Genomic DNA, 54706 nt, shown 5'->3' with positions numbered 1-54706 from the left:
GCGTCCGCGCGCCCCAGCCCACGATCGGCGAGCTTCCCGGCCTGGTCGAGCATGTCGACCGCACCCAGGTCCACGTGCGGCTCGCGGTCGAGGGCGGGAGCCGGGCGGTCCCCGCCGAGGTCGACCTGGCGGCCTACCGCATCGTGCAGGAGGCGCTCACCAATACGGTGAAGCACGCCGACGCGCGGGAGGCCGAGGTCCGGCTCCGCTGGACCGAGCACGAACTGGAGATCACGGTGACCGACGACGGGCAGGGCGACGCGGGGGCCGACCCGGGATGGCGGCGCGGGGGCAGCGGTCTCATCGGCATCCGTGAGCGCGTCGCCGCCTGCGGCGGCACCGTCGAGGCCGGTCCCCTGCCGGGCGGCGGGTTCCGCGTCTCGGCGCGGCTTCCCCACGCCGCGGCGGTGACCGCGTGATCAGGGTCGTGCTCGCCGACGACCAGGAGCTGGTCCGCAGCGGCTTCGCCATGATCCTGGACGCGCAGCCCGACATCGAGGTGGCGGGCGAGGCGGGCGACGGCGCCGCCGCGATCGCCGCGGTCCGCGAACACGCCCCCGACGTCGCGCTGCTCGACATCCGCATGCCGAGGCTGGACGGCATCGAGGCCGCGAAGGCCGTGTGCGCGCAGACCCCGACCCGCGTGATCATGCTGACCACGTTCGACCAGGACGACTACGTCTACGACGCGCTCTACGCGGGGGCCAGCGGCTTCCTGCTCAAGGACGTGCGCCGCGACGACCTCGTGCACGCGGTCCGCGTGGTCGCGGCGGGGGAGTCGCTGCTGGCTCCCGCCGTCACCCGCCGCCTGATCTCCGACATCACCCGCAACCGGCCGCGCTCCGGCGCGACCGCCTCCGACCGCCTGGCGGTCCTCACCGAACGCGAGCGCGAGACCCTGTCCCTGCTCGGCCGCGGGCTGTCGAACGCGGAGATCGCCGCGGCCATGGTCGTCAGTGAGCACACCGTGAAGACCCACGTGAGCAACGTCCTCGCCAAGCTCGGCATCCGCGACCGCGTCCAGGCCGTGATCGCCGCGTACGAGACGCGCCTGATCGAACCCTCCTGACCTCCGTCGCGCGGGGGAGCCTCGCCCCCGTCCTCCCCCGCGCCACCGATGCCCCAAGACCCGCCGCGGCGGCGATCCGCCCGCACACCGGTTCGCCCGAGGATCGAGACGCAGGAACGCACGGCTCGAACCTCGGGAGAACCGCTCATGTCCAGGATCGCCTTTCACCTCGCCCCCGCTCTCATGCTCGCCTACGGCGTCGTCCGGCTGATCGACGGCCGTGACGGGCAGCACGGCCCAGGACCCGCATGGACGGTGGGCCATCTGCTCTTCTTCGGTTCCCTCGTGCTGTACGGCGGGGTGATCGCGGGCCTGTACGGCCGCATCAGGGCCACCGGCGGCGGTACCGCGCGCCGCGTCGCGACGGGCGTCATGACCGCGGTCGCCGGCTTCGGGCTGGTGACGTTCGTCCGCGTCACGATCGTCGACCTCGTCGTCGGCGTCCGGGCCGCGGACGCCGCCGAGAAGAGCACGCTCGCCGACCGGTACGCCGACGTCCCCGCCGTGCTCCCCCAGGCGGTCTACGAGATCGGCCCGGTGCTCTTCATGCTCGGGCTGGTGGCGCTGCTCGTCCAGTACGCGGTCCGCGCCCCGGGCGGCAGGGCGGTGACCGCCCTGAGCCCCGTCCTGGTCGTTCTCAGCTTCGTCACCATCACGCTCGACCTGGACCTGCTCCCGGCGGGCGCGGCGCTGATCTGGATCGCCCTCGCGATCTGCACCCGCGACCGGAGTTCGTCCGCCCCCGCACCTGCCGGGGCCCACGCCGCGGTCTAGCCGCGAACCTTCGAATTTCACGGGAGACACTCATGATCAAGCAGAGGCGTGCGCTCGCCCTGGCCCTGTCGGCCGGTGTCGCGGCGGGCGGGCTGACCGGCACCGCCGCCGCCGCCGACCGGACTCCGTTGCGGGAACTCATGCACCGGCTGACCACGGTCGACGGCGGGCCCGGAGCGGTCCTGCACGTCCGGGACCGGCGCGGCGGCACCGTGCTGACCAGCGGCGTCGCGGACGTCACGAGCCGCGCGCCGATGCGCGCCGGCAGCGAGTACCGGATCGGCAGCATGACCAAGCCGTTCGTGGCCACGGTCCTGCTCCAACTGGTGGGAGAGCGCCGCGTCGTCCTGGACGCGCCGGTCGAGCGCTACCTGCCCGGCGTCGTACGCGGAAACGGCAACGACGGGCGCGCCGTCACCGTCCGCCAACTGCTCCAGCACACCAGCGGCATCCCCGACTACCTCGCCCACCTCGACCGGCAGGAGATCCTGAGGAACCCGCTGGTCCACCACGACACCCGCGGCCTGGTCGACTTCGCGCTCACCCATCCGCGCACGTTCGAGCCCGGCGAACGCTGGGGCTACTCCAACACCAACTACCTGCTGGCCGGCATGATCATCCAAAGGGTCACCGGCCACACCTACGGCCGGGAGATCCGCCGCCGCGTCATCGGACCGCTCGGGCTGCGCCACACCTCCGTGCCCGGTGACAGCACGGCGATCCCCGGACCGCACCCGCGCGGATACGCGCGACCGGGCCCCGACGCGCCGCTCCTGGACATCACCGCGTTCAACCCCTCGCTGGCGGGCGCCTCGGGCTCGATGATCTCTTCCGGAGCCGATCTCAACCGGTTCCTCGGCGCCCTCGTCGGCGGCAGGCTGCTCCGCCCGGCCCAGCTACGGGAGATGATGAGGACCCGCTCGACCCGCAACCCCGGCGACCCCGTCGACCCCCACCACCGGGCCTACGGCCTCGGCCTGGAGAGCAAGACGCTGCCCTGCGGCGGCCTGTACTGGGGGCACAGCGGTGACGTCCTCGGATTCAAGACCGCGGGCGGCGCCACGGTCGGCGGCGGCCAGGCGACCGTCATGGTGAACCTCGACCCGGGCGCCACGCGCGCGCAGGGCGACGACATGACGGCCGCCGTGCGGACGGCGCTCTGCCGGTAGCGCTCAATGCTCGTTCCCTGCTCGGAGCCAGGCGATGTAGTCGGTGACGGCGCGGGCGGTGTCGTATTCGGGCTTGAAGCCGGTGTCCTCGTGGAGCCGGCCGATGTCCAGGTGGCTCCGGCCGGCGGGACCTCCGGTGGGGAGGCCGACCCGGGCGCCTGGGATCACCTGCTCGATGGACGCGATGATCTCGGCGTTGGTCGTCGCGCGGCCGGAGGCCACGTTGTAGGTGCGGTGGTTCAGGTGGTCGGCCAGTTGGAGGAGGGCGATGGCGCGGCCCGTGTCCTTCACGTAGCAGAGGTCGAGGGCGTCCTCCGCGTGAGCGGGCGCGAGCAGGGTGGAGAGGTCCGGTTCCCTTCCCTGGACGGCCGCGTGCACCAGCTCGGGCGCCGCGAAGAACAGGGCGCCGTGGGGGTCGCGCGGGCCCCAGGTGCCGGAGATGCGGTAGTTGACGATCTCGATGCCGGTGGCGTCCGCCAGGTGCCCGTTGAGCAGTTCGCCGATCTTCTTGAAGGTCGGGATCGAGTGGGGGGCGGACATCGGGAGCGGCATGTCCTCCCTGAGCGCGCCCCGGGCGGTGATGCCGGAGTAGACGCCGATCGTGCTCGCGACGCCGACCCGGCGGACGCCCCGGTCCTGGGCGGCCCGCATGACGTTGAGCAGGCCGTTCAGGGCGCCGCGCGCCTGCTCGACGGGGCGGTCGGGGTCCGGCGGCCAGGGGCCGGAGTGCGCGAGGTGCACGATGCCGGTGATCTCGTGGCGGGCGCCGATGCCGAGCAACGCGTCCAGATCGGTGATGTCGCCCTGCTCGACGGTCACCCGCTCGTCGGCGTGCTCCGCCGGACGGCGCTGGAGCAGCACACAGCTCTCACCCAGGTCGAGCAGCGCTTGCACGGTGTGCGAACCGATGAATCCCATGCCTCCGGTGACGAGGATCATTGCGTCTCCATCTTCTGTCGTTCTACTGATTATCAGTACTACTGACGATCAGGCTAGCGATAGAGTCGACGGGTGTCCAGCGGTGAGGGTTCGGTGCCCGAGGTGAGCATGACCCTCGGGTATCTGCTCAAGCACGCGCAGCACCGGATGGTCGAGCTGAACACGGGCGCGCTGGCGCCCTACGGCATCGACGGGCGGGATCTCGGAATCCTGCTCACGCTCGCCGGGCACGAGCCGGGGTCCCAGCAGCAGGCGGCGAAGCGGCTCGGGATCGACCGGACGACGATGGTCGCGATGCTGGACGCGCTGGAGCGCAAGGGGCTCGTGGCGCGCCGTCCGCACGCCGAGGACCGGCGGCGCAACGTGGTCGAGCTGACCGAGGCCGGGCGGGAGACCCTGCGGCTGGCCGTCGAGGCCAGCCGGGCCGCCGAGGACGAACTCCTCGCGCCGCTCACCCCGCGGGCCGCCGGGCTGCTACGGGACGCCCTCCGGACGATCATCCTCCGCCCGGAGGACGGCGGCGACGCCGGGAAGCCGTAGCCCGCTACACCTCAGAACGCCTCCGGGCCAGGGCCTGCCCGGCCGGAAGGTCGGCGACGGGCGACGGCCCCGGGCGCCGCTATCGCCTCCGAAGGCGGATTCGAGCGAAGCGAGTCGCCAGGCGGGTTCGGAGCGATGCAGCGGTCGCTCGCGTGGCCCGTTGAAGGAGGGGGCGCCGGCGGCCGGCGCCGGGGGCTACGCCCGATGAACCGGACATGACATGCAGCGGGGGCCGCCGCGGCCCGTGCCCAGTTCGCTGCCGCTGATGCGGATGACCTCGATGCCGGACGCTTCGAGTTGGGCGTTGGTCTCGATGTTGCGTTCGTAGGCGACGCAGAGGCGGGGGGCGACGGCGAGGGTGTTGTTGCCGTCGTCCCACTGCTCGCGTTCGGCGGTGACGGGGTCGAGGCCGGTGTCGATGACCTTGAGGCGGTCCAGCGACATCGCTTCGGCGGCGGCCTCCAGGAAGGGGTGGGGGCCGGAGACGCGGAGGTCGCCGCCCTCCAGGGTGACCTTGTAGGCGGTCAGGGAGTGGGCGAGCGGCGGGTACATGACGACGGTGTCGACGTCCACCATCGTGCAGACGGTGTCGAGGTGCATCGTGGCACGTTCCTGCGCGATGGGGACGGCCAGGACGGTGTGGGCGAGGCCCGCGCCGATCACCTGGCGGGCGAGCCGCTCGACGCCCGCCGGGGTGGTGCGCTCGCCGGTGCCGACGGCGATCACGCCGGGGCACAGGAGCAGGACGTCGCCGCCTTCGAGGTGTTCGAGGTCGGCGGTGTAGACGGGGTCGACGCCCGCGAAGCGGGGGTGGTGGGCGTAGATGAGGCCGGTCAGGGCGGACTCGCGGCGGCGGGCCTCCATGGCGAGGCTGGTCACGGCGACGCGGTCGCCGATCCAGGTGCTGTTGTCGCGGGTGAACAGCAGGCCGGGGAGGGGGTCGACGATGAAGTCCAGGCGGTCCATGAGGCGGTAGGCCAGGCCGTGGCCCGACTTCAGCTCCTCGTGGGCGAGCCCGGCGATCAGGGTGTGGGCGAGGCGCTCGGGGTCCTGGTCGCGCAGGTAGCCGTCCAGGACGCGGCGGAGCTGGTCGCCGAGGCGCGGGTCGGCGGTGACGTCGGTGATGGCCTGTTCGCGGGCGCCCTCGTATTCGAGGGCGTCCTGGAGGAGCTCGGTGATGTAGAGGACCTCGACGTCGCGGCTCCGGAGGGCCTCGGCGAACGCGTCGTGCTCCTCCTGGGCGCGGCCGACCCAGGGGATGGCGTCGAACAGCAGCTTGTCGCTGTTGCGGGGCGTGAGCCGTTTCAGCTCCGCACCCGGGCGATGGAGGATGACGGTCCGCAGCCGCCCGACCTCGCTGGTGACCCTGTGTTCGTGCGCAGTCGTCTCCGTCACATGTGAAAGTCTAGGTCGCCGGTCCTGTGGCACGATCTCGGGGTGATCGGCAAGCCCGCCGGGCTCCCTCTGCACCTGACGGCCGCGACGTTGCTGCGTGTTTCCGCGGAGGGTGTGGCGACGGCGCTGGTGCTCACCGTCCAGGCCCGCACGGGGGACGCCGCGACCGCCGGTTACCTCCAGGCGGCGATGACGCTGCCGTACGTGCTGAGCGGCCCGGTGATCGGAAACGTGGTCGACCGGGTGGCGCGTCCCCGGCGTGTCGCGGTCGCGATGGCGGTGGGATACGCGGCCGCGACGGCGTTGCTGCTGCTCCTGGCGGGACGCTCGCCGCTGGTGCTGGCGTTGTGCGTCGCGGCGGTGATCGGCTGCACCGAGCCGGTGGTGGTGGCGCTGACCAGCCTGCTGCCGCGTTTCGTGCCCGCCGAGCGGCTCTCCCGCGCGTACGGGCTGGAGGCGTCCAGTTTCAACCTCGCCGCGATCGCGGGCCCCGGGCTCGCGGCGGCGCTCGCCGGGGCGATGGGGGGCCAGTACGCCGGGCTCGCGATCGTGGCGAGCGGGATCCTCGGCGTGCTGGCCCTGCCGCTGCTGCCCTTCCCCGGGGCGTCGGGGGGCGCGCAGAAGGTGTCCGGGGTCGTGATGGGCGGGTTCACCGTCCTGGCCGAGGGACGGGTGCTGCGGGCGCTGACGACCGCGACCACGCTGGCCTGGCTCGGGTTCGGCGGGGTCGCGGTGACGGCGGTGCTGCTCGCCGAGCACCTCGGCGCGGAGCCCAGCGCGGGCGGACGGCTGCTGGTGGCGATGGCGGTCGGGTCGCTCGCGGGGTCGCTGGCCTCCAGCCGGTGGCTGCGGCCCCGGCACGCCGTGCCCGTCATGCTGGCCGGGCTGGTCGCGTTCGGGACGGCGCTGGCGACGCTGGCCGTGGTGCCGTCCGTCCCGTGGGCGATGGCGGCGTTCGCGGTGGCGGGGATGGTCGAGGGCCCGGTGTTCGCGGCGACGCTGATGCTGCGCCAGCGCGAGTCGCCCCCGGACCGCCTCGGCCAGGTCAACACCACCGCGGGCAGCCTCAAGATCGCCGCATCGGCGGTGGGCGCGGGCCTGACCGCCGTCTCGGCGGACGCGGTGGGCGCGGTCGGCCTCGTCCTGGCCATCGCGTCCTTCCAGTTCGTGGGCGCCGGTCTCGGCCTGCTCCTCCTGCGCTTCCCCAGAAGACCCGCGGACGGCTGAACGGGCGGTGGCGGCCGGCGGGGTGCCCGCCGGCCGCCGCGCGTCGTGCTACCCGGCCGCGGGCTCGTGGGCGTTCGCCGTGAGCGCGTGGTGGTGCCGCCACGATCCGAGGTGCTCGAAGATCACCTGGGCGAAGCCGGACGCGGTCCTCTCGTCCGTCCAGGTGCGCTGGAGTTCGGATCCGACGGCCAGCCAGTTCACCGGGACCACCCCGGCCTGGACCAGCCGCAGCACGGCGGTGTCGTGGGTCTCCCTGGTGGTGGCGGCCGAGGCGTCCACCACCGCGTACACCTCGTGGCCGCGGTCGAGCGCGGTCAGGGCGGTCAGGGCCAGGCAGACGTCGGTCTGGACGCCCGCCATGATCAGCCGCCTGCGCCCGGTCGCCTCGATCGCGGCGGCGAAGTCCTCGTCCAGGAACGCGTCGAACCCCTCGCGGCGGCGGACGACCGGGTGGTCGCCCAGGACCTCGGCGAGCTCCGGGAACAGCGGGCCGGACGGCGCCTCGTCGAGGCCGTTGGTGACGACCAGCGGCATGTCGAAGACCTTGGCGATCTTCGCCAGCGCGACCGTGCCGCTGACGACCTCCTCGACCGTGTGGGACCCGATCAGGTTGGAGAACCCGATCGCGTGGTCGACGAGGACGATCGCGCTGTTGTCCGGGGAGAGCGGTGTGCGAGCCATTGCCTTACCTCTTCTGACGTCGGAACTGACGGGTGCGGGCGGATCCGACCCCGTGCCGGCCGAAGCCGGCGATGAGTAAAACTGTCTGCGCAGGCAAATATTTCGTCCCGGCCGCCCCGGAGCCTGTGACGCCGCTCACGTCGATTTGGAACGAAGTATTCCGTTCTGATAGTTTGAACGCGTCCTCACCAGCGGTTACCGAAGGAGCCACCCCCATGTATCTCGTCATCGGCGCCACCGCCCACTTCGGCCGCCAGACCGTCGAGGCCCTGCACGCGGAGGGCCACGGGGTCCGCGCGCTCACCCGCACCCCCGAGAAGGCCGCGCTGCCCGAGGGTGTCGAGGTCGTCCAGGCCGACCTGACCGTCCCCCGGACGCTCCCCGCCGCGCTCGACGGCGTGACGGCCGCCTTCCTCGTCCTGCAATACGGCATGGACGCGACCGCCCTGGTCGAGGCGGCCGCCGAGGCCGGTGTGCGGCGGATCGTGTTCCTGTCCTCGGGCGCCGTCGTCGACGGCGCGGACGAGCAGCCCGACGTCATCGCCGCCTACCACGCGGGCGTCGAGCGGCTCATCGCCGAGTCCGGCATGGAGCACACGTTCCTGCGGCTGCTGTTCCCCGCCATCAACTCGCTCACCTTCGGCATGCAGTTGCAGGGCGGCGACGTCGTCCGGGCCCCCTACACCCGGGCCTCCTTCAGCGCGATCCACGAGCGCGACGTCGCGGACGTCGCCGTCCGCGCCCTGGTCGACGAGGGCCACGCGGGGGAGGTCTACGACCTGACCGGGCCCGAGGCGCTCACGCAGGCCGACCAGGTCGCGATCCTCGCCGAGACGCTCGGGCGCCCGCTCGTCGCGGAGGACCTCGACCCCGAGGCGACCAGGAAGCAGATGGCCCGGTTCATGGACGGCGCGTTCCTCGACGCCCTCTTCGCCATGATGGCCAAGGCCGTCGACCGGCCCGCGGAGGTCAACGACGTCGTGCGGCGCATCGCCGGGCACCCGGGCCGCACCTACCGGCAGTGGACCCTCGACCACGCGCCCGACTTCTCCTGAACCCCGCCCCCCGGCCCCCGCGCCGGGGGCTGGGGTTTGACCTGGTGGTTGTAGCGGTCGGCGCTGGTTTTCCTTCCCCGGCTCCGCCGGGATACAGGGATGCCTGTGTGGCCAGCATCTGCTTATGTCGCTGGAAGTGATCATATTGCTACATGTAGTGATTATTGGTACGGAATCGGGGTGCGACGTCGGGGGACCATGACGGGCGCGCCGGGGACCACACGAGAGGCCATGGCCATCAAAGACGAAACTGTGGCACGCGAGTCGGACGCCGGAGCCGGACCAGGGTTCGTCATCGAGCCCTTCACCCCGAACTGCGGTGCGGTCTACGAGAGCAGGGCGCATGTCGTCATGGGCGTCAGCCCGAACAACAGCTACTTCAACGTGGCGCGGCTGACCGGGCTGCTGGGCTGGCTGAGCGCCACCTTCGCCCGCGTGGACGTGGTGGTGCCCGACAGCGCGCTGGTGCACACGTACCTGGCGCTCGGGTACGTGCCCGAGCGCGCGGCCAAGAAGGCGCGCGGGGAGACGGCCGTGCTGCGCAACCGGGTGCTGCGCGCGTGGAAGGCGGCCGGCGGCCCGGGGCCGGGCCACGCGGTGCACCTGATGTCGACGCTGGCCGCGAGCCCCGTCTACCAGCGGTTACTGGAGCGGGTGCGGCGGGTCCTCGCCACCGACGACCGGCTGCACACGGCGTGCCTGAAGATGAGCCGCCAGGTGCTGGCCGGCAGGCTCGGGCACGCCGAGCCGACCCCCGAGCAGCAGGAGCTGGCGACCGACTACCTGGCGGCCGAACTGCCGTTCTTCCTGGACGCGGCGGCGATCTTCGACGTGCCGTCCTCGCTGTGCTTCTACCACCGTCCGGTGCTGCTGGCGGATCTGATCTTCTCCGGTCGCACGCCGCTGCGCCCCAGCCCCCGGCAGGGCTACGCGCTGATCTACCCCACCTCGCCACCGGGCGCCGCCGGTTCCGGCAGGGCCGCGATCACGAACGGAGAAGCGCGATGAAGAGCGAGCTGGACGCCGCCGGCCTGCACGACCCCCGGCTCCGGGCGGCCTACGCGGGCTGCGCGCGGTTCCTGCGGAGCCGCAACTCGGCGGCCTATCCGGCGGCGCGGGCGCTGCTGCCGCCCGGCCACCGCCCCTACTGGGACGCCATCCTGGCCTTCACCACCTACGTCGACGACGTGCTCGACGACCCCGACGTCGCGGTCGCGGAGCGCACCGTCCGGTACGAGCGCTACATCGCCCAGTTCCACCTGCTGCGCACGGGCGAGGACCCCTGGCCGGGCGAGGACGGGCGGCCCGCCCACCTGGCCCGTGCGTTCGCGCACTTCAGCGCGGCCTGGCGGATCCCGGACGACAGCGTGCGGCTGTTCCTGGACACCATCAGCACCGATCTGCACGTCACCCAGTACGAGACGTTCGCCGAGCTGGCCGGCTACGTCCACGGGGTGTGCGCGCAGGGGTCGCAGTGGGGCGGTCTGCTGTTCCACCCGCGCGACGAGGAGGCCGCCGCGGCGGCGGCGGAGGCGATGAGCTTCGGCCTGCAACTGACCGACTACCTGCGTGATCTGCGCGAGGACCTGCACGACGGCCGCCTCTACATCCCGGTGGAGGACCTGGACCGGTTCGGGCTGACCCGCGAAGGGCTGGAGCGGACGGTGCGGACGGGCCGGACGACCCCGGCGCTGCGGGACCTGGTCGAGTTCCAGGTGCGGCGCGCGCGCGAGTACCTGGACAGGGCCGCCGGCTGGTGGCGCCTGGTGCACCCCTCGATGCGCGAGCTGCCCCGGCAGTACGTGGCGCTGGCGCGCGCGTCGACCGAGCAGATCGTCCGCGACGGCTACGACGTCCTGCGCCCCTCCCGGCACCGCCGCGCCGCCGCCGCGTTCCACGCCGCCGTGGTCCTGAAGGCGGCGGGGGTCCGGGGGCGGGCGACCCGGCTGCTCCACCCGGCGCCGCCGCCCGTCCGCGCGCCGGAACCGGGGGCGCCCGCGCGCCCCCGGAAGGCGAGCGAGCGGAGCGGGGAGTTCTGATGCGCCTGACCGTGGTGCTGCCCGGCAACGCCGCGCCGTTCCAGGGCATGGTCCACGCGGAGTGCGCCCGCTGGACCCGGCCCGACACCGAGCTGGAGGTCGTCGTCAGCGGCGGCCCCGAGTCGGTGGCGTCCCGGGCCGAGATGGCGCGGGCGGCGCCCGCGCTGCTGGACCAGGTCGAGGCCGCCGGCGCGCGCGGCACCGACGCCGTCTTCATCGCCTGCGCCGGCGACCCGGCCGTCGAGGCCGCGCGCGAGGTCGTCGACGTTCCGGTGGCCGGCGGGTTCGAGCCGGCGCTGCTCACGGCGCTGTCGCTGGGGCAGCGGGTCGGCGTGCTGAGCGTGCTGCCCGGCGTGATCCCCATCTTCCGGGAGCTGGTGCGCGGCCACGGCCTCCAGGACCGCTGCACCTCGATCCGCGTCATCGACGCGGCGGTGCTGCACCCCGACGACCAGACCGCCATGGTCGATCTGCTGGACGAGCAGGCCCGCGCGATGGCCGGCGGCGACGAGGCCGACGTGATCGTCCTCGGCTGCGTGGGGTTCATCCGGATCGCGCGCATGCTCCAGGACCGGCTCGCGGCACGCGGCGCCTACCTGCCGGTGATCGACCCGACCGGCGCGGCGCTGCTGTGGCTGGAGAACTGCGTGCGGCTGGGCGTGCGGCCCAGCCGCACCACCTACGCGCCCCCGCCGGAGATGGCATGGAAGGCGTGAGGGGAGCGGGGGCGTTCCGGCGGGGGCGCTCAGCTGGACGGGCCGCCGACGAGGACCGACCAGCCGCCGTCCACCCGCAGGGTCGTGCCGGTGGCCGCGTGCAGGGCCGGGTCGGCGGCCATCGCCACCGCCTCGGCGACGTCCTCGGGTTCGAGCACCCGGCCGAGCACCGACTCCCGGGCGAGGACGGCGCCGCGCTCGCCGTCCAGGATCTCGGCCGTCGCCGGTGTGCGGACCGCGCCGGGGGCCACGACGAGCACGCTGACGCCGTCGCGCGCGGTCTCGGCGGCGACGTGGCGGGCGAAGGTGGCCAGCGCGGACTTCGCCGTGCCGTGCGCGAGCCGTCCCCCGCCGACGTAGTCGGCGGCGGTGCTGCCGATGTAGACGATCCGGCCCGCGCCCTGCGCCCGCATCGGCGCGAGGACGCGCTTGGTGATGTGGAAGGCGCCGGCCAGCTCGCCGGTGACCTTGGCCGCGAACGCCGTCCACGACAGGTCGGCCAGGGCGGCGAACGGGGGCGGAGCGGTGTTGGCGTTGACGACGACCGTGTCGATCCGCCCGCGCGCGGCGAGGATCCCGGTCACCAGCCCGTCGACGGCGGACGGGTCGGTGACGTCGGCCCCGGCGCTCGACGCGCTGCCGCCGGCGGCCTCGATGCCGCGCACGACCTCGGCCGCGTCGGCGGCGCTGGAGCGGTAGTTGACGATCACGTGGTGCCCGCGCGTCCCGAGCCGCCGTGCGATGGACGCGCCCAGGCCGCGGGCGGCACCGGTGACGAGTGTGGTCGATGGCACGCTTCCTCCTCGGTCGTGAGCAGGTCACTAACCTAAGGAGAGCGCAGAAGCGGGGGAAGGCGCTCACCACGCGGTGTGGTCCTCACCCGGGGGTGAGCGCGCAGACCGGAGGCCCGGGAGAGGTGCGATGGGTGACGAGTTCCACAAGGACTGCCCGGCGCGCGAGGTGCTGGGCCACCTCGCCGGCCGCTGGACGATCCTGGTCCTCACGGCGCTGCTCGCCCAACCGCGTCGCTACCACGAGCTGCGCGCGGTGGTCGAGGGCATCAGCGACAAGAGCCTCGCGGCCACCCTGCGCGCACTCCAGCAGGACGGCCTGGTGCACCGCGAGGTCGGCGCGGGGCAGCCGCCACCGGTGACGTACTCGGTGACCCCGCTCGGCCGCGGCGCGGCGGCGGCGCTGGACCCGCTGCTGCGATGGATCCGCGCCAACGCGAAAGAGATCACGGCGCACCGCCGAATATGACCGGGCCGGTTTTGCGGGGGGCGCGGCCGCCGGGGGGATCGGCCCCCGTCGGCCGCCCCGCCGGTCGTCATGCCTCGCCGAGTTCCTTGATGATCCAGGTGCAGAGGTCCTCGGTCACATCGGTGTGGCGCTCGTCGATATCGGCGAACTTGAAGTCGTCGAACTCGCTGGCGAGGTTGGCGAGTTCGCCGTAGAGGTTCTCGTTGTCCCACGGCTTGTCGGTCTTCGCCGCCATCGCGCTGATGGAGGGGACGAAGGAGGTCCACGGATAAACGGCCTCCGCCGAGATGCCCAGGTTGATGTCATTGACGGCCTGGGCGAGCTGCCGGAAGAAGTCCAGGAGGCCGCCGGGCGCGCCGTCGGCCATCGGCAGGTCGTCGGTCCTCTGCTCCTCGCCGAACACGTTGGCGACGAGCCTTCCCGCGCCGGATTCCTGCGTGTAGAGCGTGATGAGGTCCGGCGGGGAGGTGATCAGCGCCTTCTCGCCCGGCGGCACGCCGTTGGGCATGCCGTCGCCGGTCCCGTTCGCCACGCCGATCTTCCGCGGGCCCTTGGGCCACGAGCCGACCTCGGTGAGCTTGGCGAGGAACTCCCGGCGCAGCGGATCGACGCGCGGGACCTCGCCGAACGCGGCGATGTGGTACTCCAGCAACTGCCGTGCGGCCGGGCTGTCGACCAGCTTGGAGAAGCCGTCGGCGCCCTCGAACTTCTCGGCCACCCAGTGCGCGAACGCCTGCACCGCGACCGGGAGCCACGCGCCGTGGTGCGGGCTGTCGTAGCTGACGTAGGTGCCGGTCTGGTGGTCGTCCTCGGCGTGCTCCATCGCGGCGAGCGCGTACCGGGTGATGATCCCGCCCATGCTGAATCCGCCGACGGCGAGTTTCGCCTCTCCTCGCCGCTCGGCGATCGCCTTCTTGACGCAGGCCGTGGCCGCCCTGGCGTTGTCGAGAATCGACGCGGCGCAGTCCTGGTAACCGAGGATGATCAGGTCATAGCCCTCCCGCCGCAGTTCGGAGAGGAACGGATAACCCGCGAACTCCAGATTGTGGATCGCGTCGTTCAGAACGGTCGGGCCGCCGTGGAAGCCGTCCGACAGGATGACGGGCCTGGCCAGGTGCTGCCTGCCCTCGGCGTGGAAGACCCAGGCCGTTCCGCCCTCGTCCGCGAACCGCCATTCCTGGTCCGGCGGCGGCGGGGACGACACCTCCTCGTCGATCCGGGTCTTGAACGGGTCGAGCTTTGCGACGGCGTTCCACGCGGACATTGACCCTCCGGTTCGTTGCGTAACGTGTCTTCAAGCTAACAGTAAGTAGTCGCCCGGATGAGCCTGTCCCTCCTGGCCTCCCAGGTCCCACTTCAGTCACTTCGAAGGTGATGGCGATCAGGGCCGCCCGGCGGCGACCTCGGGGATCGCCGCCCGGAAAAACCTGTCGACAGCCGAACGGGCGGCTCGTAATGTGCGCGGCATGTACTTCGCGGCCGGCACCCTGACGCTCGCGGGCCTCTGCCCGCTGAGCGCGGTGCCGGCTGCCTTCCCGGCAGCCGCGGCGAACGCGGCCGTCGCAGGCGGCGCGCGAAGCTGACCCCTCTCCGTCCCACCTCCGGAGAACCAGCGGAGGGGGGTGGCCTGGACATGTGCGAGCCCTTCAGGGGCCCGCGCGGTTCTCACTTCCACGCAACACAGGGTGAGGACGAGGATCATGGCCAAGCAGGCTTACGAGCGCGCCAAGCCGCATCTGAACATCGGCACGATGGGGCACGTCGACCACGGCAAGACCACGCTGACCGCGGCGATCACGAAGGTGCTCGCCGGACGCGGGCTCGCCGCCGCCGTCCCGTTCGAGGGAATCGACCGGGCGCCGGAGGAGCGCGACCGCGGCATCACGATCAACGTCGCGCACGTCGAGTACGCGACCGCGACCAGGCACTACGCCCACATCGACATGCCCGGGCACGCCGACTTCGTGAAGAACATGATCACCGGGGCGGCCCAGGTGGACGGGGCGATCCTGGTCGTGTCCGCGCAGGACGGGGCCATGCCGCAGACGCGGGAGCACGTCGTGCTCGCGCAGCAGGTCGGTGTCCGGCACGTGGTCGTGGCGCTGAACAAGTCCGACATGGTCGAGGACGCCGAGCTGCTCGACCTCGTCGAGCTGGAGGTGCGCGAGCTGCTGTCGGAGTACGGCTTCCCAGGCGAGGAGGTACCGGTCGTGCGGGTGTCGGGGCTGCGGGCGCTGGAGGGCGACCCGTACTGGACGTCCCGGATCATCGACCTGCTCGACGCGGTCGACGCCTACGTGCCGGTGCCCGAGCGGGTGCTGGACCTGCCGTTCCTCATGCCGGTGGAGAACGTGCTCACGATCACCGGGCGCGGGACGGTCGTCACCGGCGTCGTCGCGCGGGGCGCGGTCCGGCTCGGCGACGCCGTCGAGGTCGTCGGCCTCGGCGACTCCTTCACGTCGGTGGCGACGGGTCTGGAGACGTTCGGCCGGTCGATGGACCACGCGGAGGCGGGCGACAACACCGCGATGCTGCTGCGCGGCGTCCGGCGCGACCAGGTCCGGCGGGGCCAGGTCGTCAGCGTGCCGGGCGCGATCAGCCCGCACACCCGGTTCCGCGCGCGGGTCCGGGTGCTGACGGCGGCGGAGGGCGGGCGGAGCAGGCCGTTCTTCCACGGCTACCGCCCGCAGTTCCACTTCCGCACGACCGACGTCGTCGGCGGCGTGGACCTCGGCGGCGAGGGCGGCATGGCGATGCCCGGCGACTCGGTCGAGATGGACGTGGAGCTGGGCAAGCCGGTCGCGATGACCGAGGGCCTCGGCTTCGCCGTCCGTGAGGGCGGGCGCACGGTCGGCGCCGGGACGGTCACCGCCCTCCTGGATTAGGGTCCGGTTCTCCCGGTCCGGGACGCGAGCCTCCGGGCGCGCGGCTCGGACCGGGAAATCTCACGCTCCGGGGGCGGCGAATCGCTGGCGGATGCGATCTTGATGTGGTGGGATTTCGACATCATCCCCGATGAAACCCCCATTTCTGGAGAACGTGTGCGATCCCCCCGCGCCCTGATTCCCCTCCTCTCGGTCTGCGGAGCCGCCGCCGTGGTCGCCGCCGCGGGTGCCGGCGCCGCCATCGACGGCCTGCCGGGCGGCGGGCCCGCGCACGCCGACGGGGCGCGCGAGACCCCCGCGGTGACGATCAGCGCGATGACCTGGAACGTGTGCGGGGTGCCGCGTCCCGGCTGCCCGCTCGGCGGGCGGCCGGAGGAGCTGACGCGGCGGATCACCACCCGGATGAACGCCACCGAGGTCGGCGGCCGGACGGTCAAGACGAACGCCGTGTTCCTCCAGGACGTCTGCTCCGGGCAGGTCAAGACCCTCAAGCGGACCGGGCGGTTCGCCAAGTGGACCTGGGCGTTCGCGCCGTTCGCCGGGGGGCCCGCCTGCGCGGGCGGCCAGGGGCGGCCCGGTGTCGCGGTGGGCGTCGAGGCGCAGATGGGCGGCGTCCGCGCGTCCCGGCTGCCCTCGCCCTCCTATGCCGGACGGTCGGCGGTCTGCGGCGACGTCCCGTCCTGGAACACCCGGGTCTGCGGCACGCAGTTCAGCACGAAGGCAGAGGACCCGGACGGCGCGTGGCGGCGGAAGCAGGCGCACGCGCTGGTGTCGGTCGCCGGTTCGGGTGCCCGCGTCGTCGTCGGGGGCGACCTCACCGACGGCCCCGAGGATCCGGTGCTCGACCCGCTGTACCGCGCCTACGCCGAGTGCGACCAGAGCGCGGCGGCCCGTACCGGGGCGAAGACCGTCCAGGACTGGCGGGGGCAGGCCCTGCGCAAGGCCGACTACCTGTTCATCACCAAGGACACGGGCACCTCCTCCAGCGTGCCCGACGCGGCCGTCACCTCCTCGGACCACCGCCCGCTGTCCGCGGTGATCCGCTTCCGGCAGCCCTAGGGGTTCCGCCGCACAGCAGGGCGGCGATCGGCGCCAGTGGATAGAGCAGCAGGAACAGGTTGGGCAGCCACCAGGAGAGGCTGACGTCGGCGCGGATCGTCCAGTAGGAAATCGCCTGGAGGCCCGACACCGACGTCAGCGTGAGCGAGACGACCGTCAGCGGGCGCCAGGCCGGGACGCCCCGGCGGGCCAGTGCCAGCGCGGTCAGGCCGGTGGCGCTCACCAGGAGGTCGAGGGGCAGGAACGACCAGTTCCAGGCCACGACGAGGTCGTTCTCGTAGTCCTTGAACAGCGACTCCGCTGGGAGCACGTGCAGGGCCGTGATCACCCAGTAGAGGACGAAGCCGACGTCCGTGCCGAGCATCAGCGTCTTCAGGACGCGTCCGGGCCCCGTGGCGGCCTGGCCCCGCGTCCGGCCCGCCGCCGGGCTCTTCGGGGCGGCCGGTTTTCCCATAACCATGGTTACGTAACCTGCATGATGTAACCTCCGGTGTCAATGCCGAAGGTCGTCGATCACGAGGGGCGCCGCCGCGCCATCACCGCCGCGGCCTGCCAGGTCATCGCCGCGTCCGGACCGGCCGGGGCCACGATGCGCGACATCGCGGCCGCCGCCGGGTGCACCACCGGCATGGTCACGCACTACTTCCGGGGCAAGGACGAGGTGCTGCTGGCGGCCCTGAACTCGGTGAGCCGGGCCGTGGCCGACCGCGTCGCCGCGCTGGCCGCCGACCCGTCGACCGGTATCGAGACGCTGCTGTGCGAGTGCCTGCCCATGGACGACCGCCGCCGCCTCGAATGGCGGGTGTGGATCGCGTTCTGGGGGTCCGCCGCCCACGATCCGGCGCTGGCGCGGGAACAGCGGGACCGCTACCGGACGTGGCGGGAGGCGCTCCAACTCGTCCTGGCGACGCCCGGCCGTCCGTCCGGGCCGCCGCTGGAGGAGGCCGCCGAGACCCTGATGACGGCGGTGGACGGCATCGGCATCCAGGCCGTGTTCGATCCCCGCCGCTGGCCGCCCGAACGGCAGGCGCGCCAGATGCGCCGGCAGGTGGCGCACGTCCTGGCCGACCTGGACGCGGCTCCCGATCCGGGCGTCGTGCCCTAGCGGACGGGCCGGTCCTCGTCCCGCCAGTAGGGGTCGCGCAGCTCGCGCTTGAGGATCTTGCCGGTGGGGTTGCGGGGGATCGAGTCGCGGCGCTCGACCGACGTCGGGCACTTGAAGTGGGCCAGGCGCGCGCGGCAGTGCTCGATGAGCTCCTCGTCGGTGGCGTCCGCCGCCAGCACGACGACCGCCTTCGGGGTCTCGCCCCAGCGCTCGTCCGGGACGCCGATCACCGCGCAGTCGCCGACCGCCGGATGGTCCATCAGCACGTTCTCGATCTGGGCGGGGTAGACGTTCTCGCCGCCCGAGATGATCATGTCCTTGACGCGGTCGTGGATGTAGAGGTAGCCGTCCTCGTCGAGGTATCCGGCGTCGCCCGTGCGGAGCCAGCCGCCGGGCAGCAGCGTGGCCGCGGTCGCCTCGGGCAGCCGCCAGTAGCCCTTCATGTTCTGCGGCGTCCGGCACAGGATCTCGCCGACCGCGCCCGCGGGCAGGTCGGCCAGCGTCGAGGGATCGACGATCCGCAGGTCGCAGCCCTGGTTGGGCAGCCCGGCGCTGCGCAGCCGGCGCAGCCCGGGACCGCTCAGGTCGTGGTCGGCGGCGGGCAGCATCGTGATCGCGCCGGTGGTCTCGGTCAGCCCGTAGACCTGGATGAACCCGGTGTGGGGCAGCATCGCCATGGCGCCGCGCAGGACGTCCTCGCTGATCGGCGACGCCCCGTACAGCATGATCCGCAGGCTGGACATGTCCGCCTCCGCGACCGCCGGGATCATCGGCATGAACTGGAGCAGGGCCGGGACGAGGAAGAGGTGCGTCACGCGGTGGCGCTCGACCGCCCGGGCGATGGCGGTGGGGTCGGGGTCGCGGTTCAGGACCCCGGTGATGCCCTCGTAGATCACGCAGATGCTGAGGGCGTGGCCGGCGACGTGGTACATCGGCATCGCGATCGCCATCACCGACGCGTCGTCGATGTCCCACGCGCCGTGGGTCAGCGGGAGCACGGAGAGGAAGTTGTCGTGGGTCAGCATCACGCCCTTGGGCAGGCCCGTGGTGCCGGAGGAGTAGAGCTGGACGAACACGTCCGAGGTGGCGGTCCCGGGTAAGACCGCCGCGGGCGCCTCGTCCAGCCAGGTGGAGTAGTCGCGGTAGGCGCCGGGCGGGCCGCCGATGACGATGAGGTGGGTCGTGTGCTCAAGCCGGCTCGCCACCGCGTCCAGGACGGGGACGAACTCGGGGCCGACGATGAACACCTTCGCCCGCGCGTTGTTGACGATGTAGGCGACCTCGTCCGGCTCCAGCCGGTAGTTCACCGGTACCTGGACGGCCCCGATCCGCGCCGCGCCGAAACACTGCTCGGCGTACTCCAGGGAGTTCTTGTCGAGGATCGCGACACGGTCGCCGTGGCCGACACCGGACGCGGCCAGCGCCGCCGCGGCCCGGTCGGCCCGCCGGTCGAAGTCACCGTAGGTGCTCTGTAGGTCGCCCGCGATGTACGCGATGCGATCGGGGTGCAGCTCCGCCCGTTCGCGGAGCACGTCGGTCAGGCCCGCCACGCTGGTCCCTTCGCCGATGACCGCCTGCTTGTCCCGGCATCATGAGGGCAACGGCGGGCCCCGACAAGGGGGCGGGCCGCTCTACAACCGGCTCTTCGACTTGGAGACGAGCGTCACCGCGAGGACGACGAGCACGGCCACGAAGCCGATGAAGAAGAACAGCTTCAGCATGGAGATGATGGCGCCGACCACGCTCATCGCGACCCAGATCGCGAGTACGACGCCGATGATCGTCAGGATTGTCTTACCCATGGGTCACACGCTATTCGTTCGAACGTGAATCGGCATCACACTATGGGACCAGCCGAAAGGTGCTAGACCCCGCCGTACGGCGGACCACCACCCTGAGGCGTCCCGGGGGCGCCACCCTGAGGCGGGAACTGTCCCATGGGCGGCTGGTAGGGCTGTCCAGGCGGTCCGTAGGCCGGAGGGTGGCCTGGCACGGGAGGCCGGACCGGCGGGGGCGGCTGGAACTGCGGGTGCGGGTATCCGGGCTGGGCGCCGAACGCGGGCGCGGGCCCGCGCGGCGCCGTGCCGCCCGCGACCATCACGACGCGCAGCCCGGCGATCGCCCCGGCCGCGAGCACGGCCAGCAGGTCCCAGCCCTCGAAGTGCGGCCTGAGGATGAAGTTCAGCTCATGCCCGCTCGGCATCCCGTAGCCCTGGGTGACCGAGTAGACGATCACGCCGATCCGCTGCCCCACGTACAGGGCGACGTAGCCGGAGACCGCCGCGGCGACCGGGGTGACCGGGTCGCGGGGGCGGGCGAGCAGCGTCCCGAGCGCCGTGAAGACGCCCACGAGCAGGCACTCGAACGCGTAGTAGCCGGTCGAGATCCGCACGTCCCGCAGCGTCGGCGACTCGTAGAGGCGGACATAGGTCATGACGAGGGCGATCCCGGTGGCGACCGCTCCGCCGACCAGGACGAGGGCGACTGCTCCGACTATGGGGGTCGCTTTGCGAGATGGCGGCATTCGCTCATTAAAGCGACGAACGTCGGCGGTGGCGACGGGATGGCAGGGTCCCGCCACCGATTTCCTTACGGAGTGGTGACGCGATCGGTGGAAACGGTGGGCGGCGCCGTAGCGTGAAAGGGTGATCTCTCTGCCGTGGTGGGCCCGATGACCCACGCCGGGCGTGTCCTCGTGGTCGACGACGACCCGACGGTCGCCGAGGTCGTCGCGCGCTACCTGGCCCGCGACGGCCACGACGTCGAGTGCGTCGCGGACGGGAACACGGCGCTGCGCACGGCCCGCGACCGCCCGCCCGACCTCGTCGTCCTCGACCTCATGCTCCCCGGCATGGACGGCCTGGAGGTGTGCCGGAGGCTGCGCGAGACCTCGGCCGTCCCGATCGTGATGCTCACCGCGCTCGGCACCGAGACCGACCGCCTCGTCGGGCTGGAGACCGGCGCGGACGACTATGTGACCAAGCCGTTCAGCCCGCGCGAGCTGGCGCTGCGCGTCCGGTCGGTGCTGCGGCGGGCGCGGGGGGCGGTCACCGCGACCGGATCCGGCGGGCCGCTGCGGGACGGCGACCTGGTCGTCGACGTGGCCGCGCACGAGGCGATGCTGCGCGGCGGGCGGCTCGCGCTCACCGCCCGCGAGTTCGATCTACTGGCGTTCCTGCTGCGCAACCCGCGCCAGGCGTTCACCCGCGAGGAGCTGCTCGAACGCGTCTGGGACTGGACGTTCGGCGACTCCTCCACGGTCACCGTCCACGTCCGGCGGCTGCGCGAGAAGATCGAGGACGACCCGACCGCGCCGCACCGGATCGTCACGGTCTGGGGCGTCGGCTACCGCTACGAGCCCACATGATCCCGTTCGAGGACCTGCTGTGGGTCGTCTTCTACGCGGCACTGGCCGCGCTGGTCGTCGCGGCCGTCGCGCTCGGGCTGCTGTACGGGCTGCGCGGCCGCTCGGTGGCCACCCAGCTCGTCGTCGTGGGCGCGGCGACCGTGCTCGCGACGATCTCGGGGATCCTCGTGATCTCGTTCATGATGCTGCTCAACGAGCACGACCGGTCGGTCGTCCTCGCGGTGGTGACGTCGGCGGGGCTGGTCGCGATGGCGGTGTCGGTGCTGCTCGGACGGCGGCTGGTGGCCGCGAACCGGGTGCTGGTGGAGGCCGTCCGCGCGGACCGGTTCACCCCGCCGCCGGACGCGCACCTGCCCGCCGAGCTGGCCGAACTCTCCCGCGAACTCGGCGCCGCCTACGACCGCCTGGCCGCCGCGCACGAGCGCGAGCAGGCCCTGGAGGCGAGCCGCCGCGAGCTGGTCGCCTGGGTGAGCCACGACCTGCGCACCCCGCTGGCCGGGCTGCGCGCGATGGCCGAGGCGCTGGAGGACGGCGTGGTCGCCGACCAGGGCACCGTCCAGCGCTACCACGAGCGGATCCGCGTGGAGGTCGAGCGCCTCACCGAGATGGTGGACGACCTGTTCGAGCTGTCCCGCATCCACGCGGGCGCGCTGCGGCTGTCGCGGCGGCGGGTGGGCCTCGGCGACCTCGTCGCGGAGGCGGTCGCGGGGGCTGAGCCGCTGGCGCGGGCCAAGGGCGTCCGGCTGCGGGGGGACGTTCGCGAGGGGCTGCCCGTCCAGGTGGACACGGGCGAGCTCGGCCGCGCGCTGCGCAACCTCGTCGTGAACGCGATCAGGCACACCCCGAGCGACGGCGCCGTCGAGATCGTCGGGGACGTCCAGGACGGCGAGGCGCGGCTGACGGTCGCCGACGCCTGCGGCGGCATCCCCGAGGCCGACCTGCCGCGCGTGTTCGACGTCGCGTTCCGGGGCGAGGCGGCCCGCACGCCCGGCGGCGGCGCCGGGCTCGGCCTCGCCATCGCCCGGGGCATCGTCGAGGCCCACGCGGGCAGGATCGGCGTGGCGAACGTGGGGCCGGGATGCCGGTTCGAGGTGCGCCTGCCCCTGCACGTATGACCGTGGCCGGGTGCCGGGTGGGCTAGGTGTCGAGCGCGTTGTCTATCGCGCGGAACGTTGGGCAGGGCCAGCGCCACATGCATGCGCGGCACCGCTGGATGGGGTTGTCGGGGTCGCTGGTGATGCCGCCCGACTCCTGGGGGCGGTGGAGTTCGAGGAGGCGGACGCCCAGATCGGCGAACGCGATGAGCTCGTCCCGCGCACCGGCGAGGAACGCGAGGTCCTCGCGGGCGAGCCGCGCCCGGACGGGGACGAACCCGTCCCGGTTCACCAGCCGGGTCAGGTAGCGCGTGGAGGCCCGCCAGGAGGTGGACTTCTCCGAGCGCGCGCGGATCGCCTCCAGGCGCTCGCGGAGGCGGGCCTGTCTGGGGTCGGTCGTCCGGTCGGCCTTCATGTGCGGCGCACCCCCTCAATGCCGCTGTCGCACGCGCCCAGCCTTCCCTACCGGAGCGTTCCGCGAGGGGGAACCACGCAGATCGGAGGGCAGGTCGTGAACGAGACATGGCCGACCGCGAGCCGGAGGCGCCCCGACGGGCGCCCGAGGAACGCCGGACGGGACGTCTCGCGCGGCCGCAACCGCGACATCACCGAACGTAATACACAAAGCGTACGGCGCCGTCCTGGGGCGGCACGCCCCGGACACGCCCGCGCCACACGGGAGTTGGTGAACTGTCTGGCCCGCGCGGCTTCGGCGAGATAGTGTGCCGAACGTGGAGTTGAACGTCTCGACCGTGTCTCAGGGTGGTCACGCCGTCGTCACGGCGACGGGCGAGCTCGACCTGTACACCGCGCCCAGGTTGCAGGCGGCCCTCGCGGGCCTGCTGCGCGACCAGGTCAACCGCATCGTGGTCGACCTGAGCGGTGTCGAGTTCTGTGACTCGACCGGCATGAACGTGCTGCTTGCGGCCATGAAGCGCCTCAAGGAGCAGAGCGGCTCGCTCGAACTCGCGGCGCCGCGTCCGGCCGTCAAGCGGATCCTCCAGGTCACCGGGCTCGACACCGTCTTCACCGTGGTCGACGCCGCGCCGGCGCTGGACGCCGGCTGACCCGCCGACAACCGACCGGCGGCCCGCGGGGTGTCCCCGCGGGCCGTCGCGCTTCGTGCGCCACCGCCGCGGCGGCAAAGTTATCCACAGGTCGCCGTCCGTAGGGCGGTGGACGTCCGGGCGCACTACGATCACGGCATGCAGGACGTAGCGGTGATCATCCCGGCCAAGGACGAAGCCGACCGCGTGGCGGCCACCGTCAGGGCCGCGCGGGAACTGCCGGGCGCCGACCTGGTCGTGGTGGTCGACGACGGCTCCTCCGACGGCACCGCGGGCGCGGCGCGGCAGGCCGGCGCGCGGGTGGTCCGGCACGGCCGCAACCGCGGCAAGGGCGCGGCGATGGAGAGCGGCGCCGAGGCCGTCCGGCTGCTGGACGAGGGCCGCGAACTGCCCCGCCACCTGCTGTTCCTGGACGCCGACCTCGCCGACACCGCGGCCGAGGCGGCCCCGCTGGTCGAGCCGGTGCGCTCCGGCGACGCCGACATGACGATCGCCGCGTTCTCCTCGACGGTGAAGCTCGGCGGGCACGGGTTCGTCGTCCGGCTGTCCCGCGAGGGCATCAGGCGCGCGACCGGCTGGGAGGCCACCCAGCCCCTCAACGGCCAGCGCTGCCTGACCCGCGCCGCCTTCGACGCCGCGCTGCCGCTCGCCCCCGGCTTCGGCGTGGAGACCGCCCTCACCATCGACCTGCTCCGCAAGGGCTTCCGGGTGACCGAGGTGGAGGTGCCGCTCGCGCACCGCGCCACCGGCACCGACTGGCGCGCCCAGGTGCACCGCGCCCGCCAGTTCCGCGACGTGGCCCGCGCCCTCACCGTCCGCGAGCCCGCCATTGCGACCCAGTTGGCCCGCCTCCGAAATCACCGCCGATGACCCACCCCGCCCCCCGAGGCGCTGACACGGCGACCGCCGCCTCCAAGCCGCTCGCCCCCCAGGCGGCAGGTGCCCGTCGTGGGATGGACGCCGCCCGTAGGCCCCGGCACGCGCGCGGCCGCGTGGCTGAGCGGTGGGGCGCGACCGAATGGTGGGGCGACGCCGGGGGCGGGCCTCGCCGGGAAGATCGCGAAGCGATTCCGCGCCCGCCGAAGGCGCGCTCACGTCCCGAGCCGCCAGGCGAGGGACGTGGGCCGGGACTCCGCGAGCGCAGCGGGGGAGGCGGGGCGGCGCGTGCGGGTGGTTGAGAGGGTCGTCGAGGGTGTCACCGGTCAGCGTGCGGGTGGTGGGCGGGGTTCGCGGTTGGGCCGGGTGGGGCTCTGCGGCATCGGCGTGGCGCTGGCCTGCTTCTTCGTCGTGGGCTTGTTGGGGCCGTCCGCGTTCGAGCCGAGGCTGGCCGGGGCGGGCGGGGAGCCTCCCTATTCTCTGAGCGTTCATCCGTCGCCCTACCTCGTCGTCGGGCTCGTCGCGGCCGGCCTCGCCGCCGGCACGGCGGGGCTCGCGGCCTGTTTCGCCGCGGTGCGGCGCGGCTGGCGGATCAGGGCGTTTCCGCTGGTGGTCGCCGGGTTGCTGGCGGCGGTCGCGGTCACGATGCTGCCGCCCACCGGGTCCGCCGACCACCTGAACTACGCCTCCTACGGACGGATGGCGGCCACCGGCCACGACCCCTACACCACCAGCGCCGTCGACCTGCCCCGCGACCCGGTGGCGGGCGCGCCCGAGGAGTGGCGGTCCACGCCGTCGGTGTACGGGCCGATCACCACGGGATCCCAGGCGTTCGCGTCGTGGGTCGGCGGCGGGTCGGTGCGGCTGACGGTGTTCGTGCTGTCGGTCATCAACACGCTCGCTTTCGCGCTGACCGCCCTGATCCTCTACCGGACCTCGCGCGGGGAGGAGCGGCGGCTGCGCACGGCGCTGCTGTGGACGTGCAACCCGCTCCTGCTGTTCCACCTGGTGGCGGGCGCGCACAACGACGTCCTCGCGATCGCGCCGATGGTCGCGGCGCTCGCCGTGTGCACCGGCCGGAGGCCGGGGCTCGGCCGGGCGCTCGCGGCGGGCGCGCTGGTCGGCGCCGGTGCGGCGATCAAGCTGCCGGCCGCGCTGGTCGGCGGCGGCCCGGTCTGGACGCTCCTCCGCGACGCCTGGACGACGCGGAGCCGCCGGGCGGTCGCGAGCCTCGCCGTCCTGCTCGGCGGCGCGGTGGCCGTCGCGGCGGTCGCCTACGCGCTCGCCGGGCCGCACGCGTTCGACCAGGTCGGCAAGGCGAGCGACCGGGTCTCGCTCGCCACCCCCTGGCACCTCGTGGACGTCGCGTTCGGCCGGGGCGCCATCAAGGCCGGGTCGGTGGTGCTCGGCGTGCTCCTGTTCGTTCTCCTGCTGCGGGCGCTGCCCCGGGGCGAACCGGGTGAACCGGGCGAGCGGGGCGAGCAGGACGACCGGCGCATCGCGGCGGCGCTCGTCCTGGCATGGCTGCTCGCCGCCCCCTACGAGCTGCCCTGGTACGACGGGTTCGGCTGGGCGCTGCTCGCGCTGCTGCCCTGGACGCGTTTCGACTGGGTGCTGCTCGCTCACACCGGCGCGCTCAGCCTCGCCTACCTGCCCGCCCGCGCACCCGAGGTGATCAGGCTGCCGGACGGCCTGTCCTGGCTGGTCACGGTCGTCCGGCCGGGGGTGGTCCCGTGGACGCTGCTCGCGGTTCTCGCGGCCTTGGCCGTCCTGTGCCTGCGTTCAGGTCGAGCTCCAGCGAGCGGATCCCCGCCGCGAGCATCAGGGGCATCAGCAGGCTGAACGTGACCGACAGGATCACCACGCCGGAGTCGTTCACCAGCGTCCCGACGACGCCGACCGTCAGCGCGCAGATCAGCGCCGGGCGCATCGTGAGGCTGTGCTCGTAGGCGCGGTGCAGCAGCGAGACCCGCCACCGGTTCGGCCGCGCCAGCACGAAGAACAGGCAGCCGAGCGCGGCGGCGAGCGGCAGCGTGAACGGCCAGTAGCCGACGCTGCCGACCATCGCGTCGAACTTGCGGGACACGACGTCCCACGCGTCGCCGTCCATGAGGTCCTGCCAGAAGCGGCCGAGGTGCGTCGGGTTGGAGCTGCGCGAGTTCACATAGGAGATGAGCAGCACGAGCGCGGCCCCGGCCAGGCCGAACAGGGCGAGCCTCGGCGGCGACACGCGCCGCCCGGTGACCATCATGCCGAGCATCGCGAACGCCGGGACGATCGCCAGGACGCCGCCGAAGTCGCTGCCCCAGGACGGCAGCCCGTCCACCGCGACCGCGACCACGCCGACCAGCGCGACGACGCCCGCCGCCGCGGCCTTCCCGTCCCGCCGGCGCGCGCTCCACCGCGTCGCGCCCGGGTCGGGCCGAGGCTGGTCCGCCGTCTCCGCGTCACCCTGTTCGGAGGGGTCCGCCGCCTCGGGCTCCGGCGATGTCCGTCCGGCCGCGCGGAGCGGGTACTCGGCCAGCCACGCGGCGGTCACCACCGCGGCCGCCGCGAACAGGGAGAACGCCTGGTTGCCGAAGCCGTAGAAGCGGCCCGCGACGAGCGCGGTGTAGCCCATCAGCGTGTTGAGCTGGAGCGCCGAGCCCGTCATCACGTCCAGCGCGAGGATGAGCGCGGTCAGCCCGGCGACGACCAGCCCGGGGGCCACCGACGACCGCCGCCACGGCCCGGCCAGCGACAGGCCCGCCATCAGCGCGGCGAAGCCCAGGACCGTGCAGACCAGCACCGGCGTCGGGTGCGGCGCCCGCCACCACGGCAGCAGCCCGGCCAGGAAGGACGCGCCGGGCGCGGCCGCCGCCAGCAGCGCGGTCACCCGCGTCCCGCCGAGGATCCGGGCCCGCGCGCGGGGGTCGCGGCCGAGGCGCCGCAGGGCGATCGCGGCGAGCCCGTAGAGCGCGAGCTGCGTCGCGAACAGCACCCAGTAGAACGACGTCTGGACGTTCCGGATCGCCTGCGCCGCGAGGTCGTCGTCCGCGAGCGCGGCGACCCGGTCGGCGGTGGACGCGCCGGACCGGTCGTCCGTCCACCTGGACCCGACGGCCTCCTTGGGCCGCGGCAGCCCGAGCAGGTCCAGCGTCGTCGCGGTGAGGTCGGTCAGCGTGACCAGCCCCTGCTGGCGGGTGGCGCCCGAGGTGAGGAACCCCGGCGCGAAGCCGCCGCCCCGGGCGACGGCGACCCGCAGGTGGGGCCGGACGCCGGTGTCGGACAGCCCCGCGACCAGCACCGCCGTCCCGGCCGGGACGCTCGACAGCACCTGCCCGACGCGGCGGTCGACGGCGGCCGCGGCCGCCGCGCGCTCGCCGCGGCCGACCGGCACCTGGTCGCCGTGCGGGTCGACCCCGGCGTCGAGGTAGGCGCGGAACATCTCGTCCACGTCGACGGCGGTGATCGCGCAGCGCGACCAGTCGGCGGGGGCGGCCTTGTCCGGGGACGGGACGTACCGGTCGACGCGGCCCGAGCCGTCCCCCAGCCCGAACACCGCGCCGGGCCCTATCGCCGTCGTGCAGCCGCCCGCCGAGTGGACGGCGTCGCCGAGCAGCCCGACCTGCGCGTGGTAGGACGTCCCGGCGTTGTCGCTCTTGATCGCGGGCCAGCCGGGCGCCACCGCGCCGCCCGAGGGCGGCGGACCGGTCGGCGACGGCTCGCCCGACACGACCGGCGCCGAGGGCAGCGCGCAGTCGCCGTGCTGCAACCGCGCGCGCTGGCCGGCCGACAGCGTCAGCCAGCCGTCGGTGGGGCACGTGTTGACCTTGGTGGTGCGGACGCTGAGGCTCCCGCCCGCCCCCTGCGCGGTGAGGCCCCACAGCACCGGCGTCCGCGTCGGGCGCACGTCCTTCCACAGCAGCCCGGGGACCCCGATGACCACGACGCGCCCGTTGATCGTCGGCGGCGTCGCGCGACCCGTGGGGGTGCCTGAGGCCAGCGCCGGAGCGGTGAGCCCGCCGATGAGCCCGCAGACGAGCACCGAGACCGCAGCGAGGAACACCCCGATCGTCGTCCCCCGCGCAATCATGGCCCTCAGGCTACAAGAGGGTCACCTGACGGCGCCGGGCCTCCGCGAGGCCGCGGGCCGGGCGGCCCCGAGGCGGCCGCGGCGCCCGCGGCGACGTTCGGGAGGCGCGGCTCCGCAAGGGTTCGCGGATGCATATCCTTCAGGCTCGGGACGGGTCGGCCCACCCGGCGGGGGAGCCCTCGCGCGGGCCTCCGGCGGAGGTTCGATGTCCCGCTTAGTCCAGGATGAGGGCATGCGTGAAGTCAGTGGGGGACGCGGAACGGACGCCTCGCGGTCCGGGAGACGGTGGGGCACGCCGGCGGATCTGCTGATCCTGCTGGCCGGGATCGCCGTCGTCGCGGTGGCGGTGACCCCGGTCGTCTCGCACTGGCTCGGCAACCAGCCCGACCAGCGGCTCGTCGACCTGGAGGTCTACCGGGACGGCGGGCGCGCGCTGCTGCGCGGCGCGCCGCTGTACGACGTGCTGACGCAGCCGCCGCAGTTCCTGCCGTTCACCTATCCGCCGTTCGCGGCCGTGCTGGCGGTCCCGTTCACGCTGATGCCCTGGCGCGCGGCGCAGTGGACGTGGACGATCCTGCTCTACGTGGCGCTGGCGGTCTCCGTCCACTACGCCTTCCGCGACCTGATCCGCCGGACCGGACGCTGGGCGCCGCTCACCCTCGGCGTCCTGGTCGCCGCGATGGCCTGGCTCGACCCCGTCCGCGACCAGATCCGGTTCGGGCAGGTCGGGCTGTTCCTGCTGGCGCTGTGCCTGGCCGACTGCTGCACCCGCTCGACCCGCTGGCCGCGCGGCATGCTGGTCGGCATCGCGGTCGCGATCAAGCTGGTGCCGGGCGTCTTCCTGATCTACTTCCTGATCACCGGACGCCGGGACGCGGCGGCCAACGCGCTGTTCACGGCGGCGGCGGCCACGCTCGGCACGTTCGCGCTGCTGCCCTCCGACTCGGCCGACTACTGGTTCGGGGCCCTGCTCCAGGGCGGAGACCGCACCGGCGCCGTCGACGGCACCACCAACCAGGCGATCAACGGGATCGTCGCGCGGATCCTGCCCGAGGGCCCGGCGCGGTCGCTGGTGTGGCTCGTCCTCGTCCTCGCGATGGCCTACTACGGGTTCAAGCTGGCCCGGCGCGCGACCTACGGCGCGGACGCCAAGGTCGGCTCCATCCCCGGGACCGGGCGCGTTTCCGGCACCGACCACCTCGCCGCCGCCGACCCGCTGGCCGGGGCGGACGCCTACAGCCTGCTGCTGGCGGGCGTCGCGATCACCGGGCTGCTGTCGGTACTGCTGTCTCCTGTGGGGTGGATCCACCATCTCGTCTGGATGATTGCGGGTGTGGGTGCTTTGGTGGGTGATGGGCGAGACACGCGAAGATGTCTATTCGCGGCCGCCGCCTGGACCTACTTCCTCTTCCCGCTGCCCTGGTGGGGGACGAAGCTCATCGGCCCGGACCACTCGCTTTTCTCGGTCTTCTGGGGCCGCGTCGTCCAGGACGCGTTCGGCGCCGCCGCGATCGCGATGGTCCTCCTGCTCGGGATCTGGCTCGTGAATCGCCTGCTCCACGCATCGGTGCGCGAGGATCCTTCGCAACCGGAGGTCGAGGTGGGTACGCTCGCCCCGTGATGCTTGTCGCGGTGGCCGTCGCCGGCCTGGTCGCCGGGGTGGCCGGACTGACGATCGCGGTCGTGGCCCACAACCGGGTGAACCAGGTCGTCGCCGAGTGCGGGGAAATGCTGAGGCGCCAGCTCCAGGTGGCCGACGGCTCGGTCGACGAGCGCGCCATGCGCGACCTCGCGATCGTGCACTACGACGCGCTCAAGGAGATGTCCGGGCACCGGTCGTTCTCGCTGGCCCTGCTCAACGCCGTCGGGGACGGCGTGGTCCTCAGCTCGATCAACGGGCGGACCGAGACGCGGACCTACGCCAAGGTCGTCCAGGAGGGCTACCCCGTCGAGATGCTCTCCCCCGAGGAGAACCAGGCCCTGCGCGCGGCCCGGCTCGGCAAGGGCCCCGTCGTCTCGATGGACGACCCGCTCGCCGACTACGGCAACGGCGACCGCACCCCCTCCCGGAGCGTCTGAGCCAGCCCCCTGGGTGCGGCGGCGCAGTAAACTCGGCAGTCCCAGTACTTTCTCCGCCGCACACCGGCTTCCACCGCCCGGGGGACCTCGTGACCGACGCCAGCAGGCCCGAACGCTTCGCCTACCTCGGCCCGCACGGCACGTTCACCGAGGCGGCGCTCCTGTCGATCCCGGACGCCGCCGGGGCCGAGCACATCCCCTACGCGACCGTGCCCGCCGTCCTGGACGCGCTCCGCCGCGGCGACGTCGACTCCGCCGTCGTCGCGCTGGAGAACTCCGTCGAGGGCTCGGTCCCCACCACGCTGGACGAGCTGGCCACCGGCGAGCCCCTCCAGATCGTCGGCGAGGTGCACCTGCCGGTCGCGTTCGCGCTGCTCGTGCGGCCGGGCACGGACCTGCGCGACATCAAGTCCGTCGCCTCGCACCCGATCGCGCAGCCGCAGTGCCGCCGCTGGCTCGCCACGAACGTCCCGGACGCGGAGTGGCACGCCGCCACCTCCAACGCCGAGGCCGCCCAGCACGTCGCCGACGGCCACTACGACGCGGCGCTCGCCGGGTCGTTCGCCGCCGCCCGCTACGGCCTGTCCGTCCTCGCGGAGGACATCCACGACGTCGCCGACGCCGTCACCCGCTTCGTCGCGCTGCGCCGCCCCTGCGCCCCGCCGCCCGCGACCGGCATGGACCGCACGACCGTCGTCGCCTTCCTCGGCGAGGACCACGTCGGCGCCCTGCTGGAGATCCTCACCGAGTTCTCCGTCCGGGGCATCAACCTGACGCTGATCCAGTCCCGCCCGACCGGCGCGGGCCTCGGCTCCTACCTCTTCTGGATGGACTTCGAGGGCCATGTCACCGACGCCCGCGTCGGCGAGGCGCTGATGGGCCTGCGGCGCGTCTGCGCGGACGTCCGGTACGTCGGCTCCTACCCGCGCGCCGACGAGGTCCGTCCCGAGATCCGCCGCGGCACCCACGACGACGACTTCACCGAGGCGGCCGCCTGGCTGGCGTCCATCCGCGGTTGACCCGGCGGCTACCCTGCCAGGGTGGCCAAGGACTTCGATCTTTTCGAGCGGGAACTGTGGGCCGGACGGGCGTCCGCGTACGAGCGGGGCTTCGCCCAGGTGACCCGTTACCTGGTCGGCCCGCTGCTGGACGCGGCGGGCATCGCCGACGGGACGCGGCTGCTGGACGTCGGCACCGGTCCCGGCCTCGTGTCCGCGGCCGCTCTCGCGCGCGGCGCGAAGGTCTCGGCGATCGACGCCGACCCCGACATGATCTCGACCGCCCAGGGGAACGTTCCCGGCCTGGACGCGCGGCTGGCCGTCCTGCCCGACCTGCCGTTCGAGGACGGCACGTTCGACGCCGTCGCGGGCAACTTCGTGATCAACAATGTCGGCCGGCCCGGGGCGGTGCTGGCGGCGCTGCGCGCGGCGCTGCGCCCCGCCGGACGGATCGCGCTGAGCTGCTGGATGATGCCCGTGAGCGGCGGACTCGCGGTCGTCGCGGAGGCGACCGAGGCCGCCGGGGTGCCGTGGCCCGACGACGTTCCGCGCTCGCCGTTCCTCGACCACGGCGAGCCCGTCGCGTTCCGCCGCCTGATGGTGGAGGCCGGCTTCGCCGACGTGGCCGTCGAGGAGGTCACCTGGGAGCACGTCACCGACCCGGAGGAGTGGTGGGAGACCGGCGCGCTGGCGCGGGTCGGCACGACCGGCTTCATCGTCGGACGCCAGGACGCCGCGACCGTCCGCCGTATCAAGGCCGAGTACGACCGGATCATCGCCGGCTACGCGACACCGGACGGGAAGGTCGCCCTGCCCGCGCACGCCCTGCTGGCCGCGGCCACCCGCTGACCTCCGCATCCCGCGCGGAGCGCGTCAAGCCCGCCGCGGAGCGCGGCAACCGGCGCGCACACGGGGGGCCAGGGCCGGTAGCCTCGGGTCTGTGATTGACCTGCGAGCTCTTCGAGAGGATCCCGCGGTGCTGCGCGCCTCGCAGCGCGCCCGCGGTGAGGATGACGGCGTCGTCGACCGGCTGCTCGACCTGGACGGGAGGCGCCGCTCGGCGCTGTCCTCGTTCGAGCGGATGCGTTCCGAGCAGAAGAGTTTCGGCAAGTCGGTGTCCAAGGCGCAGGGCGACGAGCGGCAGGCGCTGCTCGTCCGCGCCAAGGAGCTGGCGCAGCAGGTGAAGGAGGCCGAGGCGGAGGCCGACCGGCTCGGCGCGGAGCTCGACGAGCTGCTGCGCGGCGTCCCCAACCTCATCGAGGAGGGCGCCCCTCCCGGCGGCGAGCAGGACTTCGTCGTGCTCGACACCGTCGGCGAGCCGCCCGCGTTCGACTTCGAGCCGAAGGACCACCTGGAGCTGGGCGAGGCGCTCGGCGCCATCGACATGGAGCGCGGCGCGAAGGTGTCGGGCGCGCGGTTCTACTACCTGACCGGCGTCGGCGCGCGGCTCCAGCACGCGCTGCTGAACCTCGCCATGGAGCAGGCCATCGAGGCGGGCTTCGTCCCGATGTACCCGCCGGTGCTGGTGAAGCCGGAGTCGATGGAGGGCACCGGGTTCCTCGGCGCGCACGCCGCCGAGGTGTACCAGCTCCGCCAGGAGGACCTGTACCTCGTCGGCACGTCCGAGGTGCCGCTGGCCGCCTACCACATGGACGAGATCCTCGACGAGCTGCCGCGGCGGTACGTGGCGTGGTCGTCCTGCTTCCGCCGCGAGGCCGGGTCCTACGGCAAGGACACGCGCGGCATCATCCGCGTCCACCAGTTCGACAAGGTGGAGATGTTCTCCTACTGCGACCCGGCCGACGCCCACGCCGAGCACCTGCGGCTGCTGGAGTGGGAGCGGGAGATGCTGGCGAAGGTCGAGCTGCCCTACCGGGTGATCGACGTCGCGGCGGGCGACCTCGGCGCCAGCGCGGCGCGCAAGTACGACTGCGAGGCGTGGGTGCCGACGCAGAACACCTACCGCGAGGTCACCTCGACGTCCAACTGCACCGAGTTCCAGGCGCGGCGGCTCGCGGTGCGGCACCGCGACGCCGACGGCAAGAACCAGCCGGTCGCGACGCTGAACGGGACGCTGGCCACCACCCGGTGGATGGTCGCGATCCTGGAGAACCACCAGCGGGCGGACGGGTCGGTCCACGTCCCCGAGGCGCTCCGCAAGTTCATCGGGCTGGACGTGCTGGAGCCCGTCAAGCGCTGAGGCCCGCGCGAAGCCCGCCTCCGGCAGGGGGCGGGCTTTCGCCGTTCGCAAGGGCCGGGGCCGCGGCTGTGAGCTGGACGGCGTCGCCTAGGGTGTGTCCCATCCGCACTGGAAGGTGACATGACCGAGATTTCGCCCCGTGTGATCGCCACCGACCTCGACGGCACGATCGTGCGCACCGACGGGACGATCTCCGCCCGCACCGTCGCCGCCCTCGCCCGCGTCGAGCGCGCGGGCCGGATGCTCGTCATGGTCACCGGCCGGCCGCCGCGCTGGATGACCGACATCGCCGCCGCCGTCGGCCACCGCGGCGTCGCGATCTGCGCCAACGGCGCCGTCGTCTACGACCTGCACAACGAGTCCGTGGTCCGCGCGCACGTGATCGAGCCGGACGTGCTCGCCGAGACCGTCGGGCGGCTCCGCATGATCTCGCCCGAGCTGAGGTTCGCCGTCGAGTACCCGCACGGGTTCGTGTTCGAGCGGCACTACGACCTCGGCGGCTGGGACGCCGAGGGCTTCGGCGGGCGCCCCGTCGACGAGGAGGAGCTGGTCGCCCGCGGCGGCACCAAGCTGCTGGCCTTCCACCCCAGCGCCGACCCCGACCCGCTCGCGGAGAAGGCCCTCCAGGCGGTCGGCGACCTCGTCACGGTGACCCACTCGTCCGGGCGCGGGCTGCTGGAGATGAGCGCGTACGGCGTCACCAAGGCGAGCGCGCTGGCGGAGCTGTGCGGGGAGCACGGCATCCCGTCCGGGGACGTAGTCGCGTTCGGTGACATGCCCAACGACCTGCCGATGCTCACCTGGGCGGGCACCTCCTACGGGGTCGCCAACGCGCATCCGCTGGTGCTCGCGGCGGCCACGCACACCACGTCCCGCAACGACGACGACGGGGTCGCCGAGGTGCTCGAACGCCTCTTCCCGTGACGGCGGCCGTGCCCTGAGGCACGGCCGCGCGATCGACAGGGCTACAGGGGCTACAGGTAGGGGCCGGACGAGTGGCGCGGACCAGGCTGCTCGTCCTCGGGCGGGACCATGCCCGCCGGAAGCGCCCGGCGCATCTGCTCAAGCTGCGCGCGCGCCGCCATCTGCTGGGCGAACAACGTCGTCTGGATGCCGTGGAACAGGCCCTCCAGCCAGCCGACGAGCTGCGCCTGCGCGATCCGCAGCTCCGACTCGCTCGGGATCGTCCCCTCGGTGAACGGCAGCGACAGCCGCTCCAGCTCCTCGACGAGCTCGGGGGCGAGGCCGTCCTCCAGCTCCGCGATCGACGACTTGTGGATCTCGCGCAGCCGGGCGCGGGACGCCTCGTCCAGCGGGGCGGCCTTGACCTCCTCCAGGAGCTGCCGGATCATTCCGCCGATCCGCATCACCTTCGCGGGCTGCTCGACCATCTCGGTGACCGACTTGCCCTCGGATCCGCCGTCACCGGTGCCCTCCATGGCGATGCCGCCCGGGCCGACGATGAGAACCTGCGGTTCCTGTTCAGACTGGTTCTTCGAAGGCTCGTTCATATCCCCTCATCCTCACACGGTCAGCAGGATCTTGCCGACATGTCCGCTGCGTTCGAGCAGCGTGTGCGCGTGCGCCGCGTCCGCCATCGGCACCTCCCGGTCGATCACCGGACGCACGTCGCCCGCCTCCAGCAGCGGCCACAGATGCGCCCGGACCGCGGCCACGATCTCAGCCTTCTCCTCCGCCGGACGCGCCCGCAGGCTGGTCGCGTGGACGAGGGCCCGCTTGGTCAGCAGCCTCCCGAGGTCCAGCTCCGCCCGCGCGCCGCCCTGGAGGCCGATGACCATCAGCCGTCCGCCGGTGGCGAGGGCCTCCACGTTCCGGGCGAGGTACTTGGCGCCGATCAGGTCCAGGATCACATCGAAGGGCCCGCTCTCGACGAAGTCGTCCTCGCGGTAGTTAACGACGACGTCCGCGCCGAGTTCCAGGCAGCGCTCCGCCTTCTCCGCGCTGCCGACCGTGCACGTCACGTGCGCGCCGCGCGCCTTGGCGGCCTGGATCGCCAGCGTGCCGATCCCGCTGCCGCCGCCGTGCACGAGGAGCCGCTCCCCGGCCGACAGCCCGCCGAGCATGAAGACGTTCGACCACACCGTGCACGCCACCTCCGGCAGCCCGGCGGCCTCGACGAGGCCCACCCCGCGCGGCACCGGGAGCACCTGCGAGGCGGGCACGGCCACCCGTTCGGCGTACCCTCCCCCGGACAGCAGCGCGCACACCTCGTCCCCGGCCCGCCAGTCCGTCACGCCGAGGCCGACCTCGGCGATCCGTCCGGACACCTCAAGGCCCGGATAGGGCGGGGCGCCCTCCGGCGGGGGATAGAAGCCCTTGCGCTGCATGACATCGGCGCGGTTGACGGCGCTCGCCGCCACCTCGATCAGCACCTCGCCTGGTTTCGGCGCCGGGTCAGGGACGTCCGTCCACTCCAGGACCTCGGGGTCCCCCGGCTCGCGGATCACGATCGCACGCATACGTGCACGCTACCGGCCGTGCCGTCCGTGCCCGTTCTCTGGGCAATGTGGATCTACGCGAGGGATGCGTGGTATTGGCGCACCGGTAAGCTGCAAAGGGGCCGTTTTGCCTACCTGCTCCGCAAGTGATCGTCGATGAGTGCCGAGGGAGAAACGGTGGCAAGGAACGAGCACGACGGGCGTTCCCTGGAGGAGCGGCTGGCCTCGCTGGACGCGATGAGCGACGACCCGCCCGGCCAGGCCGAACCGCCCGCGACTCCGCCCGCCGCCCCGCCCGCCGCCCCGTCCGCCACTGAAAGCGAGACCGTCGCGGACCCGCCCGCCGAGCCCGCCGAGCACGACAACCCGTGGCTCGCCGCCCCGCCGCCCTTCCAGGGGCCTCCCGAGAGCTTCGGCCCGCCGCAGGGGCCGCCGCCGGAGGGTCCGCCGCCGCTGGGCGCGCCCACTCCCGAGCAGGCCATGCCGCCGGCGTTCCCCGGCGTCCCGGCGCCCCCGCCCTTCGAGGACGGGCCGCCTTTCGAGGGCGGGCCGCCCTTCGAGGGCGGGCCCGCGCCGCAGCCCTTCGACCCGAGCATGCTCCCCCCACCGCCCGCCGGATTCCAGGGGCCGCCGCCTCCCGGTGACCCCTCGATCCAGCCTCGGCCGCCGTGGGAGGTCGCGCCGCCGCCGCCCGCCGACGCGCCCGGCGAGGGCGCGCCCCCGCTGGACCAGCTCCCGCCCTACCGGTCCGACCAGTTCGTCGTCCCGGACCCGAACGCCCCCGTCCCGCCGCAGTACCCGCAGATGGACCCGGCCGCCGGGCAGCAGCAGTTCGCCCCCGACCCGAACGCTCCCGGCCCGCCGAACCAACCCCCGAACCACCCCCCGGGCCACCCGCCGGTCGACCCGAACACCGGCCGGCCCTACGCCGACCCGTCCATGGGCGCCCCGCCGCAGTTCCCGCCGGCCGACCCCACCATGGGCCAGCCGTACCCGCCGGACCCGAACGCGGGTGTTCCCCCGCAGTTCCAGCAGGATCCGCATGCGAGCCAGCCGTACCAGCAGGATCCGAGCGCAAGCGTCCCGCCGCAGTTTCCGCAGGTGGATCCCAACGCCGGGCAGCCGTACCCGCAGGGCCCCAACGCGCCTCTCCCGCCGAACTACCCCACGGTCGACCCGAACACGGGCCAGCCCTACGCGCCCGACCCGAACGCGATGGGGCAGCAGGGGCAGCAGGCTTACGCCTACGACCCCAACACCGGGCAGCCCTACCCCCAGGGGCAGCAGGGTTACGCCTACGGGCCGCCGCAGGGCCCGCCTCAGGGCCAACCCCCGGGGCCGCCTCCGCAGGGCCCGCACGGCGCGTACCAGCAGATGCCCGCCCCGCCGCAGCAGGGCTACCCGGCACAGCAACAACAGCAGCAGCAACAGGGCCCGCAGGACGCGGAGAGCCTCAGCTCCGAGAACCTCCTGGGCGAGCGGCGGATCGCGCCGTCCTCGGGCTGGCGGCGGGCCGTCTACAAGGCGACGGCGGGCGGCATCCACCCGGGCGAGTCCCAGGGCGACCTGCGCCGCAAGGACCTCGTCGCCCGCGCGCGGACGACCGTCGCCGGCGGCCACCACCGGGTCGCGGTCATGTCGCTGAAGGGCGGCGTGGGCAAGACCACCACGACGACCGGGCTCGGCTCGATGCTCGGCACCTACCGGGGCGACCGCGTCATCGCCGTGGACGCCAACCCCGACCGCGGCACGCTGTCGGACAAGGTGAAGCTGGAGACGGCCGCGACCGTCCGGGACCTGCTGAACAACCGCGACAAGATCACCCGCTACGCCGACGTGCGGAACTTCACCTCGCAGAACATCGCGCGGCTGGAGGTGCTCGCCTCCGACCGCGACCCGGCGGTCAGCGAGGCGTTCAGCGCCGAGGACTACGCCGCGGTCGCCGTGGTCCTGGAGCAGTACTACTCGATCTGCATCACCGACTGCGGGACGGGCCTGCTGCACTCGGCGATGGCGGGCGTGCTCAGCCTGGCCGACCAGCTCGTCCTCGTCAGCTCCCCGTCGGTGGACGGCGCGCGGTCCGCCAGCGCGACGCTCGACTGGCTGGAGGCGCACGATCACGGCCACCTCGTCCGCAACGGCGTGGTGGTGCTGTCGATGGTCCGCAACAGGACGCGCAGCCAGGTCGACCTGGACAAGCTCCAGGCCCACTTCGAGAGCCGCTGCCGCGCGGTCGTCCGGATCCCCTACGACGACCACCTGGAGGAGGGCGCCGAGGTGGAGCTGGAGCAGCTCGCCCCCGCGACGCGCGAGGCGTACCTGAACCTGGCGGCCGTGGTCGGCGACGGGTTCGCGTTCCCGCGTCCCGAGCGGTGAGGGGCGGCGGGCGCTAGAGTCACGCCCGTGGCGGACGAGGACGGCGTGTACGTGGGCAGGGCGGCCGTCGACGCGGCCGCCGACCGGGGCTGGCTGCTCGGGCACTTCAAGCCGTCCGGCGACCCGCGCAACAGCGACGAGGTCGAGGTCAAGTGGGGCGTGCACCCGAAGGGCGAGGCCCGCGCCCGCTGGACGAGCGGTGAGAAGCGCACCGCGCTGCTCGTCCTGATCAGCGGACGGTTCCGGATGCGGTTCCCAGGCCGCGACGTCGTGCTCAGCGAGCAGGGCGACTACGTCGTGTGGGGACGCGGCGTCGACCACTCCTGGCACGCCGAGGAGGAGTCGGTGGTCATGACCGTCCGCTGGCCGTCGATCCCCGGCTACGCCGTCCCGGCCGGGGACGCCTGACCCTGCGTCACACCTCGTATGAACACCCGTTATGCGGTCGATGGCGGGTGTCGGGGACCGCTATCGTGGGCGGTGGTCACCTGGAGAGTTCGCATAGTGGACTAGTGCAGGCGCCTTGAAAGCGCCCAGGGCTGGGGACAGTCCTCGTGGGTTCGAATCCCACACTCTCCGCCGAACGGATCGCCGCCCGTGACGTGCCGGTCGGACGAATCGCCACGAATCCGTACGGAGTCGTCCGTTACCCTCTTCGGCATGGCGCAGACACCGAACGATCCGGCCGGTACCACCCACCAGTTCCAGAACTTCCAGAACCGGGGCCAGGCCGAGAAGTCCTCGGGCCCGAACATGGGCCTCATCATCGGGGCCGTCGCCGTGGTGGCCGTCGTCGCGATCGCCGTGGCCGCCCTGCTGATGCTGTGACCCCTCAGCGGACCCCTCAGCGGACCCTCAGCGGCCCGAGCTGGAGAAGTGCTGGTAGTCCTTGGCGCCGCTCCACTCGCCGCCCCAGCCCCAGCCGATCGACGCGAACGCCTTGACGACCCTGTCGCCCGCGTGGATGACGCCCGGGTCGTCGTTCTTGCGGTTCCGGTACTTGCGGCAGTCCTTGTGCGCGACGTGCCCGTCGGCGTAGACGTAGGGGTTCTCGCAGGTGTTGAGGTCGACGGCGAGGCCGTAGGCGTGCTGGGAGAACGAGGTCGAGCCGGTCGCGTTGCGGCAGTTGAACGCCGAGGTGTTGCCCGCCTCGATCGAGTCGAAGTCGCTGCCCTTGTAGACGTCGACGGGCTCCATCCGCCTGATCGGGTAGCGCATGCCGTACAGCTTCCTGAACACCTTGACGAGGTCGCCCGACGCCTTGGCGTTGACGACGAGCCTCCCGTCCGGATGGGGTTTGCGGTCCATGCCCCAATAGGTCATCTCGATCATCCGCAACCCGGACGGGGCGACCGGGCAGCCCTTGCGCCAGGAGTACTTCAGGTCGCGGGCCGTGACCCGCTTGACCCGCGCGCTGAACGCGGTCGGGGTCGGGGACGGGGAGGCCGCCGTCCCCGGTGGGCTGGACGGGCTCGGCGACCCGCTCTCGTGGGACTCGTCCGATCCCCGTCCGCAACCGGTCGCGGCGGACGACGCGGTCAGGAACACGGCGGCGAACGCGATGCTGCGAAGGGGCCCTCTGCCTGGCATGTTCGCAGGATCGCACGTCGGGTGCCCTTCGCGTCGGACCCTTGATTCGCTACCGTTCGAGGGAGGGCGTTTCCGCCGAGACGGGGCCGGGGCGGACGCGCCGTGAACTCGTCCGTACGCCGGGCATGTCATCCGGCGACGACCACCGGCCTAGGGGAGCGGGCATGGCGGATTCGGACGGGAGCGACCTCCCGAGCCTCGAAGACGACATCTTCGCCGTGGCGCACAGCGTGGAGGTCGAGCAGGCGGCGCAGGGGCAGCCGCGCCTGCGGCTGAGTTCCGAGCGGGCGCAGGACCTCGCGGAGCGCACCCGGGAGTTCGTCGGCCGCGACGTCGGCGCGCTGGCGGCGGGTTTCGGCATCTTCACGTTCGTGGACGCGCTGATGATGTGGGCGCCGCTGATGATGAGCCGTCGGCAGAGCCTCGCGCCGCAGTTCGTGACGCTGCTCGTCCTCGCGTTCGGGCTCGGCGGGCTGCTGGTGGTGAAGGTCGGCGGGCGGTGGCGCGCGTTCGGGCTCGGGATGATGATCGCGTGGGTGTTCCTGACGCTGGTCTCGGTCGGCTTCCTGACCGGCCTCAGCGTCCCGCTGTGATCGTCGCGCTGTGATCCTCGCGCTGTGATCGTCGCGGCGGTCAGGCGCCGCCGGTCATCTTCTTCAGGACGGCGGTGAACGCGCGCCCGATGGCCTCCAGGTCGTCCGGCTCGATCACGTCGATGAAGTGGTTCCGGACGGTCTCCACGTGGTCGCGCGCGGCCCGTTCGAGGGCCGCGAAGCCCTCGGCCGTCAGCACGGCGATGACGCCGCGCTTGTCGCTCGGGCAGCTGTCGCGCCTGACCAGGCCCTTGGACTCCAGCCGCGAGCAGGTGTGGGAGAGCCGGCTGCGCGACTGGCTGGCGTTGGCGGCGAGTTCGGCCATCCGCAGCCGCCGCTCGGGGGCCTCCGACAGCCGGACGAGGATCTCGTACTCGGAGACCGACAGCCCGTGCTTGGCCTTGAGGTCGCGGTCCATGATCTCGGTGAGCCGGACGCTGCCGTCCACGTAGGCCCGCCAATCGCGCTGCTGGGTGGCATCGAGCCAGCGTGGTTCGCTCATGGGGTCCACTATACGATAAAAGTTGAAGCTTCAACTAGTTTGCTCACGGATCGTGGCGGGATCCCCGTGCCGACGACGCTACCGCAACCGGCGCCCTGCTCCGGAAATAGTTGAACCATCAACTAGGTTGGGGACGGATGAACGCTCCGCCCCGGAGCGGTCGAGCCGCCCGAGAGGACGGCACGGAACCGATGGGAGGCACCCCATGCCCGCCGTGATGGCCGACCCGCTGACCCTGCCCCGCCTGCCCCGACTCCCCGAGGAGGGCACCGGCTGGCGCCGCGTCGCCAAGGTCGTGACCGCCAAGCGCCACGTGGAGGGGGAGGGCTTCCAGGTCCGCCGCCCGTTCCCGGGGATCGACCTGTCCCTCGCCGACCCGTTCCTGCTCCTGGACCACATGGGCGCCGTCGAGTACGCGCCCGGTGAGGCCAAGGGCACCCCGTGGCATCCGCACCGGGGGTTCGAGACCGTCACCTACATCATCGACGGCGCGTTCCAGCACCAGGACACCACCGGGGGCGGCGGCCTGATCGCCGACGGCGCCACGCAGTGGATGACCGCCGCGTCCGGGATCCAGCACATCGAGCAGCCGCCGCCGGACCTCGTCGCCAAGGGCGGCCTGTTCCACGGCGTCCAGCTGTGGGTCAACCTGCCCCGCTCGCAGAAGTGGGTCCCGCCGCGCTACCAGGACATCAAGGCGCGTGACGTCCGGCTGCTCGCGGCCGACGACGGCTCGTCCCTCGTCCGGATCATCGCGGGCTCGCTCGCGGGGTTCGACGGGCCTGGCGTGACCTACACGCCGATCAACTACCTGCACGCGACCGTCGCCCCGGGCGGCCGCCTGACGCTTCCGTGGCCGCGCGAGTTCAACGCGCTGGTGTACGTCCTGTCCGGGCGCGGCACGGCCGGTGTCGAGGAGGCGCCGGTGGAGGAGGGCCAGCTCGCGATCTTCGGGGGCTCCCACCACCAGGGCTCGGAGGACGGGCTGGTCGTCCGCGCCGCCGCCGAGCAGCCGCAGGCGAGCGCGAACGGCTGGGAGATCCTCGTCCTCGGCGGCCTGCCCATCCGGGAGCCGATCGCCCGCTACGGGCCGTTCGTCATGAACACCCGCGAGGAGATCGTCCAGGCGTTCGAGGACTTCCAGGCCGGACGGATGGGGACGATCCCGGCCGAGGCGATCCCGCACCGCTCCTCCGAGGACGAGCCGCTCACGCCGTGACCGGAGTCCGGCTGACGGACCGGGCGGGCGTGCGCTACTGTGTTCGAATGGTCGAACAGAGATTCGACTTGCTCGATCTCAGCGCGTTCGCCCGGGAGGCGGCATGGTGGCGACGGTGGCCACGGCGCGGTGCCGGCGGCAGGAGCCGCACGCGACACGCCGCAGCGGTTTCTACGCAAATCTACGGCCGCAGCTATATCGCCTCATAGAGTCCGAGAGCGTGGACCCCGTGCGCAATCCCTACGCCCCCGGAGCCGGGCAGCGACCCCCGGAGCTGGCCGGACGCGACCGCGAGCTGAAGCAGTTCGAGGTCGTGCTCGAACGGGTGGCCCGCGGCCGGCCCGAGCGCAGCATGATCATCACCGGGCTGCGCGGGGTCGGCAAGACCGTCCTGCTCAACGCGTTCCGGTCGATGGCGATCCAGCGGTTGTGGGGGACGGGCAAGATCGAGGCCCGGCCCGACCAGTCGATCCGGCGGCCGGTCGCCTCCGCGCTGCACATGGCCGTCCGCGAGCTCGCGCCCCGGCACCGCGCGCCCGACCGCATCGAGGGGTTCCTCGGCGTGCTGAAGGCGTTCGCGCAGGCGGGGCCCGAGCCGTCGGGCAGGTCGAAGGCCCGGGTGCACCGCTGGCAGCCGGGCATCGACGTCCCCGCCTCGCGCGGCCGGGCCGACTCCGGCGACCTGGAGATCGACCTCACCGAGCTGTTCGTGGACGCCGCGTCCGTCGCCACCGACGTCGGCGTCGGGATCGCCCTGTTCGTCGACGAGATGCAGGACATCCCCGCCGACGACGTCTCCGCGCTGTGCGCCGCCTGCCACGAGCTGTCGCAGGTCGGCGGCCCGCTGATCGTGGTCGGCGCGGGGCTGCCGCACCTGCCGGCCGTCCTGTCGGCGAGCAAGTCCTACTCCGAGCGGCTGTTCCGCTACGCCCGCATCGACCGGCTCGACCGCGAGTCGGCCGACGTCGCGCTGCTGGCCCCGGCCGAGCGCGAGGAGGTCACCTTCACCGAGGACGCCCTCGACGCGCTGTACGGCGCCGCCGACGGCTACCCCTACTTCGTGCAGGCCTACGCCAAGGTCGTCTGGGACGTCGCGCCCGACACCCCGATCACCGCCGACGACATCAAGGTCGCGGCCCCGGAGGCCGAGAGCGAGCTGGCGGTCGGCTTCTTCGGCAGCCGCTACGAGCGCGCGACCCCGGCCGAGCGCGACTACATGCGCGCGATGGCCGGGCTCGGCGACGACCCCGTGCCCACCGCCGCCGTGGCCGACGAGCTCGGCCGCAAACCGTCCAGCCTTTCCCCCGCCCGCGACGGCCTGATCAAGAAGGGGCTCATCTACAGCGCCGAGCGCGGCATGGTCGCGTTCACGGTGCCGCACTTCGGCAAGTTCCTCCGCTCCCAGCCCGCCTAGCCCTACCGCTCTCTACGGCCCTCTAGACGACCGGCTAGAAGGCCGTAGAAAGTCGCATCGACGCTCGCGCGCCCGGTGAATATTCGACTCTCTAGCTCTGGACGTAGATAGTCGTAGATTCTCCTTGGCATGCCTCTGGGTCTTTCTAAGTATTTCTAGCGTTTTTGCTATCAAGGCTTATAGAGCAGCAGACCCCGGTGGGGCGTCGCGCCGGGCCAGGTGGGTATGGCGAAGGTGACGCGGGGGGAAACATGACCATTGACCAGTACAAGTACCGAAACAAGGACCCGGACGACGAGTACTCGACCGGGGACGCGATGTCGTACTCCGTGGGCAGCATGGGCGACGAGGACACGATGGGCGACGGCCGCCTCGCGTCCCGCGACGACGAGCCGCCCCACGGAGACGACGGCATCCGCGCCGAGGACGAGGATTGGTGACGAGCGTTCTCTAGCCGTTTCTTGGACGCGTCCAAGAAACGGCTAGAGAACCGCGGACAGCGGGCCCGCGCCCGCCTCCTCGGGCTGCGCGAACGCCGACAGGACGACCCGGTCGCGCTCGCCGGTGGACACGGCGAACACGATCTCCGTGTCGCGCCCGTCCACCCGGGCCGGGAAGACGACGAACCGCCAGCAGCCCTCGCGCCACACGTCCAGCGGCAGGGCGCTGGAGACCAGGTTCTCGTGCTCGGCCCACGCCCCGCTCTCATAGAGCGTCGCGTACGTCTCGGCGATCGGGCTGCGCCGCCGCTCGCACGGCATCGGCGGCCGGCCCCGCCCCGGCGCGAACCCGCCCCGCTCCAGCAGCGCCGACAGCTCGGGGGACAGCGCCGCGAACAGCGCCAGCTCCGCCAGCAGCACGACCCCGACCTGCGCCTGGACGTCGCGCAGCACCTGGAGCCCCGCGAGCGGCGCGCCGAGCGAGGCGACGGCGGCGGCGGTGAACAGCACGGCCCGCAGGACGGTGCGCACACCGACCCGCTTGCCGCTCAGCCCGCCGAAGCAGCCGCACCCCGCGTCCGGCCGGTGCGCCCGGAGTTCGCCGACCACCCAGGTCGCCGCGGCGAACGCGACCGTCGTCGCCAGCCGCACCGACACGTGCGAGGTCACCAGCAGCGCGAGGCCGAGCAGGCCCTCGCCGAGCCCGAGGCCCACGTTCAGCCCCCGGCTGCGGCGCAGCGCCGTCAGCCCGGCGGGCACCGGGACCCCGTGCACGTGGTCGGGGACGTCCAGCGCGCGTTCGCGGATCATCAGCTTGGCCAGGCAGGCGGCCAGCAGCACGGTCGCCAGCAGCAGGACCTGCGTGTTCTGGATCGAGGTCACCATTACCGCGCCCTCCCCCCGGCCGAGGCCGCGGTCGCCGCCGGGACGTGGGGCCGCACGACCGCGTTGAAGCAGCCCGCCTCCAGGTCGCCGCCGAGGGCGACGAACGCGGCCGGGGTCAGCTCGGCGATGCGCCCGCGCGGCGACGTCCCGCACTCCACGCACCGGTCGCAGTACCGGGCGGCCACGCAGCCGCACTCCACGACGGGCACCGTGGCGGTCCGTCCGCCGCACTCGTTGTGGACGGTGACCTCGCTGCCGAGCGAGAGGTAGGGGAGCGCCACGCACCCGGACGGCGCGTCCGGGCACCCGCCGCCGTCCCCCTCGGGATCGACCGCCGGATAGGCGGCCCCGAAGCCCCCCGGCACCTGGCCGACGTCGGACCCCCTCTGCCCGGCGTCGGGCCAGGTGCCGCCGCGGGTGGCCACGTCGCCGAACCAGGTCGCCGTCCCGTGCAGCACGTCCGGGACGGGCGTGGACGCCTCAGGGGAGGCGAGATCGTCGGCACGGTACCCCGGCTGGGAGGTACCGGGACGCACCGCCTGCGGTCCTCCGGCGGACCGCACGCACACCACGTCGATCAGGTAGCCGGGCTCCAGCCGGGGATGGCGGACCAGCACCCGTCCGAGGGCATGCGGGGGGATCACCACGTGCGCGCGTCCGCGATGGGGGCCCATGTCGACGTCCACGGTGTCGTCCCCGCATGCCAGGATCGTGCCGGTCACCCGCGCGATGTCCACCCACACCCGGTCGGCGCCGAGCCCGTCGGCCTTCGGCCGCACGATCACCTCGCGTCCCGGACGCAGCGCGGCGAGGCCCCCGCGCCCGCCATGCCAGATCCTGGTGGCATCGGTCATCGGGAGCCGCGCCTCGCCGTCGGCGGTGCGCAGCACGAGCAGGTGCGGGCTCGCGTCCAAGATCATCCCGGTGGTGACCTCCAGCGCGGGATCCGATCTCTCCGGCAGGCCGGAGCGGAGGGCGGGGGCCCCTCCGAACACGGCCTCACGGTGTCGGCGGCGCCTTGCTCCACGAGGGCGGGGTAGCGGCATGGCGGGGACTCCGGCATCGATCTTGACTCGGTCACGGTAGTTAGGACGGCGAGTCAAGCTTCACGCGCCGTGACCTCGCAGTCGACGGATTTGTCGCGATAAGTCGTTCGGCGGGGGACGATGCATAGACGTCGGTTGTAAATTATGCACTGGTTGACCCGAAATTATGGTTTTAGTAGGCCCACAATTACGCTCGGGCTGAGATCGTCAACTGTACCGGAAGCACGCGCAGTCAAGATCCAGAAAGGTCCGGCGGGGCGCCGCTCCACAACCCCTGGCTCGGTGATGACGTGAACAGGACGCGCCACGAGGAGTTCCGCGAGTACATGGCCGACCGAGGCCCCGCGCTCCTGCGCGCCGCGTCCCAGTTGACCAGCGACCGCGCCGAGGCCGAGGACCTCGTCCAGGCCGCCCTCGCCAAGACCTACCTCGCCTGGGACCGCATCAACGACCGCGCCGCCGTCGACGGCTACGTCCGCCGCGCCATGGTCAACACGCAGATCTCCTGGTGGCGCCGCCGCAAACTGGAGATCTATCCCACCGACGAACTGCCCGACCGCCCCGTGGACGACCACACCCGCCGCAGCGAACTCCACGACGTCCTGACCCGCGCCCTCCGCCGCCTCCCCGAACGCCAGCGCCTCGCCGTCATGCTCCGCTACTACGAGGACATGTCCGAGACCGAGATCGCCAAAATCCTCGGCGTCAGCGTGGGAACGGTGAAGAGCACGGTCTCCCGGGCGATGACCCGCCTGCGCAACGACGACACCGTCGGGTAACCCCCTTGCGCGTCCGGGTGGGCGCCGCAGGGCTCGCCGGTGCGTTGGTTGAACGGTCACGCTGTGGGGCGGGGATTGATCCCGCTGTCATCGTCCATGTCGATTTTGGCGATCTTGTGGTGGTTAAGGGGTGGTCGGGTGTATGCAGGGTGGGCCGAGTGTCCGGACGACCCCACTGGGGCGGACTTCCACGCCGTTGCCGGGAGCGTGAATGCCCAGGGTGTCCCCCTCCGAGCCCGTGGCCGACCGCAGGTTGGTCAAAGGGCTGAACGAAGGCGACGAGGCCGCTCTCGCCGCGCTCTATGACGAGTACGGGGAGCGCCTCTACGACTACGCGTTGTCGATGACGGGGGACGAGAAGGCCGCGTCGGGCATCGTCCACGACACCTTCATCGACGCCTGCCGCCGCGCGCCGCGCATGCGCGACCATCTGCATCTGAGTTCGTGGCTGTACGGCGCGTCCCGGCGCCGGTGCCTTCGCGAGGGACGCGCGGAGGAGCCCTACTGGGACCCGGACGCCGAGTTCCCCGACGCCCCGTTCATGGACCGCGCGGGCACCGGCGAGCCCGACGACGAGTGGCCGCCGTCGGAGGAGCTGCACGAGCTGCTCCGCGCGGGCATGGCGCGGCTGGAGCCGGTCGACCAGGAGGTCGTGGTGCTGGCCTTCCGGCACGGCCTGCGTCCGACCAGGCTCGGGGCCGCGCTCGGCCTGTCCACCCGGCGGGCGGCGCTGCGGATCCGGCGGGGCGGGGACGCGCTGGAGGCCGCGGTCGCCGACGAGCTGCACAACGCCGTCGCCGCCTGTGCCGCCGGTGGCACGGACGCCGCCCCCGCCCTACGCGAACCCGTCCCCCACCGCCGCGGCCCGCGGTCCGGCGCGCTCTGGCGGACCGCCCACCGGCGCGGCGAGATCCCCGAGTCGTCCGGCGACCCGGTGCTCGACGCGCACATCGCCCAGTGCCCGGACTGCCGCAGGCGCGCGCAGGTGCGGGCCGCCGCGCTGCTCGGCAGGGCGCCCGCGCCGGTGCTCCCGGCGGCGCTCCGGCACCGCGTCATGCACACCGCCACCGACCCCGAGCTGGCCGGATACCGCGCGGACATCGCCGCGCGCGGCGGCACGCTCACGCCCGAGGGGCTGCCGAGCCAGCCGGACGTGCCCTCGCCGTTCACCCGCAAGTGGCTGATCACCGGCGGCGGGATGGCGGGCGCGCTGGTCGCCGCGCTCGTGGCCGTGTTCGTCATGGGGCCGGGCCTCGGCGGCGACCCGCTGTCGTGGCCGCCGCTGCGGACGCGTCCGCAGCCGTCCATCACCCACCAGGTCCCGTCGAGCGGCCCGAGCCCCGGCCGGGACCCGCGCGAGCCGAAGCGGCAGGGGCAGGGGCAGCCGGCGCCCGTCGTGCCGGGTCCGGGCGCGGGGTCGCCGACCCTCCGGCAGGGGACGGAGGGGCAGGAGTCGACGGCGCCCGGCGGCCCCTCGCCGACGCCGCCTCCCTCGTCCGACCCCCCGCAGCAGGGGCCGGGCGACCTCCTCGTCTCCCCCGCGAAGGTCGAGCTGTACGGGACCAAGACCGCCACCGTGCGGCTCGCGGCCAAGAGCGGCCCGGTCACCTGGACGGCGGGCTCCTCCAGCGAGCGGATCACGCTGTCGCAGACGGAGGGCGGCATGCCCAAGGACGGGACGAGCGAGCTGACACTCACCCTGCACACCACGCTGATCGGGCTGCCCGGACGCGGCACGCTCACGTTCACGGACGCCGAGGGCACCGAGCAGACCGTGAGCGTCGTGTGGGGCGCCAGCATCCTGTGATCCGCCGGGGCGGCTGGTGATCGTCCCGCGCGCTGGTGTTACATCGACTGATGACACATGACGGCCGTCCCCAGGACATCGAGGAGATCCTCCTCGGCGGCCCGCTCCGCCACACGCGCGCGGAGGTCGAGCGCCTCAGCGGCGTGTCCGACGACTACGCGCGCCGCATCTGGCAGGCCCTCGGCTTCCCCACGCCGCCGGACGACGAGGTGGCCTTCACCGACGGCGACGCCGACGCGCTCCGCGAGATCAAGGACCTCCTCCGGGACGACCTGATCGACGAGGAGATGGTGCTCCAGCTCGCCCGCGCGGTCGGGCAGACGATGGGACGGCTCGCGAGCTGGCTCGGGGACGTGTGGCTCCAGCGCCTCGGCGAGGCCGCCACCGCCGACGTCGCCGCCGCGCTCGCCGCCACGGGCGAGCTGCGCCCGGCGTTCGAGCGCCTGCTGCTGCACGGCTGGCGGCGCCAACTCGCCGCCGCCGGGATGCGCGCCGCCGCGACGACCGCGTCGGCGAGCGCCGACCCCGCCGCGGGCGTCGCCTGGCTCTCGGTCGGATTCGCCGACGTCGTCTCGTTCACGCAGCTCAGCCGCCGCCTGGACGGCGACGCGCTGGCCGCGTTCGTGGAGCGCTTTGAGTCCACGGCCGCCGAGGCCGTCGCCGAGCACGGCGGACGCGTCGTCAAGACCCTCGGCGACGAGGTGCTGTTCGTCGCGTCCGACCCGGGAGCCGCCGCCGAGATCGGCCTGCGGATCGCCGAGCGCTTCAACGCCGACCCCGAGGTCCCCAAGGTCCGTGTCGGGATGGCCTACGGCGAGGTCATCCAGCGCCTCGGCGACGTCTTCGGCACGCCGGTCAACCTGGCCGCGCGCCTCACCGCGACCGCCCGCGCGGGGACGGTGCTGGTCGACGGCGCGCTGGCGGCGGCGCTCCCGTCCGGCGGGTACGACGTGACGGACCTGCGTCCCCGCCCGCTCCAGGGGCTCGGCAGGGTCCGCCCCCGCCTGCTGCGGCGCGCGGTCACGAACGGGCGAGGCGGCGCGCGATCATCGGGATGACGATCGCCGCCGCCAGCACGTGCGCGAGCGCCAGCATGACCTTGGTCGAGATCGCGGTGTCGCCGGCCGCGAGCGGGCTGACCAGCGACAGCGCCGCCAGGGCGACGGTGACGATCACGAAGATCCGGGCCGGACGGGACGCGTAGCGCGCGAGCACCAGCGCCAGGACGGTGCCGAGGACGGTGCCGATGACCGTGCCCATCGCGAACATCCCGACGGTGACCGGGTCGGCGGTCGAGGCGCCGATGCTCCCGGCCTCCATCGGGACGCCGGCGACCCGCGCGACCAGGCCGTACACCTCGGTGGCGGCGCAGGCCGCGGCGCCCGCGACGGCTCCGACCAGCCAGAGGGGGAGGTCGCGGACGGCGGCGGCGGTTCCTGCGTGCATGATGGGCTCCTTCTCAGAGGGTTGCTGCACACATAGGTCGAACCGGACGCCGCGTTCGCGACATCGCGCCGGAAGATTTCTCAGCCGATCCCGGGATCGGTGGTGCTCGGCCTGCCGTCCTCGACATGACCGGCCAGCCGCCGCAGGAAGGACGCGTCGCCGGAACAGGTCACGGACACGTCGTACCAGGAACCGGTCCGGCGCAGGGGAACGCGGTGGACGGCGCGCCCGCCCGGCCGGATCGAGTAGCTCACCGAGCGGTCGTTGTAGCCGTCGCTGACCGTGAGGCGGCGGGACGTCCGTCCGTTGTTCACCAGGACGAGGTGGAGCGAGCCGCCGCTGTGATGCACCGACACCTCGGGCCCGGCGCCCTCGCCCGAATACCGGCGGAGGAACCCGTTGGGGCCGAACACCGAGAACTCGTAGGCGCCGCCGGTGCTCCAGGTCTCCGTCAACGTCCGCCTATTGTGGACGGTGTAGCTCCACGGGCCGTCCGTCCGGTTCGCCGAGGTCACCAGGTAGCAGATTCCCTCGCCGCTGCCCGAGGAGAAGCGGAGGGTGAACTCGTTGCCGGCGGCCTTTCCGTCCACCGACGGCGTGTACGGCAGCGGCCGCGCCGGACGCAGACCGGGCTCCTGCTTGGGGAGAGCGGGATTCGCCGGCGGCTTGGGCACGTAGTCTTCGTGCCGGTCGTGGTCCTTGGGCGCGTAACGGCTGGTGTCGGGCAGCGTCGCGGGCCGCTTGTCCGGGCGCGCGAAATCGAACGCCGAGGTGAGGTCACCGCAGATGGCGCGCCGCCACGGCGAGATATTCGGCTCCCGGACGCCGAAACGCCGCTCCATGAACCGGATGACGGACGTGTGGTCGAACACCTGCGAGCACGCCCAGCCGCCCTTGCTCCACGGCGACACCACGAACATCGGAACGCGCTGCCCCAGCCCGTACGGCCCGCGCGCGTACGTGGACGACCCCGGGTAGATCTCCGTCGTGATGTCGGCCGTCGAGCCGCCCCGCTCCCGCGAGTCGGACGGATAGGGCGGCGGGACGTGGTCGAAGAAGCCGTCGTTCTCGTCGTAGGTGATGAGCAGGGCGGTCCTGCTCCACACCTCCGGATCGGCGGTCAGCGCGTCCAGCACCTTCGCGATGTACCAGGCGCCGTAGTTGACGGGCCAGTTCGGGTGCTCGCTGAAGGCTTCGGGCGCCGCGATCCACGAGATCTGGGGGAGCCTTCCGTTCTGGACATCTGAGCGGAGAATGCGGAACAGGTCGTCACCGGCCTTGGCGTTCGTGCCAGTCCGCGCCTTTTCGAACAGCGGATCGCCCGGGGCGGCGTTGCGGTACCTGTTGAAGTAGAGCAGCGAGTTGTCGCCGTAGTTGCCGATGTACGGATCGTTCGTCCAACCCCATGAGCCCTTGGCGTCGAGGCCGTCGCCCGCGTCCTGGTAGACCTTCCACGACACCCCGGCCTGCTCCAGCCGCTCGGGATAGGTGGTCCAGTCATAACCGCGCTCATCGTTGGCGAGGACGGGGCCGCCGCCCTTGCCGTCATTGCCCGTGTATCCCGTCCACATGTAGTAGCGGTTCGGGTCGGTGTTCCCGATGAACGAGCAGTGGTAGGCGTCGCACACCGTGAACGCGTCCGCCAGCGCGTAGTGGAACGGGATGTCCTTGCGCGTCAGATACGCCATCGTCGTCGTTCCCTTGGCGGGAATCCACTGGTCGTACCTTCCCTGGTTCCACGCCTTGTGCCCACCGGTCCAATCGTGGTTGAGGCCCTGGATGAACTGGAGCCCGAGGTCGTCGGCGTCCGGGCGGAACGGCAGCACCTCCCGGCCGCCGTCCGGCTGGTGCCAGACCGTCCTGCCGTTCGGCAGCGTCACCGGCCGGGGGTCGCCGAAGCCCCGAACCCCGCGCAGCGCGCCGAGATAGTGGTCGAAGGACCGGTTCTCCTGCATGAGGACGACGATGTGCTCGACATCGCGGATGGTGCCGGTACGCCGGTGCGCGGGGATCGCCTCCGCCCGCGCGATGCTCTCGGGCAGCGCCGAGAGCGCCGCCGTCCCGCCTGCCAGTTGCAGAAAACGCCGCCGATCGAGTTCAGCCATGGCCGGGGTGCCTTTCTGGAGCGACTGAGGGGCACCAGAGCAGCAGGTGCCGGGGAACACCCCGCGACGCGTACGCGAACGCCACAGGAAGGCGACGGCTCAATGAAGGGAGGCAACGCCGCGGTGAACGGGACCGGGCCGAACCGCCGTCACCGGGCGTCACCAAGAGTGAAGGCGGCCCGCACACAAGGCCGCCTTCACCGGCATGGACGAAACGCGTCCCATGCCATTTCCCAGGAGAGTCGGGGTTCACCTTTCCCGCCCGCACCGCGCAGGCAGCAAAGATGATCGCGCAGCCCCGCTGGAACCCCGTTGGAATCCAATCGGAACACGGGTAGCCGAACGGGACGAGAGCGCTACTGTGCACCGGTGACAGGCACCCCCGACCTTCCCGTGCTCTTCCTCGACGTGGACGGCCCGCTCATTCCCTTCGGGGCCGCGCGTCCCTATCCGACCTACCCGGTGGCCCGTCATCTGGCCGTGTCCCATCCGCTCCTGAACAGGGTCGACCCCGGGCACGGGCCCCGGCTGACGGCTCTGAAGTGCCGCCTCGTCTGGGCCACGACCTGGATGTCGGAGGCGAACGAATGCCTCTGCCCACTGCTCGGTCTGCCACCGCTGGAGGCCGTCATCTGGCCCGATACCGCGGACTTGGACGAGTTGGACGCGCGTCGCGGGATGCACTGGAAGACCCGGCCGCTCGTCGCCTGGGCCGCGGGACGGCTGTTCGTGTGGGTCGATGACGACATCACCCCGGCCGACCGTTCCTGGGTTGCCGCCCACCATGAAGGCAAGGCCCTCCTCCACCGTGTCGACGCCCGGGAAGGGCTCACTGGGCCGACTATTCCGCCATGCACGAATGGCTCCGCCGACAGGGAGGCCCCCGGCATTCGCCGGGGGCCTCGACCTGAAATCTAGGGGCGGCGCTTCCACGCGAGGAGATAGCGCGCGCTGCTGCGAAGGGATTCCATCGCTGTGCGTTCGGCATTCATCATGTCTCCGCCTTCCACACGAAGCGGGAGGGGCCCCCGGCGCGGCCATGTCGCTGCGACCATTCGCCGGGGGCCTCGCGCTGAGAACTAGGGGCAGCGCCTCCACGCGAAGAGGTAGCGCGCGCTGCTGTGGGTGGAGTCCATCGACAGGAAGCTCATCTTGTCGCTGTCGGAGCCTCCCGCGTTCACCCGCAGTTCGGTGTTGAGGTTGAGATTGCGCTCCTCGTCACACGGCTTGTAGCGCACGTCTGAGAACCTGTCGCTGAACTGCCAGTCGTCGGCGTAGGGACCCTTGAGCTGGTGGTCGCCCACCTGGTTCGTCGGCGACCCCTGGAAGTAGTAGCTCGTCCGCACCAGGCCGGTGGCCCCGGCCTGCAACCCCGCGAAGCCGCGATGGTCGGCGCCGATGATGCCGTAGGTGTAGTTGGCCGGGTGGCGGACGCGCAGGTTGATCTGGCAGTTCTTCCGGAAGGCCGTCGGTGGCGCCTCACCGCCGGCGTAGGCGAGGTACTCGCTGTAGTTGACGGTGAAGGCGGTCCTGTTTTCGGAGATCACCACCGACGACGTGCCCTGCGGGCAGCCGGAGCCGTTGACGGAGGCGACCTCGATGCTGACCCCTTCCGGGGCAGCCGGGGCCGCGGAGGCGGGAGCGGTCGTCAGGGCGGCCAGGCCGAGGGCGCCTGCCAGCACGACCGTCGTACTTTTGGCATTCATCATGTGTTGTCTTCCGCGCGAATCGGGTGGGAGGCCGGGGCGGCCTTTTGCCGGTCGCCCCGGCCATTCGCCGAGGGTCTCGATCTGGGAGCTAGGGGCAGCGCTTCCAAGCGAAGTCGTAGCGCGCGCTGCCGTGGGTGGAGTCCAGCGACAGGAAGCTCATCTTGTCGCCGTCGGAGCTTCCGGCGTCCACGCGCAGTTCGGTGTTGAGGTTGAGGTTGCGGGACTCGCCACACGGCTTGTAGACGAGCTGCTGGACGGGGATCTGGTCGTCGAACTGCCAGCCGTCGACATACGGGCCCTTGAGCGCGTGATCGACCAGCTGGTTGCCCGGGTGTCCCTGGAAGTAGTAGTTCGTGCGCAGCAGGCCGCTCGTCCCGCGCTCCAGCCCGGCGAAGCCGCGGTGCTCGACGCCGCTGATGGCGTAGGTGTAGTTGTCGGGAGCGTTGACGCGCAGGCTGATCTGACAGTTCTTTCGGGAGTCGGCCGGTGGCGCGTTGCCGCCGTCGTAGGCGAGGTAGTCGCTGTAGCTGACGGTGAAGGCGGTCCTGTCCTCGGAGATCACCACCGACGACGTGCCCTGCGGGCAGCCGGAGCCGTTGACGGCCGCCACCTCAACACTGACGCCGTCGGGTATGGGCGGGGCGGCGGACGCGGGAGCAGTCGTCAG

The 54706-nt window shown here is 72.7% G+C and carries 56 protein-coding genes, 1 tRNA gene and 1 pseudogene (2 of these 58 only partly in view); 37 read left to right on the top strand and 21 right to left on the bottom strand.

Annotation, left to right across the window (positions count from 1 at the left end):
• The 4 genes from GNZ18_RS31770 to GNZ18_RS31755 form a co-directional block, all read left to right on the top strand.
• A protein-coding gene (locus GNZ18_RS31770) for a sensor histidine kinase (RefSeq protein ID WP_156220327.1) crosses the window boundary here: on the top strand, positions 1-419 show its final stretch. It extends 700 nt beyond the left edge of the window; the window shows 419 of its 1119 coding nt (coding positions 701-1119); its start codon lies beyond the left edge, outside the window; the stop codon is at positions 417-419.
• On the top strand, positions 416-1069 hold the full coding sequence (locus tag GNZ18_RS31765) for a response regulator (protein ID WP_312874864.1): 654 nt from the start codon (positions 416-418) through the stop codon (positions 1067-1069). The genes GNZ18_RS31770 and GNZ18_RS31765 overlap by 4 nt, the downstream gene beginning before the upstream one ends.
• A gap of 147 nt (positions 1070-1216) precedes the next feature.
• Positions 1217-1843, top strand: a complete 627-nt coding sequence (locus tag GNZ18_RS31760) for a hypothetical protein (RefSeq protein WP_156220325.1) — start codon at positions 1217-1219, stop codon at positions 1841-1843.
• A gap of 32 nt (positions 1844-1875) precedes the next feature.
• Complete coding sequence (locus GNZ18_RS31755) at positions 1876-3012, top strand: serine hydrolase domain-containing protein (RefSeq protein ID WP_156220324.1); 1137 nt, start codon at positions 1876-1878, stop codon at positions 3010-3012.
• Positions 3013-3015: 3 nt separating this feature from the next.
• Here GNZ18_RS31755 and GNZ18_RS31750 read toward each other — a convergent pair whose 3' ends face one another.
• On the bottom strand, positions 3016-3951 hold the full coding sequence (locus GNZ18_RS31750) for an NAD-dependent epimerase/dehydratase family protein (protein WP_156220323.1): 936 nt from the start codon (positions 3949-3951) through the stop codon (positions 3016-3018).
• A 72-nt stretch (positions 3952-4023) separates the two neighbouring features.
• Here GNZ18_RS31750 and GNZ18_RS31745 point away from each other — a divergent pair, with 72 nt between their 5' ends.
• Positions 4024-4491, top strand: a complete 468-nt coding sequence (locus tag GNZ18_RS31745) for a MarR family winged helix-turn-helix transcriptional regulator (RefSeq protein ID WP_216651501.1) — start codon at positions 4024-4026, stop codon at positions 4489-4491.
• 195 nt (positions 4492-4686) lie between these two features.
• Here GNZ18_RS31745 and GNZ18_RS31740 read toward each other — a convergent pair whose 3' ends face one another.
• Positions 4687-5886: an arginine deiminase gene (locus GNZ18_RS31740; protein ID WP_214615802.1), complete on the bottom strand. Its 1200-nt coding sequence runs from the start codon at positions 5884-5886 to the stop codon at positions 4687-4689.
• Positions 5887-5928: 42 nt separating this feature from the next.
• On the opposite strand from GNZ18_RS31740, the gene GNZ18_RS31735 reads away from it, so the two are divergent.
• A complete protein-coding gene (locus GNZ18_RS31735) occupies positions 5929-7113 on the top strand; it encodes an MFS transporter (protein WP_173390945.1) in 1185 nt (394 codons plus the stop codon).
• A 48-nt stretch (positions 7114-7161) separates the two neighbouring features.
• Here GNZ18_RS31735 and GNZ18_RS31730 read toward each other — a convergent pair whose 3' ends face one another.
• Positions 7162-7794: an isochorismatase family protein gene (locus tag GNZ18_RS31730; RefSeq protein ID WP_156220322.1), complete on the bottom strand. Its 633-nt coding sequence runs from the start codon at positions 7792-7794 to the stop codon at positions 7162-7164.
• Between the two features lie 215 nt (positions 7795-8009).
• On the opposite strand from GNZ18_RS31730, the gene GNZ18_RS31725 reads away from it, so the two are divergent.
• The 4 genes from GNZ18_RS31725 to GNZ18_RS31710 all read left to right on the top strand — a co-directional run bounded on the left by GNZ18_RS31725 (position 8010) and on the right by GNZ18_RS31710 (position 11604).
• Positions 8010-8849, top strand: a complete 840-nt coding sequence (locus GNZ18_RS31725) for an NmrA family NAD(P)-binding protein (protein WP_156220321.1) — start codon at positions 8010-8012, stop codon at positions 8847-8849.
• 231 nt (positions 8850-9080) lie between these two features.
• Positions 9081-9857, top strand: coding sequence for a tRNA-dependent cyclodipeptide synthase (locus GNZ18_RS31720; RefSeq protein WP_156220320.1), 777 nt, complete (start codon positions 9081-9083; stop codon positions 9855-9857).
• Positions 9854-10888, top strand: coding sequence for a squalene/phytoene synthase family protein (locus GNZ18_RS31715; RefSeq protein WP_156220319.1), 1035 nt, complete (start codon positions 9854-9856; stop codon positions 10886-10888). Before GNZ18_RS31720 ends, GNZ18_RS31715 begins: the two co-directional genes overlap by 4 nt.
• Positions 10888-11604 (top strand): aspartate/glutamate racemase family protein, encoded by a 717-nt coding sequence (locus tag GNZ18_RS31710; RefSeq protein WP_156220318.1) that lies wholly within the window; start codon positions 10888-10890, stop codon positions 11602-11604. The genes GNZ18_RS31715 and GNZ18_RS31710 overlap by 1 nt, the downstream gene beginning before the upstream one ends.
• Positions 11605-11633: 29 nt before the next feature.
• Here the strand turns inward: GNZ18_RS31710 and GNZ18_RS31705 are convergent, their stop codons facing one another.
• Positions 11634-12398 (bottom strand): SDR family oxidoreductase, encoded by a 765-nt coding sequence (locus tag GNZ18_RS31705; RefSeq protein ID WP_214615809.1) that lies wholly within the window; start codon positions 12396-12398, stop codon positions 11634-11636.
• A gap of 127 nt (positions 12399-12525) precedes the next feature.
• On the opposite strand from GNZ18_RS31705, the gene GNZ18_RS31700 reads away from it, so the two are divergent.
• Positions 12526-12864 carry a winged helix-turn-helix transcriptional regulator gene (locus GNZ18_RS31700; RefSeq protein ID WP_156220317.1) on the top strand — a complete coding sequence of 113 codons (339 nt, stop codon included), beginning with the start codon at positions 12526-12528 and terminating at the stop codon, positions 12862-12864.
• Positions 12865-12931: 67 nt separating this feature from the next.
• Here the strand turns inward: GNZ18_RS31700 and GNZ18_RS31695 are convergent, their stop codons facing one another.
• Positions 12932-14128, bottom strand: coding sequence for an esterase/lipase family protein (locus GNZ18_RS31695; RefSeq protein WP_156220316.1), 1197 nt, complete (start codon positions 14126-14128; stop codon positions 12932-12934).
• Positions 14129-14564: 436 nt separating this feature from the next.
• On the opposite strand from GNZ18_RS31695, the gene tuf reads away from it, so the two are divergent.
• Positions 14565-15749: an elongation factor Tu gene (gene tuf / locus GNZ18_RS31690; protein WP_156220315.1), complete on the top strand. Its 1185-nt coding sequence runs from the start codon at positions 14565-14567 to the stop codon at positions 15747-15749.
• Between the two features lie 156 nt (positions 15750-15905).
• A complete protein-coding gene (locus GNZ18_RS31685; protein WP_312874863.1) occupies positions 15906-16808 on the top strand; it encodes an endonuclease/exonuclease/phosphatase family protein in 903 nt (300 codons plus the stop codon).
• Here GNZ18_RS31685 and GNZ18_RS31680 read toward each other — a convergent pair.
• Positions 16753-17262, bottom strand: coding sequence for a DUF5360 family protein (locus GNZ18_RS31680; RefSeq protein ID WP_216651500.1), 510 nt, complete (start codon positions 17260-17262; stop codon positions 16753-16755). The genes GNZ18_RS31685 and GNZ18_RS31680 overlap by 56 nt on opposite strands.
• 42 nt (positions 17263-17304) lie before the next feature.
• On the opposite strand from GNZ18_RS31680, the gene GNZ18_RS31675 reads away from it, so the two are divergent.
• A complete protein-coding gene (locus tag GNZ18_RS31675; RefSeq protein ID WP_156220314.1) occupies positions 17305-17913 on the top strand; it encodes a TetR/AcrR family transcriptional regulator in 609 nt (202 codons plus the stop codon).
• Here the strand turns inward: GNZ18_RS31675 and GNZ18_RS31670 are convergent.
• The 3 genes from GNZ18_RS31670 to GNZ18_RS31665 all read right to left on the bottom strand — a co-directional run bounded on the left by GNZ18_RS31670 (position 17910) and on the right by GNZ18_RS31665 (position 20437).
• On the bottom strand, positions 17910-19463 hold the full coding sequence (locus GNZ18_RS31670) for a long-chain-fatty-acid--CoA ligase (RefSeq protein ID WP_312874862.1): 1554 nt from the start codon (positions 19461-19463) through the stop codon (positions 17910-17912). The two genes, GNZ18_RS31675 and GNZ18_RS31670, sit on opposite strands and share 4 nt — an antisense overlap.
• A gap of 81 nt (positions 19464-19544) precedes the next feature.
• Positions 19545-19715, bottom strand: a complete 171-nt coding sequence (locus GNZ18_RS40965; RefSeq protein WP_173390944.1) for a hypothetical protein — start codon at positions 19713-19715, stop codon at positions 19545-19547.
• A 62-nt stretch (positions 19716-19777) separates the two neighbouring features.
• On the bottom strand, positions 19778-20437 hold the full coding sequence (locus tag GNZ18_RS31665; protein ID WP_156220313.1) for a hypothetical protein: 660 nt from the start codon (positions 20435-20437) through the stop codon (positions 19778-19780).
• Positions 20438-20584: 147 nt separating this feature from the next.
• Here GNZ18_RS31665 and GNZ18_RS31660 point away from each other — a divergent pair, with 147 nt between their 5' ends.
• Together GNZ18_RS31660 and GNZ18_RS31655 are read left to right on the top strand one after the other, a co-directional pair.
• The gene (locus GNZ18_RS31660; RefSeq protein WP_156220312.1) at positions 20585-21280 is read left to right on the top strand and encodes a response regulator; all 696 of its coding nucleotides are present in this window, start codon (positions 20585-20587) and stop codon (positions 21278-21280) included.
• Entirely contained in the window at positions 21277-22395 is a 1119-nt protein-coding gene (locus tag GNZ18_RS31655) for a sensor histidine kinase (protein ID WP_156220311.1), read from the top strand. Before GNZ18_RS31660 ends, GNZ18_RS31655 begins: the two co-directional genes overlap by 4 nt.
• Before the next feature lie 22 nt (positions 22396-22417).
• On the opposite strand, the gene GNZ18_RS31650 is transcribed toward GNZ18_RS31655, so the two are convergent.
• Entirely contained in the window at positions 22418-22789 is a 372-nt protein-coding gene (locus tag GNZ18_RS31650) for a hypothetical protein (RefSeq protein ID WP_156220310.1), read from the bottom strand.
• A 316-nt stretch (positions 22790-23105) separates the two neighbouring features.
• Here GNZ18_RS31650 and GNZ18_RS31645 point away from each other — a divergent pair, with 316 nt between their 5' ends.
• From GNZ18_RS31645 to mptB, 3 genes and pseudogenes are all read left to right on the top strand, one after another.
• Positions 23106-23441: an STAS domain-containing protein gene (locus GNZ18_RS31645; RefSeq protein WP_214615818.1), complete on the top strand. Its 336-nt coding sequence runs from the start codon at positions 23106-23108 to the stop codon at positions 23439-23441.
• Between the two features lie 138 nt (positions 23442-23579).
• On the top strand, positions 23580-24311 hold the full coding sequence (locus GNZ18_RS31640) for a glycosyltransferase family 2 protein (protein WP_156220309.1): 732 nt from the start codon (positions 23580-23582) through the stop codon (positions 24309-24311).
• A gap of 69 nt (positions 24312-24380) precedes the next feature.
• Positions 24381-25490: pseudogene (gene mptB, locus GNZ18_RS44245) on the top strand (polyprenol phosphomannose-dependent alpha 1,6 mannosyltransferase MptB); the annotation flags it as partial.
• Positions 25491-26022: 532 nt separating this feature from the next.
• Here mptB and GNZ18_RS42685 read toward each other — a convergent pair.
• Complete coding sequence (locus tag GNZ18_RS42685) at positions 26023-28392, bottom strand: hypothetical protein (protein ID WP_246250793.1); 2370 nt, start codon at positions 28390-28392, stop codon at positions 26023-26025.
• A gap of 232 nt (positions 28393-28624) precedes the next feature.
• On the opposite strand from GNZ18_RS42685, the gene GNZ18_RS31630 reads away from it, so the two are divergent.
• The 6 genes from GNZ18_RS31630 to GNZ18_RS31605 all read left to right on the top strand — a co-directional run bounded on the left by GNZ18_RS31630 (position 28625) and on the right by GNZ18_RS31605 (position 34593).
• The gene (locus GNZ18_RS31630; RefSeq protein WP_156220307.1) at positions 28625-30013 is read left to right on the top strand and encodes a glycosyltransferase 87 family protein; all 1389 of its coding nucleotides are present in this window, start codon (positions 28625-28627) and stop codon (positions 30011-30013) included.
• On the top strand, positions 30013-30471 hold the full coding sequence (locus tag GNZ18_RS31625; RefSeq protein ID WP_156220426.1) for a DUF4446 family protein: 459 nt from the start codon (positions 30013-30015) through the stop codon (positions 30469-30471). Before GNZ18_RS31630 ends, GNZ18_RS31625 begins: the two co-directional genes overlap by 1 nt.
• An 89-nt stretch (positions 30472-30560) precedes the next feature.
• Positions 30561-31490, top strand: coding sequence for a prephenate dehydratase (gene pheA / locus GNZ18_RS31620; RefSeq protein ID WP_214615822.1), 930 nt, complete (start codon positions 30561-30563; stop codon positions 31488-31490).
• Positions 31491-31511: 21 nt separating this feature from the next.
• Positions 31512-32318: a class I SAM-dependent methyltransferase gene (locus tag GNZ18_RS31615; RefSeq protein WP_156220306.1), complete on the top strand. Its 807-nt coding sequence runs from the start codon at positions 31512-31514 to the stop codon at positions 32316-32318.
• A 91-nt stretch (positions 32319-32409) separates the two neighbouring features.
• Positions 32410-33669 (top strand): serine--tRNA ligase, encoded by a 1260-nt coding sequence (gene serS / locus GNZ18_RS31610; protein ID WP_214615824.1) that lies wholly within the window; start codon positions 32410-32412, stop codon positions 33667-33669.
• A 120-nt stretch (positions 33670-33789) separates the two neighbouring features.
• The gene (locus GNZ18_RS31605; protein ID WP_156220305.1) at positions 33790-34593 is read left to right on the top strand and encodes an HAD family hydrolase; all 804 of its coding nucleotides are present in this window, start codon (positions 33790-33792) and stop codon (positions 34591-34593) included.
• Positions 34594-34643: 50 nt separating this feature from the next.
• Here GNZ18_RS31605 and GNZ18_RS31600 read toward each other — a convergent pair whose 3' ends face one another.
• Both GNZ18_RS31600 and GNZ18_RS31595 read right to left on the bottom strand, forming a co-directional pair.
• Positions 34644-35180: a bacterial proteasome activator family protein gene (locus GNZ18_RS31600; RefSeq protein WP_156220304.1), complete on the bottom strand. Its 537-nt coding sequence runs from the start codon at positions 35178-35180 to the stop codon at positions 34644-34646.
• Positions 35181-35192: 12 nt separating this feature from the next.
• Positions 35193-36149 (bottom strand): NAD(P)H-quinone oxidoreductase, encoded by a 957-nt coding sequence (locus GNZ18_RS31595; RefSeq protein ID WP_156220303.1) that lies wholly within the window; start codon positions 36147-36149, stop codon positions 35193-35195.
• A gap of 156 nt (positions 36150-36305) precedes the next feature.
• Between GNZ18_RS31595 and GNZ18_RS42680 the strand changes: the two genes are divergently transcribed.
• The 4 genes from GNZ18_RS42680 (at position 36306) to GNZ18_RS40960 (ending at position 39332) form a co-directional block, all read left to right on the top strand.
• Positions 36306-38504 (top strand): MinD/ParA family ATP-binding protein, encoded by a 2199-nt coding sequence (locus GNZ18_RS42680; RefSeq protein WP_312874861.1) that lies wholly within the window; start codon positions 36306-36308, stop codon positions 38502-38504.
• Positions 38505-38531: 27 nt separating this feature from the next.
• Positions 38532-38912 (top strand): cupin domain-containing protein, encoded by a 381-nt coding sequence (locus GNZ18_RS31585; protein ID WP_242882726.1) that lies wholly within the window; start codon positions 38532-38534, stop codon positions 38910-38912.
• 82 nt (positions 38913-38994) lie between these two features.
• Positions 38995-39083, top strand: a tRNA-Ser gene (locus GNZ18_RS31580).
• 81 nt (positions 39084-39164) lie between these two features.
• A complete protein-coding gene (locus tag GNZ18_RS40960) occupies positions 39165-39332 on the top strand; it encodes a hypothetical protein (protein ID WP_173390943.1) in 168 nt (55 codons plus the stop codon).
• 27 nt (positions 39333-39359) lie between these two features.
• On the opposite strand, the gene GNZ18_RS31575 is transcribed toward GNZ18_RS40960, so the two are convergent.
• Positions 39360-40094: a M15 family metallopeptidase gene (locus GNZ18_RS31575; RefSeq protein ID WP_156220302.1), complete on the bottom strand. Its 735-nt coding sequence runs from the start codon at positions 40092-40094 to the stop codon at positions 39360-39362.
• A 164-nt stretch (positions 40095-40258) separates the two neighbouring features.
• Between GNZ18_RS31575 and GNZ18_RS31570 the strand changes: the two genes are divergently transcribed.
• Complete coding sequence (locus tag GNZ18_RS31570; RefSeq protein WP_156220301.1) at positions 40259-40687, top strand: hypothetical protein; 429 nt, start codon at positions 40259-40261, stop codon at positions 40685-40687.
• A gap of 40 nt (positions 40688-40727) precedes the next feature.
• Here GNZ18_RS31570 and GNZ18_RS31565 read toward each other — a convergent pair whose 3' ends face one another.
• Positions 40728-41189 carry a MarR family winged helix-turn-helix transcriptional regulator gene (locus GNZ18_RS31565; protein WP_156220300.1) on the bottom strand — a complete coding sequence of 154 codons (462 nt, stop codon included), beginning with the start codon at positions 41187-41189 and terminating at the stop codon, positions 40728-40730.
• Between the two features lie 205 nt (positions 41190-41394).
• On the opposite strand from GNZ18_RS31565, the gene GNZ18_RS31560 reads away from it, so the two are divergent.
• The 3 genes from GNZ18_RS31560 (at position 41395) to GNZ18_RS31550 (ending at position 44262) form a co-directional block, all read left to right on the top strand.
• Positions 41395-42408 carry a pirin family protein gene (locus GNZ18_RS31560; RefSeq protein ID WP_156220299.1) on the top strand — a complete coding sequence of 338 codons (1014 nt, stop codon included), beginning with the start codon at positions 41395-41397 and terminating at the stop codon, positions 42406-42408.
• A gap of 229 nt (positions 42409-42637) precedes the next feature.
• Entirely contained in the window at positions 42638-43822 is a 1185-nt protein-coding gene (locus GNZ18_RS31555) for an ATP-binding protein (RefSeq protein ID WP_443611951.1), read from the top strand.
• Positions 43823-44073: 251 nt separating this feature from the next.
• The gene (locus GNZ18_RS31550) at positions 44074-44262 is read left to right on the top strand and encodes a hypothetical protein (RefSeq protein ID WP_156220298.1); all 189 of its coding nucleotides are present in this window, start codon (positions 44074-44076) and stop codon (positions 44260-44262) included.
• 42 nt (positions 44263-44304) lie between these two features.
• On the opposite strand, the gene GNZ18_RS31545 is transcribed toward GNZ18_RS31550, so the two are convergent.
• Positions 44305-45147, bottom strand: a complete 843-nt coding sequence (locus GNZ18_RS31545; RefSeq protein WP_156220297.1) for a MauE/DoxX family redox-associated membrane protein — start codon at positions 45145-45147, stop codon at positions 44305-44307.
• The gene (locus GNZ18_RS31540; protein ID WP_312874860.1) at positions 45147-46142 is read right to left on the bottom strand and encodes a hypothetical protein; all 996 of its coding nucleotides are present in this window, start codon (positions 46140-46142) and stop codon (positions 45147-45149) included. Before GNZ18_RS31540 ends, GNZ18_RS31545 begins: the two co-directional genes overlap by 1 nt.
• 341 nt (positions 46143-46483) lie before the next feature.
• Between GNZ18_RS31540 and GNZ18_RS31535 the strand changes: the two genes are divergently transcribed.
• The 3 genes from GNZ18_RS31535 to GNZ18_RS31525 all read left to right on the top strand — a co-directional run bounded on the left by GNZ18_RS31535 (position 46484) and on the right by GNZ18_RS31525 (position 49837).
• Positions 46484-46972: a SigE family RNA polymerase sigma factor gene (locus GNZ18_RS31535; RefSeq protein WP_214615832.1), complete on the top strand. Its 489-nt coding sequence runs from the start codon at positions 46484-46486 to the stop codon at positions 46970-46972.
• Between the two features lie 211 nt (positions 46973-47183).
• On the top strand, positions 47184-48779 hold the full coding sequence (locus GNZ18_RS31530) for a sigma factor (RefSeq protein WP_156220295.1): 1596 nt from the start codon (positions 47184-47186) through the stop codon (positions 48777-48779).
• 50 nt (positions 48780-48829) lie between these two features.
• Complete coding sequence (locus GNZ18_RS31525) at positions 48830-49837, top strand: adenylate/guanylate cyclase domain-containing protein (RefSeq protein ID WP_156220294.1); 1008 nt, start codon at positions 48830-48832, stop codon at positions 49835-49837.
• Here the strand turns inward: GNZ18_RS31525 and GNZ18_RS31520 are convergent.
• Both GNZ18_RS31520 and GNZ18_RS31515 read right to left on the bottom strand, forming a co-directional pair.
• Positions 49800-50225: a DUF6069 family protein gene (locus GNZ18_RS31520; RefSeq protein ID WP_156220293.1), complete on the bottom strand. Its 426-nt coding sequence runs from the start codon at positions 50223-50225 to the stop codon at positions 49800-49802. The genes GNZ18_RS31525 and GNZ18_RS31520 overlap by 38 nt on opposite strands.
• Before the next feature lie 80 nt (positions 50226-50305).
• Positions 50306-52330, bottom strand: a complete 2025-nt coding sequence (locus tag GNZ18_RS31515; RefSeq protein WP_156220292.1) for a phosphocholine-specific phospholipase C — start codon at positions 52328-52330, stop codon at positions 50306-50308.
• Positions 52331-52699: 369 nt separating this feature from the next.
• Between GNZ18_RS31515 and GNZ18_RS31510 the strand changes: the two genes are divergently transcribed.
• Positions 52700-53248: an HAD domain-containing protein gene (locus GNZ18_RS31510; RefSeq protein ID WP_246250791.1), complete on the top strand. Its 549-nt coding sequence runs from the start codon at positions 52700-52702 to the stop codon at positions 53246-53248.
• A 161-nt stretch (positions 53249-53409) separates the two neighbouring features.
• On the opposite strand, the gene GNZ18_RS31505 is transcribed toward GNZ18_RS31510, so the two are convergent.
• Positions 53410-54039, bottom strand: coding sequence for a DUF4360 domain-containing protein (locus GNZ18_RS31505; protein WP_246250790.1), 630 nt, complete (start codon positions 54037-54039; stop codon positions 53410-53412).
• Between the two features lie 88 nt (positions 54040-54127).
• Positions 54128-54706, bottom strand: partial view of a DUF4360 domain-containing protein gene (locus GNZ18_RS31500; RefSeq protein WP_156220290.1) — the 3' portion only. It continues 54 nt past the right edge of the window; the window shows 579 of its 633 coding nt (coding positions 55-633); its start codon lies off the right edge, out of view; the stop codon is at positions 54128-54130.

This window comes from Actinomadura litoris (assembly GCF_009733595.1).
Lineage (GTDB): Bacteria > Actinomycetota > Actinomycetes > Streptosporangiales > Streptosporangiaceae > Spirillospora > Spirillospora litoris.
Note: the sequence above shows the minus strand (reverse complement) of the source record. Positions and strands in the feature narration are given on the sequence as shown.

Excerpts from the sequence above, each read along its gene's own strand:
- GNZ18_RS31680 (WP_216651500.1), bottom strand. The coding sequence starts at position 17,262 with ATGGGAAAACCGGCCGCCCCGAAGAGCCCGGCGGCGGGCCGGACGCGG.
- GNZ18_RS31505 (WP_246250790.1), bottom strand. The coding sequence starts at position 54,039 with ATGATGAATGCCAAAAGTACGACGGTCGTGCTGGCAGGCGCCCTCGGC.
- GNZ18_RS31650 (WP_156220310.1), bottom strand. The coding sequence starts at position 22,789 with ATGAAGGCCGACCGGACGACCGACCCCAGACAGGCCCGCCTCCGCGAG.
- GNZ18_RS31730 (WP_156220322.1), bottom strand. The coding sequence starts at position 7,794 with ATGGCTCGCACACCGCTCTCCCCGGACAACAGCGCGATCGTCCTCGTC.
- GNZ18_RS31665 (WP_156220313.1), bottom strand. The coding sequence starts at position 20,437 with ATGCCGCCATCTCGCAAAGCGACCCCCATAGTCGGAGCAGTCGCCCTC.
- GNZ18_RS31560 (WP_156220299.1), top strand. The coding sequence starts at position 41,395 with ATGCCCGCCGTGATGGCCGACCCGCTGACCCTGCCCCGCCTGCCCCGA.
- GNZ18_RS42685 (WP_246250793.1), bottom strand. The coding sequence starts at position 28,392 with ATGATTGCGCGGGGGACGACGATCGGGGTGTTCCTCGCTGCGGTCTCG.
- GNZ18_RS31750 (WP_156220323.1), bottom strand. The coding sequence starts at position 3,951 with ATGATCCTCGTCACCGGAGGCATGGGATTCATCGGTTCGCACACCGTG.
- GNZ18_RS31655 (WP_156220311.1), top strand. The coding sequence starts at position 21,277 with ATGATCCCGTTCGAGGACCTGCTGTGGGTCGTCTTCTACGCGGCACTG.
- GNZ18_RS31530 (WP_156220295.1), top strand. The coding sequence starts at position 47,184 with ATGCCCAGGGTGTCCCCCTCCGAGCCCGTGGCCGACCGCAGGTTGGTC.
- GNZ18_RS31525 (WP_156220294.1), top strand. The coding sequence starts at position 48,830 with ATGACACATGACGGCCGTCCCCAGGACATCGAGGAGATCCTCCTCGGC.
- GNZ18_RS31715 (WP_156220319.1), top strand. The coding sequence starts at position 9,854 with ATGAAGAGCGAGCTGGACGCCGCCGGCCTGCACGACCCCCGGCTCCGG.
- GNZ18_RS31565 (WP_156220300.1), bottom strand. The coding sequence starts at position 41,189 with ATGAGCGAACCACGCTGGCTCGATGCCACCCAGCAGCGCGATTGGCGG.
- GNZ18_RS31575 (WP_156220302.1), bottom strand. The coding sequence starts at position 40,094 with ATGCCAGGCAGAGGGCCCCTTCGCAGCATCGCGTTCGCCGCCGTGTTC.
- GNZ18_RS31550 (WP_156220298.1), top strand. The coding sequence starts at position 44,074 with ATGACCATTGACCAGTACAAGTACCGAAACAAGGACCCGGACGACGAG.
- GNZ18_RS31625 (WP_156220426.1), top strand. The coding sequence starts at position 30,013 with ATGCTTGTCGCGGTGGCCGTCGCCGGCCTGGTCGCCGGGGTGGCCGGA.
- GNZ18_RS31720 (WP_156220320.1), top strand. The coding sequence starts at position 9,081 with ATGGCCATCAAAGACGAAACTGTGGCACGCGAGTCGGACGCCGGAGCC.
- GNZ18_RS31605 (WP_156220305.1), top strand. The coding sequence starts at position 33,790 with ATGACCGAGATTTCGCCCCGTGTGATCGCCACCGACCTCGACGGCACG.
- GNZ18_RS40960 (WP_173390943.1), top strand. The coding sequence starts at position 39,165 with ATGGCGCAGACACCGAACGATCCGGCCGGTACCACCCACCAGTTCCAG.
- GNZ18_RS31630 (WP_156220307.1), top strand. The coding sequence starts at position 28,625 with ATGCGTGAAGTCAGTGGGGGACGCGGAACGGACGCCTCGCGGTCCGGG.
- GNZ18_RS40965 (WP_173390944.1), bottom strand. The coding sequence starts at position 19,715 with ATGGGTAAGACAATCCTGACGATCATCGGCGTCGTACTCGCGATCTGG.
- GNZ18_RS31515 (WP_156220292.1), bottom strand. The coding sequence starts at position 52,330 with ATGGCTGAACTCGATCGGCGGCGTTTTCTGCAACTGGCAGGCGGGACG.
- GNZ18_RS31520 (WP_156220293.1), bottom strand. The coding sequence starts at position 50,225 with ATGCACGCAGGAACCGCCGCCGCCGTCCGCGACCTCCCCCTCTGGCTG.
- GNZ18_RS31570 (WP_156220301.1), top strand. The coding sequence starts at position 40,259 with ATGGCGGATTCGGACGGGAGCGACCTCCCGAGCCTCGAAGACGACATC.
- GNZ18_RS31725 (WP_156220321.1), top strand. The coding sequence starts at position 8,010 with ATGTATCTCGTCATCGGCGCCACCGCCCACTTCGGCCGCCAGACCGTC.
- GNZ18_RS31600 (WP_156220304.1), bottom strand. The coding sequence starts at position 35,180 with ATGAACGAGCCTTCGAAGAACCAGTCTGAACAGGAACCGCAGGTTCTC.
- GNZ18_RS31710 (WP_156220318.1), top strand. The coding sequence starts at position 10,888 with ATGCGCCTGACCGTGGTGCTGCCCGGCAACGCCGCGCCGTTCCAGGGC.
- GNZ18_RS31675 (WP_156220314.1), top strand. The coding sequence starts at position 17,305 with ATGCCGAAGGTCGTCGATCACGAGGGGCGCCGCCGCGCCATCACCGCC.
- GNZ18_RS31760 (WP_156220325.1), top strand. The coding sequence starts at position 1,217 with ATGTCCAGGATCGCCTTTCACCTCGCCCCCGCTCTCATGCTCGCCTAC.
- GNZ18_RS31700 (WP_156220317.1), top strand. The coding sequence starts at position 12,526 with ATGGGTGACGAGTTCCACAAGGACTGCCCGGCGCGCGAGGTGCTGGGC.
- GNZ18_RS31755 (WP_156220324.1), top strand. The coding sequence starts at position 1,876 with ATGATCAAGCAGAGGCGTGCGCTCGCCCTGGCCCTGTCGGCCGGTGTC.
- GNZ18_RS31595 (WP_156220303.1), bottom strand. The coding sequence starts at position 36,149 with ATGCGTGCGATCGTGATCCGCGAGCCGGGGGACCCCGAGGTCCTGGAG.
- tuf (WP_156220315.1), top strand. The coding sequence starts at position 14,565 with ATGGCCAAGCAGGCTTACGAGCGCGCCAAGCCGCATCTGAACATCGGC.
- GNZ18_RS31640 (WP_156220309.1), top strand. The coding sequence starts at position 23,580 with ATGCAGGACGTAGCGGTGATCATCCCGGCCAAGGACGAAGCCGACCGC.
- GNZ18_RS31695 (WP_156220316.1), bottom strand. The coding sequence starts at position 14,128 with ATGTCCGCGTGGAACGCCGTCGCAAAGCTCGACCCGTTCAAGACCCGG.
- GNZ18_RS31545 (WP_156220297.1), bottom strand. The coding sequence starts at position 45,147 with ATGGTGACCTCGATCCAGAACACGCAGGTCCTGCTGCTGGCGACCGTG.
- GNZ18_RS31660 (WP_156220312.1), top strand. The coding sequence starts at position 20,585 with ATGACCCACGCCGGGCGTGTCCTCGTGGTCGACGACGACCCGACGGTC.